65 protein-coding genes and 1 tRNA gene (2 of these 66 cut by a window edge) are annotated in these 56,840 nt (G+C 41.0%); 27 read left to right on the top strand and 39 right to left on the bottom strand.

The annotated features are described in order from the left end of the window. From yfbR to OHT75_RS15100, 9 genes are all read right to left on the bottom strand, one after another. Positions 1–596 carry the 5' portion of a 5'-deoxynucleotidase gene (gene yfbR, locus OHT75_RS15140; RefSeq protein WP_264728114.1) on the bottom strand. 7 nt of this gene lie to the left of the window's left edge, so the window shows 596 of its 603 coding nt (coding positions 1–596); it begins with the start codon at positions 594–596; the stop codon falls past the left edge of the window. 101 nt (positions 597–697) lie between these two features. Continuing rightward, positions 698–1,912: a pyridoxal phosphate-dependent aminotransferase gene (locus tag OHT75_RS15135; protein ID WP_264728112.1), complete on the bottom strand. Its 1,215-nt coding sequence runs from the start codon at positions 1,910–1,912 to the stop codon at positions 698–700. Between the two features lie 237 nt (positions 1,913–2,149). After that, entirely contained in the window at positions 2,150–2,710 is a 561-nt protein-coding gene (efp, locus tag OHT75_RS15130; RefSeq protein WP_264728110.1) for an elongation factor P, read from the bottom strand. 51 nt (positions 2,711–2,761) lie between these two features. After that, positions 2,762–3,946 (bottom strand): elongation factor P maturation arginine rhamnosyltransferase EarP, encoded by a 1,185-nt coding sequence (gene earP, locus OHT75_RS15125; RefSeq protein WP_406682036.1) that lies wholly within the window; start codon positions 3,944–3,946, stop codon positions 2,762–2,764. 34 nt (positions 3,947–3,980) lie between these two features. Continuing rightward, positions 3,981–4,871 carry a hypothetical protein gene (locus OHT75_RS15120; protein ID WP_264728106.1) on the bottom strand — a complete coding sequence of 297 codons (891 nt, stop codon included), beginning with the start codon at positions 4,869–4,871 and terminating at the stop codon, positions 3,981–3,983. A 199-nt stretch (positions 4,872–5,070) separates the two neighbouring features. Continuing rightward, entirely contained in the window at positions 5,071–5,598 is a 528-nt protein-coding gene (gene fldA, locus OHT75_RS15115; protein WP_264728104.1) for a flavodoxin FldA, read from the bottom strand. A 51-nt stretch (positions 5,599–5,649) separates the two neighbouring features. After that, positions 5,650–5,922, bottom strand: a complete 273-nt coding sequence (ybfE, locus tag OHT75_RS15110) for a LexA regulated protein (protein ID WP_188839772.1) — start codon at positions 5,920–5,922, stop codon at positions 5,650–5,652. A gap of 8 nt (positions 5,923–5,930) precedes the next feature. Beyond that, a complete protein-coding gene (locus tag OHT75_RS15105; protein WP_264728101.1) occupies positions 5,931–6,152 on the bottom strand; it encodes a DUF2788 domain-containing protein in 222 nt (73 codons plus the stop codon). Positions 6,153–6,251: 99 nt separating this feature from the next. Next, positions 6,252–7,028, bottom strand: coding sequence for an alpha/beta fold hydrolase (locus OHT75_RS15100; RefSeq protein ID WP_264728099.1), 777 nt, complete (start codon positions 7,026–7,028; stop codon positions 6,252–6,254). 306 nt (positions 7,029–7,334) lie between these two features. Between OHT75_RS15100 and seqA the strand changes: the two genes are divergently transcribed. Continuing rightward, entirely contained in the window at positions 7,335–8,033 is a 699-nt protein-coding gene (gene seqA, locus OHT75_RS15095; RefSeq protein WP_264728097.1) for a replication initiation negative regulator SeqA, read from the top strand. Positions 8,034–8,054: 21 nt separating this feature from the next. Then, the gene (gene pgm, locus OHT75_RS15090) at positions 8,055–9,698 is read left to right on the top strand and encodes a phosphoglucomutase (alpha-D-glucose-1,6-bisphosphate-dependent) (RefSeq protein WP_264728095.1); all 1,644 of its coding nucleotides are present in this window, start codon (positions 8,055–8,057) and stop codon (positions 9,696–9,698) included. Between the two features lie 162 nt (positions 9,699–9,860). Here pgm and OHT75_RS15085 read toward each other — a convergent pair whose 3' ends face one another. From OHT75_RS15085 to OHT75_RS15025, 13 genes are all read right to left on the bottom strand, one after another. Next, complete coding sequence (locus OHT75_RS15085; RefSeq protein ID WP_264728093.1) at positions 9,861–10,025, bottom strand: hypothetical protein; 165 nt, start codon at positions 10,023–10,025, stop codon at positions 9,861–9,863. Positions 10,026–10,108: 83 nt separating this feature from the next. Then, the gene (locus tag OHT75_RS15080) at positions 10,109–10,453 is read right to left on the bottom strand and encodes a hydrogenase maturation nickel metallochaperone HypA/HybF (RefSeq protein ID WP_264728091.1); all 345 of its coding nucleotides are present in this window, start codon (positions 10,451–10,453) and stop codon (positions 10,109–10,111) included. Continuing rightward, entirely contained in the window at positions 10,453–11,463 is a 1,011-nt protein-coding gene (gene hypE, locus OHT75_RS15075; RefSeq protein ID WP_264728089.1) for a hydrogenase expression/formation protein HypE, read from the bottom strand. The genes OHT75_RS15080 and hypE overlap by 1 nt, the downstream gene beginning before the upstream one ends. Then, the gene (gene hypD / locus OHT75_RS15070) at positions 11,447–12,577 is read right to left on the bottom strand and encodes a hydrogenase formation protein HypD (RefSeq protein WP_264728087.1); all 1,131 of its coding nucleotides are present in this window, start codon (positions 12,575–12,577) and stop codon (positions 11,447–11,449) included. Before hypD ends, hypE begins: the two co-directional genes overlap by 17 nt. 1 nt (position 12,578) lies before the next feature. Beyond that, positions 12,579–12,818, bottom strand: coding sequence for a HypC/HybG/HupF family hydrogenase formation chaperone (locus OHT75_RS15065; protein ID WP_264728085.1), 240 nt, complete (start codon positions 12,816–12,818; stop codon positions 12,579–12,581). Positions 12,819–12,820: 2 nt separating this feature from the next. Then, positions 12,821–13,570, bottom strand: coding sequence for a hydrogenase nickel incorporation protein HypB (gene hypB / locus OHT75_RS15060; protein WP_264728084.1), 750 nt, complete (start codon positions 13,568–13,570; stop codon positions 12,821–12,823). A 104-nt stretch (positions 13,571–13,674) separates the two neighbouring features. Continuing rightward, positions 13,675–16,068: a carbamoyltransferase HypF gene (gene hypF, locus OHT75_RS15055; protein ID WP_264728082.1), complete on the bottom strand. Its 2,394-nt coding sequence runs from the start codon at positions 16,066–16,068 to the stop codon at positions 13,675–13,677. Beyond that, on the bottom strand, positions 16,068–17,951 hold the full coding sequence (locus OHT75_RS15050) for a NiFe hydrogenase (protein WP_264728080.1): 1,884 nt from the start codon (positions 17,949–17,951) through the stop codon (positions 16,068–16,070). The genes hypF and OHT75_RS15050 overlap by 1 nt, the downstream gene beginning before the upstream one ends. Next, on the bottom strand, positions 17,929–18,495 hold the full coding sequence (locus OHT75_RS15045) for a HyaD/HybD family hydrogenase maturation endopeptidase (protein WP_264728078.1): 567 nt from the start codon (positions 18,493–18,495) through the stop codon (positions 17,929–17,931). The genes OHT75_RS15050 and OHT75_RS15045 overlap by 23 nt, the downstream gene beginning before the upstream one ends. A gap of 5 nt (positions 18,496–18,500) precedes the next feature. Beyond that, positions 18,501–19,166 (bottom strand): Ni/Fe-hydrogenase, b-type cytochrome subunit, encoded by a 666-nt coding sequence (gene cybH / locus OHT75_RS15040; protein ID WP_264728076.1) that lies wholly within the window; start codon positions 19,164–19,166, stop codon positions 18,501–18,503. A 31-nt stretch (positions 19,167–19,197) separates the two neighbouring features. After that, a complete protein-coding gene (gene hyaB / locus OHT75_RS15035; RefSeq protein WP_264728074.1) occupies positions 19,198–20,901 on the bottom strand; it encodes a nickel-dependent hydrogenase large subunit in 1,704 nt (567 codons plus the stop codon). A gap of 2 nt (positions 20,902–20,903) precedes the next feature. Then, complete coding sequence (gene hyaA, locus OHT75_RS15030) at positions 20,904–22,040, bottom strand: nickel-dependent hydrogenase small subunit (RefSeq protein ID WP_264728072.1); 1,137 nt, start codon at positions 22,038–22,040, stop codon at positions 20,904–20,906. 528 nt (positions 22,041–22,568) lie between these two features. Next, positions 22,569–22,883 (bottom strand): hypothetical protein, encoded by a 315-nt coding sequence (locus tag OHT75_RS15025; RefSeq protein WP_264728071.1) that lies wholly within the window; start codon positions 22,881–22,883, stop codon positions 22,569–22,571. 224 nt (positions 22,884–23,107) lie between these two features. Here OHT75_RS15025 and OHT75_RS15020 point away from each other — a divergent pair, with 224 nt between their 5' ends. Genes OHT75_RS15020 through OHT75_RS15010 form a run of 3 tightly spaced genes read left to right on the top strand, consistent with a single transcriptional unit; the run spans position 23,108 to position 25,993 of the window. Next, complete coding sequence (locus OHT75_RS15020) at positions 23,108–23,590, top strand: putative 4-hydroxy-4-methyl-2-oxoglutarate aldolase (protein ID WP_264728069.1); 483 nt, start codon at positions 23,108–23,110, stop codon at positions 23,588–23,590. A 52-nt stretch (positions 23,591–23,642) separates the two neighbouring features. Beyond that, positions 23,643–25,454 (top strand): AsmA family protein, encoded by a 1,812-nt coding sequence (locus OHT75_RS15015; RefSeq protein WP_264728066.1) that lies wholly within the window; start codon positions 23,643–23,645, stop codon positions 25,452–25,454. Then, complete coding sequence (locus tag OHT75_RS15010) at positions 25,454–25,993, top strand: BsuPI-related putative proteinase inhibitor (protein ID WP_264728064.1); 540 nt, start codon at positions 25,454–25,456, stop codon at positions 25,991–25,993. Before OHT75_RS15015 ends, OHT75_RS15010 begins: the two co-directional genes overlap by 1 nt. A 132-nt stretch (positions 25,994–26,125) precedes the next feature. Here OHT75_RS15010 and OHT75_RS15005 read toward each other — a convergent pair whose 3' ends face one another. Together OHT75_RS15005 and gloB are read right to left on the bottom strand one after the other, a co-directional pair. Next, on the bottom strand, positions 26,126–27,682 hold the full coding sequence (locus OHT75_RS15005) for a LysM peptidoglycan-binding domain-containing protein (RefSeq protein WP_264728062.1): 1,557 nt from the start codon (positions 27,680–27,682) through the stop codon (positions 26,126–26,128). 153 nt (positions 27,683–27,835) lie between these two features. Next, the gene (gloB, locus tag OHT75_RS15000) at positions 27,836–28,621 is read right to left on the bottom strand and encodes a hydroxyacylglutathione hydrolase (RefSeq protein WP_264728060.1); all 786 of its coding nucleotides are present in this window, start codon (positions 28,619–28,621) and stop codon (positions 27,836–27,838) included. A gap of 89 nt (positions 28,622–28,710) precedes the next feature. On the opposite strand from gloB, the gene OHT75_RS14995 reads away from it, so the two are divergent. Further along, positions 28,711–29,448 carry a class I SAM-dependent methyltransferase gene (locus tag OHT75_RS14995; RefSeq protein WP_406682032.1) on the top strand — a complete coding sequence of 246 codons (738 nt, stop codon included), beginning with the start codon at positions 28,711–28,713 and terminating at the stop codon, positions 29,446–29,448. On the opposite strand, the gene rnhA is transcribed toward OHT75_RS14995, so the two are convergent. Then, a complete protein-coding gene (gene rnhA / locus OHT75_RS14990; RefSeq protein ID WP_264728058.1) occupies positions 29,445–29,918 on the bottom strand; it encodes a ribonuclease HI in 474 nt (157 codons plus the stop codon). The genes OHT75_RS14995 and rnhA overlap by 4 nt on opposite strands. Before the next feature lie 70 nt (positions 29,919–29,988). Here rnhA and dnaQ point away from each other — a divergent pair, with 70 nt between their 5' ends. The 4 genes from dnaQ to OHT75_RS14970 all read left to right on the top strand — a co-directional run bounded on the left by dnaQ (position 29,989) and on the right by OHT75_RS14970 (position 33,848). Beyond that, positions 29,989–30,717: a DNA polymerase III subunit epsilon gene (gene dnaQ, locus OHT75_RS14985; protein WP_264728055.1), complete on the top strand. Its 729-nt coding sequence runs from the start codon at positions 29,989–29,991 to the stop codon at positions 30,715–30,717. Positions 30,718–30,725: 8 nt separating this feature from the next. Beyond that, positions 30,726–32,063, top strand: a complete 1,338-nt coding sequence (locus tag OHT75_RS14980; RefSeq protein ID WP_264728054.1) for a TIGR03503 family protein — start codon at positions 30,726–30,728, stop codon at positions 32,061–32,063. Between the two features lie 162 nt (positions 32,064–32,225). Next, a tRNA-Asp gene (locus tag OHT75_RS14975) sits at positions 32,226–32,302 on the top strand. A gap of 352 nt (positions 32,303–32,654) precedes the next feature. Then, entirely contained in the window at positions 32,655–33,848 is a 1,194-nt protein-coding gene (locus tag OHT75_RS14970) for an amino acid aminotransferase (protein WP_264728052.1), read from the top strand. Positions 33,849–34,248: 400 nt separating this feature from the next. Here the strand turns inward: OHT75_RS14970 and yvcK are convergent, their stop codons facing one another. After that, a complete protein-coding gene (yvcK, locus tag OHT75_RS14965) occupies positions 34,249–35,166 on the bottom strand; it encodes a uridine diphosphate-N-acetylglucosamine-binding protein YvcK (RefSeq protein ID WP_264728050.1) in 918 nt (305 codons plus the stop codon). 151 nt (positions 35,167–35,317) lie between these two features. Here yvcK and OHT75_RS14960 point away from each other — a divergent pair, with 151 nt between their 5' ends. Continuing rightward, on the top strand, positions 35,318–35,953 hold the full coding sequence (locus OHT75_RS14960; RefSeq protein WP_264728049.1) for a DUF2987 domain-containing protein: 636 nt from the start codon (positions 35,318–35,320) through the stop codon (positions 35,951–35,953). A gap of 439 nt (positions 35,954–36,392) precedes the next feature. Here the strand turns inward: OHT75_RS14960 and ttcA are convergent, their stop codons facing one another. The 11 genes from ttcA to ccoN form a co-directional block, all read right to left on the bottom strand. Continuing rightward, positions 36,393–37,337, bottom strand: a complete 945-nt coding sequence (gene ttcA / locus OHT75_RS14955; protein ID WP_264728047.1) for a tRNA 2-thiocytidine(32) synthetase TtcA — start codon at positions 37,335–37,337, stop codon at positions 36,393–36,395. Between the two features lie 90 nt (positions 37,338–37,427). Beyond that, entirely contained in the window at positions 37,428–38,357 is a 930-nt protein-coding gene (uspE, locus tag OHT75_RS14950) for a universal stress protein UspE (protein ID WP_264728045.1), read from the bottom strand. A gap of 97 nt (positions 38,358–38,454) precedes the next feature. Beyond that, positions 38,455–39,207, bottom strand: a complete 753-nt coding sequence (gene etrA, locus OHT75_RS14945; protein ID WP_264728043.1) for an electron transport transcriptional regulator EtrA — start codon at positions 39,205–39,207, stop codon at positions 38,455–38,457. A gap of 58 nt (positions 39,208–39,265) precedes the next feature. Next, on the bottom strand, positions 39,266–39,952 hold the full coding sequence (locus OHT75_RS14940) for a sulfite exporter TauE/SafE family protein (protein WP_264728040.1): 687 nt from the start codon (positions 39,950–39,952) through the stop codon (positions 39,266–39,268). Then, positions 39,949–40,164 carry a cbb3-type cytochrome oxidase assembly protein CcoS gene (gene ccoS, locus OHT75_RS14935; protein WP_264728038.1) on the bottom strand — a complete coding sequence of 72 codons (216 nt, stop codon included), beginning with the start codon at positions 40,162–40,164 and terminating at the stop codon, positions 39,949–39,951. The genes OHT75_RS14940 and ccoS overlap by 4 nt, the downstream gene beginning before the upstream one ends. Further along, positions 40,161–42,557 carry a heavy metal translocating P-type ATPase gene (locus OHT75_RS14930; RefSeq protein WP_264728036.1) on the bottom strand — a complete coding sequence of 799 codons (2,397 nt, stop codon included), beginning with the start codon at positions 42,555–42,557 and terminating at the stop codon, positions 40,161–40,163. Before OHT75_RS14930 ends, ccoS begins: the two co-directional genes overlap by 4 nt. Positions 42,558–42,583: 26 nt before the next feature. Beyond that, positions 42,584–43,063, bottom strand: coding sequence for a FixH family protein (locus OHT75_RS14925; RefSeq protein ID WP_264728034.1), 480 nt, complete (start codon positions 43,061–43,063; stop codon positions 42,584–42,586). 117 nt (positions 43,064–43,180) lie between these two features. After that, the gene (gene ccoP / locus OHT75_RS14920) at positions 43,181–44,137 is read right to left on the bottom strand and encodes a cytochrome-c oxidase, cbb3-type subunit III (RefSeq protein WP_264728206.1); all 957 of its coding nucleotides are present in this window, start codon (positions 44,135–44,137) and stop codon (positions 43,181–43,183) included. 5 nt (positions 44,138–44,142) lie between these two features. Next, the gene (locus tag OHT75_RS14915; protein ID WP_261298256.1) at positions 44,143–44,319 is read right to left on the bottom strand and encodes a cbb3-type cytochrome oxidase subunit 3; all 177 of its coding nucleotides are present in this window, start codon (positions 44,317–44,319) and stop codon (positions 44,143–44,145) included. 9 nt (positions 44,320–44,328) lie between these two features. After that, entirely contained in the window at positions 44,329–44,943 is a 615-nt protein-coding gene (gene ccoO / locus OHT75_RS14910; RefSeq protein WP_264728032.1) for a cytochrome-c oxidase, cbb3-type subunit II, read from the bottom strand. 12 nt (positions 44,944–44,955) lie between these two features. Further along, positions 44,956–46,389 carry a cytochrome-c oxidase, cbb3-type subunit I gene (gene ccoN / locus OHT75_RS14905; RefSeq protein ID WP_264728029.1) on the bottom strand — a complete coding sequence of 478 codons (1,434 nt, stop codon included), beginning with the start codon at positions 46,387–46,389 and terminating at the stop codon, positions 44,956–44,958. 264 nt (positions 46,390–46,653) lie between these two features. Here ccoN and OHT75_RS14900 point away from each other — a divergent pair, with 264 nt between their 5' ends. Next, a complete protein-coding gene (locus tag OHT75_RS14900; protein WP_264728028.1) occupies positions 46,654–47,109 on the top strand; it encodes a hypothetical protein in 456 nt (151 codons plus the stop codon). Positions 47,110–47,112: 3 nt separating this feature from the next. On the opposite strand, the gene OHT75_RS14895 is transcribed toward OHT75_RS14900, so the two are convergent. Further along, on the bottom strand, positions 47,113–48,684 hold the full coding sequence (locus tag OHT75_RS14895) for a DUF3369 domain-containing protein (protein WP_264728027.1): 1,572 nt from the start codon (positions 48,682–48,684) through the stop codon (positions 47,113–47,115). A 175-nt stretch (positions 48,685–48,859) separates the two neighbouring features. Here OHT75_RS14895 and OHT75_RS14890 point away from each other — a divergent pair, with 175 nt between their 5' ends. Together OHT75_RS14890 and OHT75_RS14885 are read left to right on the top strand one after the other, a co-directional pair. Further along, positions 48,860–49,081 carry a hypothetical protein gene (locus tag OHT75_RS14890; RefSeq protein WP_264728025.1) on the top strand — a complete coding sequence of 74 codons (222 nt, stop codon included), beginning with the start codon at positions 48,860–48,862 and terminating at the stop codon, positions 49,079–49,081. 599 nt (positions 49,082–49,680) lie between these two features. Then, positions 49,681–49,914 carry a hypothetical protein gene (locus OHT75_RS14885; RefSeq protein WP_264728023.1) on the top strand — a complete coding sequence of 78 codons (234 nt, stop codon included), beginning with the start codon at positions 49,681–49,683 and terminating at the stop codon, positions 49,912–49,914. A 145-nt stretch (positions 49,915–50,059) separates the two neighbouring features. Here the strand turns inward: OHT75_RS14885 and OHT75_RS14880 are convergent, their stop codons facing one another. Next, entirely contained in the window at positions 50,060–50,356 is a 297-nt protein-coding gene (locus OHT75_RS14880) for a helix-turn-helix domain-containing protein (RefSeq protein WP_264728021.1), read from the bottom strand. 200 nt (positions 50,357–50,556) lie between these two features. Here OHT75_RS14880 and OHT75_RS14875 point away from each other — a divergent pair, with 200 nt between their 5' ends. The 13 genes from OHT75_RS14875 to OHT75_RS14815 form a co-directional block, all read left to right on the top strand. Beyond that, on the top strand, positions 50,557–50,715 hold the full coding sequence (locus OHT75_RS14875; RefSeq protein ID WP_264728019.1) for a hypothetical protein: 159 nt from the start codon (positions 50,557–50,559) through the stop codon (positions 50,713–50,715). Further along, a complete protein-coding gene (locus tag OHT75_RS14870; RefSeq protein WP_264728017.1) occupies positions 50,712–51,041 on the top strand; it encodes a hypothetical protein in 330 nt (109 codons plus the stop codon). The genes OHT75_RS14875 and OHT75_RS14870 overlap by 4 nt, the downstream gene beginning before the upstream one ends. Further along, complete coding sequence (locus OHT75_RS14865) at positions 51,038–51,202, top strand: hypothetical protein (protein ID WP_264728015.1); 165 nt, start codon at positions 51,038–51,040, stop codon at positions 51,200–51,202. Before OHT75_RS14870 ends, OHT75_RS14865 begins: the two co-directional genes overlap by 4 nt. Positions 51,203–51,379: 177 nt before the next feature. Continuing rightward, positions 51,380–53,203, top strand: coding sequence for a hypothetical protein (locus OHT75_RS14860; protein ID WP_264728013.1), 1,824 nt, complete (start codon positions 51,380–51,382; stop codon positions 53,201–53,203). Continuing rightward, the gene (locus OHT75_RS14855; protein ID WP_264728010.1) at positions 53,185–53,370 is read left to right on the top strand and encodes a hypothetical protein; all 186 of its coding nucleotides are present in this window, start codon (positions 53,185–53,187) and stop codon (positions 53,368–53,370) included. Before OHT75_RS14860 ends, OHT75_RS14855 begins: the two co-directional genes overlap by 19 nt. Continuing rightward, on the top strand, positions 53,354–53,572 hold the full coding sequence (locus OHT75_RS14850; RefSeq protein WP_264728008.1) for a hypothetical protein: 219 nt from the start codon (positions 53,354–53,356) through the stop codon (positions 53,570–53,572). Before OHT75_RS14855 ends, OHT75_RS14850 begins: the two co-directional genes overlap by 17 nt. Further along, on the top strand, positions 53,565–53,978 hold the full coding sequence (locus tag OHT75_RS14845; protein ID WP_264728006.1) for a hypothetical protein: 414 nt from the start codon (positions 53,565–53,567) through the stop codon (positions 53,976–53,978). The genes OHT75_RS14850 and OHT75_RS14845 overlap by 8 nt, the downstream gene beginning before the upstream one ends. Positions 53,979–54,027: 49 nt before the next feature. Then, entirely contained in the window at positions 54,028–54,438 is a 411-nt protein-coding gene (locus OHT75_RS14840; RefSeq protein WP_264728004.1) for a hypothetical protein, read from the top strand. A 1-nt stretch (position 54,439) separates the two neighbouring features. After that, positions 54,440–55,096 carry a hypothetical protein gene (locus OHT75_RS14835; RefSeq protein ID WP_264728003.1) on the top strand — a complete coding sequence of 219 codons (657 nt, stop codon included), beginning with the start codon at positions 54,440–54,442 and terminating at the stop codon, positions 55,094–55,096. A gap of 248 nt (positions 55,097–55,344) precedes the next feature. Beyond that, positions 55,345–56,178, top strand: a complete 834-nt coding sequence (locus tag OHT75_RS14830; RefSeq protein ID WP_264728001.1) for a major capsid protein P2 — start codon at positions 55,345–55,347, stop codon at positions 56,176–56,178. Positions 56,179–56,186: 8 nt separating this feature from the next. Continuing rightward, positions 56,187–56,501, top strand: coding sequence for a hypothetical protein (locus OHT75_RS14825; RefSeq protein WP_264727999.1), 315 nt, complete (start codon positions 56,187–56,189; stop codon positions 56,499–56,501). A gap of 110 nt (positions 56,502–56,611) precedes the next feature. Then, positions 56,612–56,797, top strand: a complete 186-nt coding sequence (locus OHT75_RS14820; protein WP_264727998.1) for a hypothetical protein — start codon at positions 56,612–56,614, stop codon at positions 56,795–56,797. Further along, positions 56,740–56,840, top strand: partial view of a hypothetical protein gene (locus OHT75_RS14815; protein ID WP_264727996.1) — the 5' portion only. It continues 295 nt past the right edge of the window; 101 of the gene's 396 nt are visible here — the first part of the coding sequence; the start codon lies at positions 56,740–56,742; its stop codon lies beyond the right edge, outside the window. Before OHT75_RS14820 ends, OHT75_RS14815 begins: the two co-directional genes overlap by 58 nt.

The following is a 56,840-nucleotide window of genomic DNA, read 5'->3' as shown; positions in this document are numbered from 1 at the left end:
TGCACTTCACTTATTTTATCTAAAGTTGTTGTGCAGCTATCGAGAAATATTTCGATGAAGCATTTTACTTCCGGCATGCTGGCTTCAAGTTCAGCCAGTTTTCGATCAAGATTTTGTTTTACATGCTCAAATTCATTGTTGTGAAATCTGAGTTCATTGTTGGTTTTTACATAGGCTTGTAGAATATCAGCTGCTTTAACAATGGCTTTATATTCGGGGTCGACTTCAGCTTGTACAATTAATGGCTCCATTGCAGCACGTAAGTCTTCGGGAAGAGTTGCAAGGCACTCTTTTTCGGCTAAATCTTCAAGTTGCTTAAAGGCTTTGGTGAATTCTGGATTATGGTATTTAGTATTTGAATTGATGTCCTGTAATTTAGTCTCAGACACCTCATGGTAAAGCGCTAATGTTGCGGCTTTTTCAGGGTTTAAGGTGCCCCCAAAACGGGTGTTTTTAATCACCACCAACAAATGGGCAATAACCGCAACTTGGTGGCAATGTTCAGAAACATTCTCCTCTTGAAAACAGTGCATTAACGCCCATCTTTTTAACAAGGGTAATCGGGTTATCCAAGCCATAAAGGTACTTTGTTTCATGTTTTTCCTTATCTGTTTTGGTACTGAGTCATTTATCATACCTTAGAAAGCAAAATGGGCTGAATCAATCAGCCCATTTTGGTTTTATTTATCACTGCAATTTATTGGCGATAATCTTCTAAGAAATTACCAAATTCATGCAATGCTTTAGTTAAGTCTTCCTTATGCGGTAAGAAAACAACCCTTAAGTGATCAGGTTCAGGCCAATTAAATGCGCTTCCTTGAACTAACAAAATCTTTTTTTGTTTAAGTAATTCAAAGACCAAGCGTTCATCGTCACGTAAATTAAACTTTTTCATGTCGAGTTTTGGGAACGCGTACAGGGCACCTTTGGGTTTTTTGCAACTCACGCCCGGAATAGCGTTCAATATGTCATAGCAAGCATCGCGTTGCACGGTTAGTCTGCCGTTTGGCAAGATCAGCTCGTTAATCGATTGATATCCACCCAGTGCCGTTTGGATAGCATGTTGATTGGGTACGTTTGAACACAATCGCATAGAAGCAAGCATTTCTAAGCCTTCAATATAGCTTTTTGCCGCTTTTAAGTTGCCCGTAAGCATCATCCAACCGACTCTAAAACCTGCCGCTCGATAGGCCTTAGAAAGTCCGTTAAAGGTCACGGTTAAAATGTCATCCGACAGACGTGCAGCTGGCACATGTTGGGCTTCGTCATACAAAATCTTATCGTAAATTTCATCAGAAAATAAAATCAAATCATGTTGACGGCAAAGCTCTATCACCTGTTGGATTAATTCTTCTGAATACACAGCGCCTGTTGGGTTATTCGGATTAATTAATACAATGCCACGGGTACGAGGACTGATTTTACTTTTGATGTCTTCAATGTCCGGAAACCAATCAGCTTCTTCATCGCAGCGGTAATGCACGGCTTTGCCGCCCGCTAAATTTGCCGCAGCAGTCCACAGTGGATAATCAGGTGAGGGGATTAACATCTCATCGTCAGGATTAAGTAAACCCTGCATGGCCATTACGATCAGCTCAGAAGCCCCATTACCAATATAGATATCTTCAATATCGACACCGAAAATTCCTTGTGATTGATAATGCTGCACAATCGCTTTACGAGCAGAGAATAACCCCTTAGATTCACAATAACCTTGGGCACTGGGAAGGTTTAAAATCACATCACGAACGATTTCTTCCGGGGCTTCAAATCCAAATGGTGCAGGGTTACCGATATTTAGCTTTAAAATGCGATGGCCTTCGTCTTCTAAGCGACGTGCTTCTTTATGAACTGGTCCACGAATGTCGTAACACACAGTATCTAATTTATTGGATTTGATGATTGGACGCATACCGCTCTCGTTAAAATACAACTAAGTGGGCGAACCATAACGAATTTATTGGCTTTGTGGAAGTGTTTGATAATGATTTTTTAGCGCTTTTTTAGATGATCGCGCTGATTTTATAAAGATAAATAGTGTATAAATCTTATTTAATGGGGTTTAAAGTGATAGATTTAGTGTTTTATGCTGTAAAGAAACAAAAAAGCCAGCGATTAAGCTGGCTTTTGGCTTATTTACAAAATGTGATTAAACACGCTTTTTAAATTCACCAGTACGAGTATCGATTTCAATCTTGTCGCCAACTTTAACGAAATCAGCAACAGTCACAGTACCGCCACCAGTAATAGTTGCTGGCTTCATGACTTTACCTGAAGTATCGCCACGAGCAGAAGGCTCAGTGTAGATAACTTCACGAACGATATGGACAGGAAGTTCTACTGAAATCGCTTTGCCATTATAGAAAGTCACTTGGCATTGATCATCCATACCATCTACGATGTAAGCCGCTGCATCACCTAAGTTGTCAGCTTCAACGTCGTATTGGTTGTATTCTTCATCCATAAATACATACATAGGATCTGCGAAGTAAGAATAAGTACAGTCAAGACGTTCTAAAATGATATCGTCTAACTTGTCTTCACCTTTGAATGTTTGTTCAGTACCTGAATCAAGCAATAAGTTTTTTAGTTTTAACTTAACGATTGCAGCGTTACGGCCAGAACGAGTTGTTTCAGTTTTTTGCACAACCCATGGGCTGCCATCTAACATGATCACGTTACCAGGACGGATTTCATGAGCAGTTTTCATTACACTATTTCCTATAATTTATCGACGTCGATTTCTAATTCGAGCAGTATCTTAGCGACTTTTTACGAATTGAACTAGTCGCGAAGCAAGATCTGCACTATTTAATGCTGTCATCGGCCATTTTTTAGCATGTTGCTGTAATGACAAATGATTAAATTCGAGTTTTTGCCAATGATTGACAGTGTCAATTTGATTACCTTGGTTGAACGACAGGTTCAATTCACACCATGGCTTAGCTAAATCAGGCGCTAGATTATCGCAGTAAATTTGCATAAAAGCTTCTAATTTTATTAGGTGATAATCATCTTCTTGCGGATAAATGTGCCAAATAAAGGGTTTTGCAGCCCATTGAGCTCGCAAAAAAGAATCTTCACCGCGTACAATGTTAACATCGCAACTCCACAATAATCGATCGTAACCTTGTTGATCTGTCATCGGGAGTATGTGCAGTGTGACATTGTCGAGGGGAATTGACTGACCCGCGACAAGTTCATTTAAAGAGCAGGGCAAAATTGAAGTTAAGCTATGTAAACTTCTGCCTTTAGGAATAAGCACATGCACAGGGGACTTCTCTGTCTGCCACCATTGAATTAACGCTAGCAATGATGGCGTTTCATAACTGAATACTGAAATCACCCGATGTTCTACTTCAATGCCCCTTAAGCCTAACTGAGCAAATAAAGCCATCTTGTTGGCTTTATCACTTTGCCAGCTATCTCGTAAATCAAATAGGTTTTGCTCGCATATTAATCCACCCGTTTTGTCTGTGAAGCCAGGTAGATAGAAATATTTCTGTAATCCACAACTTTGAAATGAGGGTAAGCCATGACATCCTTCAACCCAGTCTTCTGCCGATAAGTATTCTAAATTGAGCCACACGGGTAATTCTTTAGGGAAAATTTGTTTTAAATTAATTAATTTTTCAATTATTGATGAAGGTATTTCACAGGCAAATGCTTCTATTAAACAAACTCCTGGAGTGTATTTTTCAATTGATGAATCATTCCAGTGAATAATATTAACATCAAAGAAAGTTTGATAAGTGCTACCAGGGTCAAGGGCGGGTAAAATGTGGCCAAAACTATTAAGATCGTCTACCCATAAATTAACCGTGATGGCATATTCTGCTGCTAATTGTTTTGCTAAACGCCAGGTCACACCGATGTCACCATAGTTGTCAACAACAACGCAAAAAATGTCCCAATGCTTATGATTAGCAATGGTTGATGCTTTTATATCCACAGAGAGAAGTCCATATTCATTCGAAAATTTAAGGTTTATGCTTGAGTTTATTCACTCTTTTATCAACGCTTTCTTTTAGTCGAGTGGCAATTTTTTGGGGTTCAAAATTAAGATTATTGACTCTGAAAATCAATTTGTGTTTATAAATAATGAACAAGCGTTTTTTGGTTAAATTCAGTCCTGGTAATTTGTATGCATCTCTAAAATAATAAGAAAGATTACGTTTTGCTTTAATACGTTGATAAAAATCGTGTTTGTCTATTTCGCCTTCTATAAAAGCCAAGACAACATCGGTCAACATCCCCATATGCAGTAACGCGCGTGGCGTTCTATGGCCAATACCTTGAATGGTGAGTCGCTGAATGGGATGAGTAAACCTTGCAACATGAAGTTTATCAGGTATCCACAGCGGATCATAAATGACGGTGAGTGGCGTTTGACAATGAGCGCCATCAAGCGATGCCATAGGATTATGTATGCTGGGTTGTGCCTTCATGACGACAGGGTCCCATGATGCGATAGCTTTATCATAAGTAGTTTGAGGCATCATGAGTAAAGCTTTAGAGAGTTTTAATCTATCTGCATGTAACGTTAATGCAAAGCCGCCTAAACTTGCGCCATAACCAATTCGTTGGGGAAAAAGGGCTAAATCATCGACGATTGACGCTAAAAATGAAATAAATTCGGCTGAATCAAAATAATTACCACTGCCAATATGATTGAATGCGATGATGTTCATTTTGCGTTTAGCAAAAAAGTCAAATGACCACACCGTAGGATCAGAATCAATTAACGCTAACGGTATTGACTGACAAACGGGCGGGAAGGTGACCATTATCGGCTGACATTTATCAAAAATGTGGTATTGAACAATCACATTATCGATTTTAAATTTGACGCTTTTTCCAAGTTCGAACAATGCATGATCCTGTAGCTAACAAAATATTATGTTAGATATTGAATTGATAGTATTTAAAGCAGTTGTATCAGTAGTGTGAAGATCCACTTGACGGTGGATCTTGATGGTATTAACTAAAACACCTGTGATTTCGCTGTGGATAGAAAATTAAAAAAGCGGCTAATCATAGCCGCTTGTTCGAAGAGCAATAAGGTGAGAATTAACCTTCGAGTTCAGCTAAGCACATTTCTTCGTAAATTTGCTTAACCCAAGCATCAACACGTTCTTCGGTAAGTTCAGGCTGACGGTCTTCATCAATACCTAAACCGACAAAGTGGTCTGCGTCAACAAGGCCTTTTGAAGCTTCAAAATCGTAACTTTCGGTAGGCCAGTGGCCAATAATAATACCGCCACGCGCTTCAACTATGTCACGCACCATTCCCATCGCATCAAGGAAGTATTCAGCGTAATCTTCTTGATCACCACAACCAAAAATGGCGACTAACTTGTCGTTAAAGTCGATTTGTTCAAGTTCTGGGAAGAAGTCATCCCAATCACATTGTGCTTCACCGTAATACCAAGTTGGAATGCCGAATAATAATAAATCATATTCTGCGATTTGTTCTTTAGTGCTTTTGGCGATGTCTTTAACATCAACCATGTGTTTGCCCAGTTTCTTCTGGATCATCTTGGCGACAGCTTCGGTGTTACCAGTGTCGCTACCGAAAAATAGACCTACAGTTGCCATGGGGTATCCTTTCAATATCAATTTCGCTTTGTGCGATGTTCGAAAAATGAATCAGTTGTCGACTTGCTGTTGCAGAATATGCTCGATTAACTGGCTACGACTGATGTTACTGGCCAAAGCCTGTTGATTCAAGGCGTCGTATAAATCTTGTGACACCTTTAACTCTATTCGCTTTAAACCGTTAGCGCGATCACGCTGAATTTGGTTACGTTTATTGATCTTTAATTGTTGTTCACGAGTCAGTGGATTACTTCTTGGTCTGCCACGTCGTTTTTCACTGTCAAAAAGGTCAATGGTGGTTCTATCTGCTGTTTCTTTTGCCATATCTCTTATTAACCAATACCTGAACCTTCCCAGGTCATTTGAATAATGCCTTTTGCCACAAAACCAGCACATCCTAAAAATAAAACACCCCAGACGATCAATCGCCCGAATTTGGGTACATTACCTTGTTTCAGTACATCTCGAATGGCCATACCAATAAAAAAGAAAATTGCTGCAAAAAAGAAATCCAAACTGAGGCTTTCTATTTGTTCCATATATTGATTCAGCATACTTCACCTTTTAAAGACTTCTGCTACGGCAAAAAAGAGGCGCGAATATATCACATCATACTCGCAACGGCTATCTGTCATAGTGTAAATGCTTGAAAATTAATCGTCAGCTTTGCGCAAAAAATCGCCGACAATTCGATTAAATATTTCAGGTTTTTGGGCGTGTAACCAATGACCTGTGCCGTTAAGTGTTTTCGCTGTGACCTTCGGAAATTGCTGCATTATAGCTGCACGATGATCAGCGGTAACATAGTTTGACTCGCCACCACGAATAAACAAGCAAGGTTTGTTGTATTGTAGTGCACGGTTATCGTTGGTTAACTGCCAGCCGATGATACGATCGTAGCAATTAATTAGCCCAGATAAATTCATTTTCCATTCAAAACCTGTCTCAGTACGTTGTAGGTTTTTCAGTAGAAATTGAGCCGTAGCTTCGTCAATGCCTGCATTAATAAGATGACTTAACGCTGATTTGCGGCTTGTATTTTGATTGAGAGGTAAAGAGGTTAGCCCTGCAAATACCAGTTGATGGCGAGGTTGATAGCTTACAGGAGCAATATCTGCCACGACTAGGCTAGAGATGCGCTCAGGATATAACAATGCTGCAGCCATGGCGATTTTACCGCCCATTGAATGGCCAACAAGTTTAACGCAATCAAATCCAAGCTTGTCGATTAACTCTATTACGGCCTTCGCTAAACTGGGATAGTCCATGGTTTGCCAATGTTCACTTAACCCATGATTAGGCACATCGACACGAATGACTTGAAAATCTGTTTCAAGGGACATGCCTAATGACTTTAAATTATCTAAGTTACCAAACAAACCGTGGATTAATATAACCGGTTCGCCATTGCCTGACGTGACGTAATGCATTTACTTGCCTAACTATCTGACTCTGATGGCGGCGAATTTTGCGTGATGACGGGGATCAAATCAAGTTTTGTTGCCGATTTAATCTGCAGCAGGGTAACGATTTTTAAATAAAATTGTCAGTTAATGTTGATTATCTAGCAATTAATCAATTTGGGGCTTTATTCTTGCGAGGCGCTTAGCTTAAACTGGCACAATAAACGATCGCAATCGATCTAAAACAATAAATTGAATAAGTAAGATATGGTCAATACGCGGGTGATAATCGCGATTGGGTTCATATCTTCGACAGACAAAAGGATGATTGAAATGAAATACATTGAAATTGATGAAGAACTTTACCGTTTTATTGCAAGTAAAACTGAAAGAATTGGTGAAAGTGCTTCAGAGATTTTACGTCGTTTGTTAGGTCTTCCCGTTGAAAATGTTGCCGATCATACACCTGAGTCCATTAGCCAGCCGGGGTTAGATGCCCTTGACGCAAATGCAAGAGATGCGCTTTTTAATAAAGCAAAATCCATTGTTGAGCAATTAGTCAACCATCGCGCTCAAGTGAAAGCTGAATCGTCACCTCAGGTAAATGTAGCGATTAAGCATCCTACCCCCCAAGAAGCAACGCCGACACCAGCTGTTGTTGATGACACTAAAGCGGTTTCAGGCTTATCGACTACCATGGACTTTAAAACGGTGGTTAATGAACACTTAATTAGCCAGCAAAAGGGGGCTGTTGGTCGTTTTATGTTTTTACTTGATGCCCTAGCAAAACAAGCGGGCAGTCATTTTGAACAGGTATTACAAATTCAAGGAAAGGGGCGTTTGTATTTTGCCACTTCAAAACAAGCATTATTAGATGCAAGCCAATCTGCTAACCCTAAAGAAATTGGACAAAGCGGATATTGGGTCACCACCAATAATAACACCGCGAAAAAACAAACCATTTTATCTGAAGTACTTATTCATCTTGGGTGTGATGCCCAACAAGCGACGACTATTGCAAAATACATTTAATTGATTTTAAGGAGACGCGGCGTGGCAATTCATGAGCGAGCAGGGACGTTAGCATTAGCAGAAGATTTAGTGAATATTCCTAAGTTAATGAGTTACTACTACCGAATGATCCCAAATGTTGAAAATGTTCAACAAAAAGTGACCTTTGGCACTTCAGGACATCGTGGTAGTGCTTTAACCTCAAGTTTTAATCAGAATCATATTTGGGCGATTGCTCAAGCTGTGGTTGATTATCGTCAAGCGGCTAACATTACTGGGCCTATGATTGTAGGCTATGACACACATGCCTTATCCTATGCGGCATTTATGTCTGTTGTTGAAGTGCTAACGGCGAATCAAGTTAAAGTGCTGATCCAAGCCAATGATGGTTTTACACCGACACCTGTTGTGTCACAGGCCATCATTAGTGCCAACAAAAGCAAATCCATTGATTTAACAGATGGTTTAATTATTACTCCTTCACATAATCCTCCTCAAGATGGGGGGATTAAGTACAATCCACCACATGGTGGACCTGCTGAAGGTGAAATTACCAAGCAAATTGAAAATAAAGCCAATGCCTATTTAGCGCAACAATTAAGTGGTGTTAAAAAAATCAACTATGGCGTTGCGCTGGCTTCAGGTTGGGTACAAGAAACAGACTTTATCGCCCCTTACGTTGAGTCTTTGGCTGAGGTGATTGATTTTGACGCTATCAAAAAAGCCAATCTTCGTTTGGGGGTCGATCCTTTAGGGGGATCGGGTATTTATTATTGGCAACATATCGCTCAACGCTATGGCTTAGATATTACGCTAGTTAACGAGAAGGTCGATCCTACTTTTAGTTTCATGACATTAGACAAAGACGGCAAAATTCGCATGGATTGTTCATCGCCTTTTGCCATGGCGGGTTTGTTACAACACAGCGACAATTTTGATTTATGTGTGGGTAACGATCCCGACTATGACCGTCATGGTATAGTTTGTCCTGGATTTGGCTTGATGAATCCTAATCACTATTTAGCTGTAGCGATAGATTATTTAATTCGCCACCGTCCACAATGGGACAAAAATTTAGCCATCGGTAAAACACTGGTATCGAGCGCCATGATCGACCGAGTGTGTGCAAGTTTGGACAGAGCCTGCTTAGAAGTCCCTGTTGGCTTTAAATGGTTTGTTGATGGTTTAGCAAACAGCACTATTGCGTTTGGTGGTGAAGAAAGTGCCGGTGCGGCATTTTTGAAGCGCGATGGCAGTACATGGTGTACTGACAAAGATGGTTTTATATTAGCGCTACTCGCCCTTGAAATTACAGCTGTCACAGGTAAAACACCCGCACAAAGCTATCAAGAGTTAACGGCTGAATTTGGTGAAAGCTTTTATAACCGAATCGATAGTCCAATTAGCTTAAAGAAAAAAGCTAAATTTGAGCAACTAAATAGCCAAAGTTTTACCGAGACATCACTTGCAGGTGAGACCATTACAGCAATTTTGTCACACGCGCCGGGCAACAAGGCTGCAATTGGGGGGATTAAAGTGACCACTGAAAATGGCTGGTTTGCTGCTCGCCCGTCGGGAACTGAAGCACTGTTTAAAATCTATGCCGAAAGTTTTATTAGCCAACAACATTTAGACGACATTATTGTGCAAGCACAGCAAATGATTGATAGCGCGTTAAAACGTTAATTTAATCTGTAATATGACTCAAACAAACGCACTCATTTTGAGTGCGTTTTTGTTTGTAGCAAGTATGGATTAACCGCTGCGATATTCAGTATCGCCTGCCGACAGCAACCCGTTAATCGCAACAAGTTATTGATTAGAACAGTTTGACTTAATTCGCTTTAGCTATTTTTTCATTTTCCACATAATGCCTGCTACCAAAGCGATTAAAATGATGGCAGGGGCCATTTGTTCAAAATGATGGAACAACCCAGGTGCACCATGTCCTTCATGGGCAAATGCGGCTCCAGAAATAGCCATTAAAGAGAGAGACCCGATAAGTTTATTCATTACCATTTCCTTAATTTATATGTATAAGTAAAACATTGTTTTTATAATGACATCAGTGCTAAGACGAAGTGGTTGCGTTAAATCTACGTATCCATTTCTAATTGCATTAGCATCATGTCTTCACCGTCAATAACCTGTGTATCTGCTGAATTGCAATCTGGGCACAACACAACTCGCTGCATTTGCTCTGTGCGTTTATGACAGTGATTGCATTGCAACACTAAGGGCTGAATATGCATGTCTAAACTAGCTTTGGCGCATAAACCGTCTAATTTGAACGTATTGAACGCCTGCGCCAATAGGCTTGGTTCAACCCCACTTAAAATGCCCACTTTAATGTTCACGCGTTCAACCGCAATCGCATGATGCTGCTTTGCTAACGCTTCACATTGTTCTATGAGTGCCATCACGATAGAGTATTCGTGCATTAACAAATCCTTGGCAGTAATTCACCTTGGGGTAAGTCTAAATAGCGATGACTTCCCCATGGAGTGGTTAATACCACTTTGCCTAAATGTGCTGCAACGACATTGCCAATGATGCAGGCTTTTTCACAGTGGCCGTAGCGCTGTAAAATTTCTACCGCACCTTCGGCGACTTCACGCGGAAGTGCAATAACAAAAGTACCCTCATTGGCAAGATCGTGGGCTTCAAATCCAAATAGCTCACACAAGCCTTTAACTTCATCAGCAATGGGGATCGCTTTTTCATTTAAATTAATACCCACATTGGACGCTTTAGCCCACTCATTCAACACGGCTGCAAGTCCACCGCGGGTAGCATCACGCATTGCATGAATGGGAATGTTTGCTGCAATTAATTGCTCAACCATAGGCCATAAACTGGCACAATCACTGGTGAGTTCTGACTCAAGTTCAAGTCCTTCTCGTGCCATGAGTATTGCTGCGCCATGTCGACCAATATCCCGAGAGACAATGATGACATCATCATCTGCTAGGTTTTTGCTCGATATATTTGGCATGATGATTCTGCCAATGCCCGTGGTATTGATAAATAAGCCATCTGCACAACCCCGAGGAACCACTTTGGTATCTCCACAGACTATCCGTGCGCCCGATTGTTGTAATTCTTGCGCCATACTTTCGACTATGATTTTGAGATCGGCTATTGAAAATCCTTCTTCAATGATAAAACTACAACTGAGGTACTCAGGTTGTGCTCCCATCATGGCGAGATCGTTAACAGTGCCCGCTATCGCCAATTTGCCAATATTTCCTCCCGCGAAGAAAAGCGGTGAAACAGTGAAAGAGTCGGTTGTAAAGGCTACAGGGCCAGAAAGTTGTAATTTAGCAGCATCTTCTTCGGCGCGCAGAATAGGGTTATCAAATGCCTTAAAAAAAATCGATTTAATTAAATGATCCATTTCCTTGCCACCACCACCGTGACTCAGCTGAATTGTTTTATTTGCATAAACCATGGGGTATTTCTCCGTAACGATAATAAGCGTTACATGCGCCTTCAGAACTTACCATGCAACTGCCTAGTGGTGTTTGCGGACTGCATCCACGGCCAAAGACTTTGCATTCTTTCGGGCTGGCAAGACCGCGTAATATATCCCCGCACTGACATGCTTTATGATCATCGATAGGCTTTGTCGGTAATATTGATTGGAAATATTGTTCTGCATCGCGTTGAATAAATTCATCTTTAAGCTTGAGCGCGGATTTAGCAATTGGCCCGAGTCCGCGCCATCTAAATTCATCCCTTAGCTCAAAGTAGCGATTAACTAATTGTTGGGCGTGCACATTGCCAGCAAAAGTGACTGAACGGGTATATTGAATTTCCAGTTTGGCTTCATTGGCAGATTTTTGCTTAACAATAGATAAAATTGACTGCATCACATCGACAGGTTCAAAACCTGATACCACAACTGGGGTAGAATATTTATCAACCGCTGCTTGATAGATTTTTGCACCAGAAATCACACTGACATGGGCAGGACCAATAAAAGCATTCACTTTGGCATTTTTCTCTGCCATTACCGCGTCGATCGCCGGCGGTACAAGCACATGGTTAATGTGAAACAGTAGATTATTAACCCCTTGCTGTTCAGCTTGCTCAATCAGTGCCGCGGTCATGGGTGTGGAAGTTTCAAAGCCAATGGCAAAAAATATCACCGTTTTATCTGGGTTATCCTCAGCAATTTTGAGGGTATCGAGTGGATCATAAATGGGCCGAATATCACAGCCTTTTGCTCGGTGATTGGCCAAACTGCGCGTTGAGCCCGGCACTCTGATCATGTCACCTAAACTCACTAAGATCACATTAGGCTGATTGGCTAACGCAATGGCGTGATCGATTCGCTCTTTGGGCATCACGCATACCGGGCATCCTGGCCCATGTATAAATTTGATATTTTCTGGTAATAACTGCAGTAAGCCATATTTCATTATGGTATGAGTATGACCGCCGCAGACTTCCATGATATTCACATCTGTGTCTAATCCGGATGCCAGTGTTTTAATTTCGGTTGCCAACGAATAAATCGTAGCGGGATCTCTAAAACCTTGGTAAAGATCGGTTAATTGCATGTTATTCACCATGCTCATTCATTGATGCCACAATTTGTTGGTATAACGCCAAGCTTTGTTGTGCATCTTGATGATCAATTTTGTTCATCACAAAGCCAATATGAATGAGTACGTAATCACCAATGGCTAATGGCTCAGACATTAAATGGCTACTGACACGGCGTTTAACCCCCATGGTGTCAACCGTTACGCTGGCATCGTCATGAATACTGACAACTTGTGAAGGTACAGATAAACACATGCTTATACCTCCTGGATATTTGCAGTCAGGTTTTTGTCGTGGGCAGTGGTGAGCCAGTTGGCCAAAGGGCTAAATGTTGCAGCATCTTTTACCGATAATTCGATTAACTCGACATGGGGATTGAGTTTATAAAGTTCAGCTTTGGCGTGTTGAAGATTAAAATCAAAATAGGGCAGTAAGTCGGTTTTTGTGATCACAACGACATCCGCTTTACGAAACATGACCGGATATTTTTCTATTTTATCGTCACCTTCAGGTACCGATAACAGCACGATGTTTTTATGTGTGCCTACATCGTAACTGGCTGGGCAAACAAGATTACCGACATTTTCAACAAAACAAATATCACATTCATCTAGCTTAATGTGATGTAAGGCGCCATGCACCATAAAGGCATCTAAATGACAGGCAGAACCCGTTTGTATCTGATAGGCCGAAATGCCCTTAGCAATTAATCGGTCTGTATCTCGTGATGTTTCTAAATCACCTTCAATGACTGCATATTTTAAGTTTGAGTGTTGGCAAAGATGCTCTAAAAGAGTAGTTTTGCCACTGCCAGGACTACTCATAAGATTAAATGCGGTAACCTGATGCTGACGAAAATGATCGCGATTATGCTGAGCTTCGAGATCATTTTTATTGAGGATTTTATGAATGACCGATAAGGTTTTTTTATCATTCAATTGAGGGTTGGTTTTCAATGAATGATCATGATGGTCATGAGTCATTGAACAGCCGCAGTCCTGGCACATAATCTTTCCTAACTAGATGTCAATAAATACAGTCTGCGTTAATTTTGAGTTTAAAACCTTGATGAAAATCAGTTTTAATGAATTGTTTTACTGTTAGTGAAAGGTTAATGCGAGTTTGTGACTAAGTTCTCATTTTGTTGGTTATTTAACCCATACCAAAGTTGACCTAATGCGATGCCACCATCATTCACTGGGACATATTGAGATGGTAGCACCTGATGTTGGTTGGTTTCAGCATTGGTTAAACAACGATGTAATAAGCGTTTGTTTTGAAATACGCCGCCAGCCAATACCAAAGGATATTGAGGGTATCCTTGTGCAACATCATTAACGGCCTCAGCAATCGCTTCGATAAACTGATGGCAAAGGTAAGATCTTAAGCTGTCGTTTAGTGGTTTAGCTTGGGAGATAATGTTGATTATCTGGCTAAACAGTAATTGGCTTTGCCAAACGATTTTATTATCAACGTATTGTGGTGTGATTGATAAATCAGGTAAATCAATCGATGGGTTTTGGTCATTTAAATCCATTTTGGCCGCTTGTGACTCAATCATCATGCCGGCTTGTCCTTCAAACTGGTTGGTATCAATCAATTCCAGTGCTACGGCTAACGCATCAAACAGACGCCCAACAGAGCGGCAAGGAATACAATGATGATTACTCAGCCATAACTTATGGAGATTGTTAAGGGTTGACTCACTTAATTGCTTAATTGCCTTAATCGGCAACGTTTTGATGTATTCAAGGGAACATGTTTCAAATAGCAATGACAGTAATATCCGCACAGGTTGCTTAATGGCTTGCTCTCCACCAATGAGTTTAAACGAACTAAAATGGCCTAGAGTTGTAAATTGGCTCGTATCGGCAAGCATTACCTCGCTGCCCCATAGCGCATCATCCTCACCAAGACCTGTGCCGTCAAAGCTAAATCCAATCACCTTGTGTTGATACTGATTAGCGGCCATCACTGCCATAATATGTGCATAATGATGTTGAATTGACACCAAGTTGACACCGTGATGATGTTGAACAAATTGTTTAGCCCAAATACTTGGGGAATAATCCGGATGATGATCACTGACAATAGCCCTAGGGCTAAATTGATAAAGCCGCTTAAATGTGGCTAGGTTGTCCTTAAAATATTGATCCGCTTCAATGCTAAATAAATCGCCAATATGTGGGGATAAAATCATATTGCGGTTAAATGCCAATGCAATGGTATTTTTTTGTTGTGCACCCACTGCAAGTGTTGGCTTAATGTTTGATGTAGTTAAACCATGGCTAAGTGTCAGCGGCGCAAAACCTCTGGCAAGGCGGATCACTTGCAGCTGGTTATGAATCACTTGCACCACACTGTCGTCACAGGCATTGGCTATCGGACGATTATGGTCAACAATGGCATCAACCACATCCGCTAAACATGCAAAAATGCCTGCGATATCGCCTATGATAGGTTCACCGCTGCGATTAGCACTTGTCGCCACAATGGGTTTGTTAAATGCCTCAAGTATTAAATGATGTAACGGTGTATAGGGCAAAAATAACCCAATACGATCTATGCCTGGTGCAACTGACGCTGCCAGAAAAGGAGTTTCACCCTTATCCAGAGTTAATTTGTTTAATAAAGTAATCGGTTTCTCGGCACTGGTTAACACTTGCCACTCAAGACTCGTGCCTGTCGCGAACTGTTTAGCCTGACTTATATTTGGCACCATCACGGCTAAGGGTTTAGCTGGGCGGTGTTTTCGTTGCCTTAATGTGGCTACCGCTTGTTCGTTGGTGGCATCACAAATTAAGTGAAATCCACCTAAGCCTTTAAGGGCAATTATTTTTCCTTGGGCTAGTAAATCTACAGTTGCTTTGATGACATGCTGCGGTGAACAATCGACTAACTGGTTATCAATATATAAGCGCAATTGTGGGCCACAGGCAGGGCAGCTGACGGGCTGCGCATGATAACGTCTATCAAGCGGATCATGATAGGCCTTAGCACAATCATCACACATGGAAAACGTTGCCATTGAGGTTAAATGACGGTCATATGGTAATTGGTTGATAATGGTATATCTGGGACCACAATTTGTGCAGTTAGTAAAAGGATAGTGATAATGTCTGTTAGCTGGGCTGTTAATTTCATCCAGACAATCCTGACAGGTACTTTTATCGGCTGATACCGCAACAATGGCCTGGATATCATTCGCTTCACTTTTTAAAATGCTGAATTGTTCAAGTACTTCAATGATATCTTGTGCTATACAGATGAGTTCATCAATGCGAGCTAGCGGTGGCGGGGCGTTTTGTAGCTCAAAGATGAACGCATCAATTTGTTCCATACTGCCTTGTAAAACAATTTCAACACCTCTGCTGTCATTCAGCACTGTGCCTTTAAGCTTTAGCCTATTAGCCAAACGGAAAACATAAGGTCTGAATCCTACCCCTTGGACTATGCCTTCAACGGTTATTTGCTTTTGAATTAACAAGGCTGATTTTTGGTTCATTAAGTGTGGTTTCCGCGTCGACGAATTGGCAGTAATAAACCGCCAATGGCAATATTGGCACCCTCTAAATCTAATTGTGGATTAACGGTTAATGGAAAGTTTTTACCTATTCGCAGCTGTATTTGTTTCGCTAACGGGGGGTAACTAAATTCACTCCCCGCAAGGACGATTTGTTTAATGCCAATATTCTGATCCAAATGTTCTAACCAATTGCTTAAAAAGTCAGCGAAAGAGTCAAAAAAACCATAAGCGAGTTTGGCTTTATCTTCTTCGCCCGCAATTTTAAAACTCATTAAGGTAGCCAATGTTTTACACCAATTGAGACTTCTGACCGCTTCTCCTTTGATCAAAGGGAAATCAATTCTTGGCGCGTTATTGCCTCGGTAGCATTCAGCAGAGCTGATGATGCCATCTAATAATTGTTGATGAACAGCATGTTGAGCGTGCTCATTTACCGGGCAGCCAATAATGATTGCAGCAAGCGTTAATAAACTGCTTAAGTTAGCCGTTTGATTATGCAGTTTTAGATCAAGTAAACGCAGATAACTTTGCGGAAATTGTTGTTTATATTTAACCAGTAAAGGCGCTTGTTTACTGGATAACAACTGGTGACAAATTTCATAGCCGTTTTGTGGTATTTCAGCAAAATTGAAAAAACATTCATACTGACTTTGGCCGTCAATGGTGGCAATTTCACTTATTTGTTGTTGGCTAAAATATAGCACAGCTGCATGTTTGGGTTTGTCTGGGCAATTTGACAAACAACCCAGTAGGGCGCGATAACCTAAATGCTGCTCGATGTTTTTATGGGGCATTTGCACGCTGGATAATGACGATAACTCGGTATGTTGCAGCGGCGCACAGCTTAAGTGCACCTGATAAGGCAGTCTATTTGAGGTTGATTTATCTTCAGCAATATAATCAATAGTCGAATTTGAAAATATCGATTGTTGATGCAAACAAGCTGCGGCAATTTTAATTTCAGTCGTTGAGGTTTTACCGATTTCAATCCAGTGTTGATTGACTCTGGCCAAACGTAACGCCGGAGTTAAATTTTCGACCTCAGTTAATGGACTTAAGTAAACCCAGTTTATGCCTTTTTGACGCAAACGCTCGCATATCACCTGTAGCAAGCGATTATAAGCAAATTGCACATCATAGCGCACGGCATGGGTACAATTTTCTAGGCTATGCTGTTTATCGCAGCTTGCAAGAGTCAAAATCGGTTTCTCTATGCTTGATAGCGCCAGAACGTGATAATCATTCACGGTTAATTGTGCGTTTAAGGTGTTTGGATTACAAATCAGGATATGGGGGCGAATATAGCTTGCTTGATTCTGGTTAATTGTAGGTTGTAGTGGTTCTTTAATTGACAGCATCAGTGCTTCACTATTAAGTGCTAACTCTCCCTTGGTTAATAAGGTATCAACCATGGCATGAATATCATGCTGGGTTAAACCTCGTTGCGCCGCAGTGAGTTCGGTTTCACCATGACAATGATGGCAAACTAGGTCAATTTTACCGAAGTGTGGACTTTGATTATCGCCAAATAGGGGTTGGCAATGTTGGCAAAATAACAAGGGTGCGGGCCTAGTTTGCTCCTGTATCGCTGATATTGGGAATTGCGGCTCAGACATGCGCTGAATATTGGTATCAATTAACCATACAGAGAGTAAAAAATCGGCTGCGATGTTATCCGCAAGATGCTCTAGCTCTGCCTGCTCGGCATATGCTTCAATGAAATAATGGACATGCTGCTGTTCATCGGTAACTATCCCGAAGTTAATCGATATTTCGGTACTGCGTGCATAGAGTTGACACAGATGTTCATATAGCGGCACCGATTTTAAGCAAATAAATTCAAACTGAATAATGTGCTTCATGGTTTACTCCACGTTTGTAGGCATCTGGGATCACATCCTCAATCTGGATTGATGCTTTTTGTTCAAAAACCACACCTTGTGCTGATAAATAGGAGATTAAGGTTTTTTCCATCGTTGGGATGGCTTGAATAAGCGCAGGTGTAAGTCCCAAGGTCATAGGTTCAATTACTGTAGGAATAACACCAAGAACCTGAGTAGCAGGGCGGTCGCCAACCATATCCATCATGGTCAATGTTTGCAGCATTTCAACTTCATGCGCACTGCCTTGCCAGTCTATTTCGGCAGGTGCATGATCAAAATCAAAAAAGAATACCTCACCGGCACAAGCATGGTGACTGTTTACGGTATCGACAACAATGAGCTGATCATATTGGCTGATTAAGGGAATTAAGCTTTGGGCTAAGGTGCCACCATCAATGATGTCTAACTGATAGCTAGGATGGCTAAACAGGTATTTATCTTGGATGTAATTGACAAAATGTACGCCGATACCTTCATCGGCGTACAATACATTGCCAATACCCAATATGAGTATTTTTTTCACGGCGCTTAATGATCCCTATGATAATCATAACCGGATACGATTGAGTCAACCGAATTATGCTTAAAACGAATTCCTGACCACACCGCCATATAAACATGGATCACCACAAAGATGATAAATGCCCACATTAAATAATGGTGTATAACACGAACGTACGCCAAACCACCCATCTGTGCTGTGATCCAAGCCGATATTTCCCACAATGCTCCGCCTAAACCTTGGTGATATACATTGGCATATAACACAAGCCCAGTGATACAGATAAACAAAGCCACGATGGAAATCGCAACGTAAGTCACAAATTGCAATGGGCCATAAACGCCGGCTTTATTAAGGTGGCCGACCCAAATATATGATTTTAATTGGCTTATCCAGCTAGAGACACTCATCACGTCTTTGAAAGAACGCCTTTCGATATCGTGTCTACTGAAAAAGAACAAATAGAATCGAGCAAAGGTGACCGCAGTTAACGCAAAACCAAATATAATATGGGCAAAACGCAGCCAACCTTGAACGAGCACGTCACTTGAGCTTGGTGCGACTAAAAACGGCCAAGCTAAGTAAAACCCTGTAATAATCAAGACAAAAATTGATAACGCCCTTAACCAGTGAAATATTCTGATTGCTGGGGTAAAAATATAATGCCTGGTATGGGTTGCTTGATGTTGCATAAGTCATCCCTCCTGAATCTGTTCACTCACATTAAAAACCGTTGGGATCAATTTTAAATTGGCCTAAGGTCTGCTTTTTGTAATCCATCACATGCACCGAACACGCCATACATGGGTCAAATGAGTGAATAATTCGGATCACTTCTAATGGTTTGGTTGGATCTTCGAGTGTTAAACCAATTAATGAAGCTTCGTAAGGGCCCATTTTGCCATTAGCATCTACAGGGCCAGCATTCCAAGTGGTAGGTACAACGGCTTGATAGTTTTCTACTTTGCCATTTTTAATCCGTATCCAATGGCTTAACATGCCTCTGGGCGCTTCATTCATCGCATGGCCAACATATTCTTTGTTTGAGTCAATTTCAGGGGCGATGAAGGTTGATTCATCACTCATAAGATTGGTTATCAAAGCATCAAATGTGTGTAAACTCGCCTGACCCACAAGCACTGTTTGCAGCATACGTGCGGCGGTTCGCCCTAATGTCGTGAATAAGGCTTCAATAGGTAAACCTGTTCTGGCAAGTAATCCGTTAACCGCATCAACAACAATTGGGTTACCTTTGGCGTAGTTAACTAACAAACAAGATAGGGGACCGACTTCAACAGGTTCATCTTGATATCTAGGTGATTTAACCCAGGAGTATTTGCCATCACCATCTAGAGTCGGTAATTTCCCATAAACCGTTTCACGTTCGACAAAACCGGTATAGTCGGGCACGGTTGTGCCATCATAAGGGTGTTGAGCACTATCGGCTTGGTACCATGCATGGGTAACATCTTCTTTGATAAAGTCTGGATTAATGTCAGTCACGTTAGCGAGATCGCCGTGCATGATAACGCCCTGTTCAAACAGGTATTGACCATCGCCCATTAAGAAGTCATTGGTACATAAAAAACTCTTTACATTGACACCGCCTAATACACTTGCTTCCGTACCAAATGCCTCGGCTGCCATCACGATATCCGCTTGATAAGCTCTTTCGATGAAGTCTTGCACTATGGCATGTTTTTGCTTCCATTCTTGAAGACGAGCAGGGCTTAACATATCGCGAACCGATGTAACCCCCCCTACAACTAATGATTGTGGGTGAGGTGATTTACCACCAAATATGGCTAACATCTCAGCCGCTACCCGTTGTACTTCAAGCGCTTTAAGATAATGTGATAGGGCAATTAGATTTTGTTCAGGGGTAAAACGATAAGTACCATTACCCCAATACGCATTGGCAAATGGTCCTAATTTACCTGTTTCAACTAAGGCTTTAACCCTTTCTTGAACTGCTCGAAGTTCGCCTTCGCCCGTTGCAATCGGTTTGTCAGTATACTTCAGTGAATCTTGAGCTGCTTTAGCGGGATCGGCCCCCAGTGCTGAGACAACATCAACCCAATCTAATCCATGTAAATGATAAAAATGGACGATGTGGTCATGCATGTACAATGACGACTGCATCAAACTACGTAAATACTTGGCATTTACAGGGATTGTCATACCTAATGCATTTTCTACAGCTTCAGTACCACATCGATAATGTGAATAAGTACAGACTCCGCAAATTCGTTGCACGATTAAACCCACATCCATAGGCGTTCGGCCTTTAAGAATAACTTCTATGCCACGCCATAATGTTGATGATGACCAAGCCTTAGTGATGACATTATTCTCATCAACTTCAACTTCGATACGTAAGTGACCCTCGATACGAGTGATAGGGTCGATAACTACGCGTTTGTTCATGATTAATCCTCCAATGGCTTAGCAAATACACTTGCAACGGCATGTGCGCCGATCCCAACAACAGTTGCACCGAGTATGACGGCGCCAATTGTGTCTGCTGTGGCATCAATACCATGTAGAAGTTGTCGTCCTAGTGGTTTTTCAAAATCGGCCATATCATCCCAGAAGTTAGGTTCAGAGCAGCCCATACAGCCATGACCTGCTAATACTGGCCAACTAGTGTGGTGATTAAACCTTTCTGTTGGGCAGTTGTTATATGTGTATGGACCTTTGCAACCCACTTTATATAAACAGTAGCCATCTTTTGCGCCTTGGTCGCCGAAGGTTTCAACGAATTCACCGGCATCAAAGCGGCCACGACGTTCGCAGTTATCGTGTACTCGAGCGCCATATGCCCATTTAGGGCGGTTAAACATGTCTAGAGCAGGTAACTTACCAAACATGATGAAGTACATCAGCGTGCCAACGATATTTTTCTCGCTGGGCGGACATCCGCCTAAGTTAATCACGGTTTTATCGACAACTTCATGCACCCCCTTAGCGCCTGTAGGATTAGGGTATGCCGCTTGGACACCACCAAAAGCCGCGCAGGTACCGACTGATATGATTGCGGCAGCACCTTCTGCGGCATCTTTTACAATCTGAAGACCCGTATGACCTTTACAACCCACGGTTAAGAAAGCACCGTTGTTGGCAGTCGGAATTGCTCCTTCTACGGCTAATAAATAACGACCTTTGTATTGTGCCAGTGCATGTTCAAGATTTTCTTCAGCTTGCCAACCTGATGCAGCCATTAGGGTTTCATGGTATTCCAATGAAATATGGTCAAAAATCAGGGTGTCTAAATTCGGAGAGTCGGTTCGAATCAAGGATTCAGAACAACCAGTACATTCAGCCATGTGTAGCCAAATTAACGGCACACGATCTGCAAGTTCAGCAGCTTCTGCGACCAAGTTACTAAAGGGTAGGGGTAATGCGAGCATGGCAGTCATGGCCGCGCTCCATTTTATAAAGTCTCGGCGAGTAATGCCGTTATCAGCCATTTTCTGTTCAAGGCTGACTGATTGCCTTGGCGCAATAGCGCGTAAATAAGCTAAACGCTGCTGGCCTTGTGCATATAGGGCTGCGTGAGTATCCATAACGTCACCTTCTTATTGTTGTCGGGGTGCATAAGATCTATTCCACTATATGTTTGTCTTTAGCTGTGGAACTTGATTTAAATCAAACCACAAAAGACAAATGTAAACGCTAAGACGGTCAGTTGTTAATTTTATGATCTCGATCCGTTATTAAAGCTAATATGGGACATTTTGACCCATTTTGCACAAGCATGGAGTGACACATGTGACTCCTTATGAATTAACGCTGATATTTGAGGGAAGTGTTGAAATACTGAAAGGGGGGGGACGAATTAGACTGTGGCTGTCTGTGAAGATACTTTATTGCAAAGATATAGAGCAATCACAGTAAATAAGTGATCAGGAAAAGCAAAAAATAAATGCAGAATAACTAGGCAGATTTTCATGATATGTTGTCATGATAAAATTTACCGGCGTTATCATGTATATTCATCAGCTAGCATGTACCTTATGGATTACGATGGGCATTAAACATCAATACACTCGATGATTTGTCCATTACCAAGTTACAGTGCAACAAATACGGACTTATTGTTTCAGTTTGGCCATTATATTGAGCACGTCTTGGTAACTCAGATTATATTGGCGTGATAAATTTATGATTTTCGTTTTATAGGTTTGTATTTTTTCTTGGCGTACTAACTCAGATTGTTTGTCTTCAACAAGCTCGTTTATTGTTTCCTGCAAGATTTTTAAACGACGCAAACTAAAATCCAGTGACTGAATATAAGTGCGCATTTGTGGTTTGTTACGGGCATTTTCAAGGTTTGTGGTGGTGCGTTGTTCAAATTCAAGTTCGTCAAACGCATTAATAACGCGAGCAAGATCTAAATTGTTTTTCATAGCTAATTTAAGTATCAATAAAAGAATAAAGTATAAATAACAAACAAAAATTAGTCACTTAAATTAGTGACTTAATTTACTATGTAGTCCCCTTGAACTATTGATTTGTATTGTGATCAAGTTTTGCCCCTCTGTAGATCCCGAGTAAGATAAGCACTTGTTCATTCATGGTTTTTTCTTTAGTCTTAAACTCAAACCTTTTTTCTATGTCGCATGGAGGCATTATGCTTGATTTACTTCCTGATCTTTTTGATCACTACCCGCAAGAATTGCAGTTAATTAACTTACCCTGGCAAACATTCGGTCAACATACTGTATTTACAGGGCAAATAATCACCGTTAAATGCTTTGAAGATAATTCAAAGGTGAAGGATGTCTTGGCAACACCAGGTCACGGTAAAGTGTTAGTTGTTGATGGCGGCGGCTCTAATAGACGAGCATTATTGGGTGACATGATTGCACAAAGCGCTGTAGATAATGGATGGCAAGGGATTGTTATATATGGCTGTATTCGTGATGTTGCAACAATCAATAGCATGAATATTGGTGTAAAGGCATTGGGAGTGAATCCGATTAAAACCGATAAAAAAGGGCTAGGTGAAACGGGTATAGACCTTGAAATAAATTCAATCAATATTAAAAATGGCATGACAATTTATGCTGACTTAAATGGTGTTGCAATCAGTGACGTCGCATTAGCGCTATAATGACTATGATTTATTACCTGTATCTTGAACAGCTTAAAGTTAAGGATTGGTTATGAAAGTAATAAAATGGCTGGTGATATCAATACTCGCTATCGGTATTTGCGCGGTGCTTTATTTGACAGTGTTTTTCAACATTAATGATTTTAAACCTCAGATTGTTGATGCCGTTAAACAACACACGGGACGAACGTTAACGATTGATCAGGATTTAAGTTGGAGCTTTTTTCCTACACTGGGTATCAACGTTGGTTCCGTTGCGTTTAGTAACCCTGACAATTTTCAACCACAACAGATGCTGCAAGTAAAACAGGCCGTTGCCAGTGTTGCTTTACTGCCGTTATTTAGTCAGCAAGTTAAAATTGATAATTTAACTTTAGATGGCCTGACACTTAATTTGATCACAGATAAAAAAGGTAATAGCAGCCTTGATGATTTGTCTTCAGGCTCAACCGAAAAAATGCAATCTGTAGATGCTGCCAATCATAAGCGCCGTATACCTTTATCAAGCTTTGAAGTAGGGGGTGTTTCGATCACAAATATGCAGATTAATATGATTGATATGCAAACCAATTCAGAACAACAATTTACTCTCAAGTCATTTACTTTAGGTCAGTTTTCTCTAGGTAAGTTTGCGGACATGGCCTACGAATTTGAAGCTGAATTAGCTGATATGGCTTTATCTTCTTCTGGAACTGGAAAAATAAACGTTTCTACTAATATTGATAAGATTCAAATCAGCGATTTCTCAATCCAGAACGTGGTTGAAGGTAATCATTTACCCAATAAAACCGTAAAATCATCGATTCTGGCTGATTTTACAGTTGCATTAGACACGAAAAATATTGAACTGATTATCAGCCAACTTGCAATTGATAGCATTCAAGCTTCAGCAAAACTCACCGTTAACTACTCAAAAAAAGTACCTGTTATCGATCTAAATGCTGAATTTGCTGATATTGATTTAAATGCTTTATTGCCGAAATCCACAGAAAATAACGCCAGCAAAAGTGAACCTTCGCAGCAGCCTGCTGAAACAGAGCCTGATTTATCCGCATTAAAAGGCCTCGACCTAAGCGTTAGTCTAAAGGCTAAATCGATTAAAATTGATAATCTTAGCACTCAAAACTGGCAGCTAAATACTACAGTTAAACAAGGGCTTATTGATATAAAACAGCTAACAGCGCAGTTGTATCAGGGTAACATCAATATGAAAGCGACTATTGATGCGCGAAATAAGGTTCCCAGCTATCAATTTAATAACGCCCTCAAGGGTGTACAAATTAGACCATTACTCACTGATGTTGCTGAAGTGGATTTACTTTCCGGGACCGCGAGTTTTTCTGTTCAAGGTCAAGGCAGTAGCCTCATTCCCGCTAAGCTAAAACAGCAACTGGTTGCCAATGGAAAATTTGAGATTGCCGATGGTTCTTTGTATGGCGTCAATATTCCGCAAATGATCCGCAGTGCGCAAAAGAAGTTATCAGGCGATTTATCTGCTGAAGATAAACAAGAATTAAAAACCGATTTTACCAGCTTAACAGGCGATTTTACGCTGCGTGATGGTTTTTTAACCAATCCCAATCTGGCGATGGCTTCACCGTTGATTCGTTTAGATGGTAAAGGTAGCGCCAATATAATCAGTCAACAAATTGATTATAGCCTTATCACCAAAGTGGTTGGTTCACTTGCCGGTCAGGGCGGAGATAATACATCTTTATCGGGTATTGATATTCCGTTAAAAATTACCGGTAGTTTTCAAGAACCTCAATTTGGCTTAGATACGCAAGCATTATTAAAAAGTAAATTAAACAAAGAAACCGATAAATTGAAAGACAGTTTATTTAAGAAATTAGGAGGATTGTAATGCGCAAAATATTTGGCGCAATGTCGTTATGGGTTTTGATTGGTTGTGCTGGGACGGTGAATTCTGATGTGAATGCCGAGCATGTTAAAACGGATGCTAACAGCAACCAGACGATTAAGGTGTCAGCGGGAGAACCAATGCAAGTCATGAGTCAAGCTGTATTGAATGGCCATTTAGATGTGGTGCCATTTTATCAAAATGCTAAATCAATGCCGGTGTCATTAACAGTGACAAACCAAGCTGCACATGGGGTCGATATTCAATTCAATTCTGGCATGACAGCTGATTTGTGGCTGCTAAATCCATCGGGTGTAAAAATATGGGCATGGTCTGAAACCATGATGTTTACCCAAGCCCTCAGACAAGTTCGAATTGGGGCAGGTAAATCGCTCAAGGCAAATTTTAATGTGCCTGCTGAAGTTCTGGAAAAGATAAATACGAATGGCTATCGATTACAAGCCAAGTTTGTCGGGAAGGTTCAAGAGAGTGATTTACCATCCATGAATGATATTATCGTTGAGTTACAGCTTGCTGAGTAAACGCTAGTTTTGCCAGACCATGCCTGATTAAACAGAACTGAATATCAATATCATTAGTCAAATTGTGAAGATTAAAAAAGCGGTTACAGCCTATTAGGTTGAACCGCTTTTTGGTACTGGGGATGTTGAAAATTAACTATTACTAATTAATAGTTTTAACATCTGTCCTGGTTGTAAATAGTTATTCTTTTTCAGACTGTTCCATTCCATTAAATCAGCAACAGTGACTTTATACCTTGCGGCAATACGTACTAATGAATCTCCAGATTTAACTTTATAGCTGACTACTTTTTCATTATTTGAGTCAGTTTTAGCGATTTGGTTAGGATAGAATACGAGGCTTTGACCAATTTTGAGTGACTGATCTTTTTTAAGCTTATTCCATTTGGTAATTTGGTCTACTGAAACACTATTTTTGTTCGCGATAGCCCATAAACTGTCACCCGATTTTACCGTGTATATTTGGCGTTGATTACTAGACTTTATCACGGGTTTGCGTGCGAGTAATTGATCAGCACTCATACTTGCCAAGTCTGGATCTTTACTGGCCACAGGAATAATTAAGAATTTACCTGCAACAATATTATTACCCTTAATCCCATTACTATTGCGGATCATCGTTGGAGATGTTTCAAATTGCTGAGCAATTTCACCAATGCTGTCGCCAGCTTTAATTTTATACCTGACCCAATTAATACGGGCATCGGGTTCAAGTGCGGCGAGAGATTGTTTAAATGATTTAGCATTGTCTGCTGGTACCGCTAATAAATGTGGCCCCATTGGTGCAGTTGCCCAGCGTAATAATCCAGGATTAAGTGTTTTTAATTCATCTACGGAAATTTTTGCCATATCGGCAGCTAAATTCAAATCCAACTGACTTTCAATATTCACTATTTCGATTTGAGGCTTATTCTCAATAGCGGGTAAATGGATACCTAACTCATCTGAGTGTTTAATAATATCTGCAAGCGCCATTAATTGAGGAACGTAATGTGCAGTTTCCTTTGGCAGTTTTAGCATCCAAAAATTAGTTTCTTTACCATTATTTTTATTACGTTTAATGGCATTAAGCACTCGGCCTTCACCAGAATTGTACGCTGCAATAGCATAATTCCAGTTTTTACCCATTTTTACATAGAGGTATTCGAGTAGATCTAATGCGGCTAGCGTTGATGCTCTTACATCACGTCTGCCGTCATACCACCAATTTGTTTTAACTTTAAATGCATTTGCTGTGGGTAATGTTAACTGCCACAGTCCAGAAGCATCACTAGGTGAATAAGCTGTCGGATTATAAGCACTTTCAATCACAGGCAATAAAGCTAATTCTGTTGGTAAGTTGCGTTTCTCAATTTCTTCAAGGATGAAGTACAGGAATGGCTGTGCACGTTGAGTCACTATTTCTAGGTGTTTAGGGTTATCTATGTACCACTGTCGATATTTATCAACGAGTTCTTTTTCTGCAATTTTAAGTTGCATCCCATCACGGATACGTTGCCAAACATCATTAACCTCGGCAACATCCTGTTCGATGTCTTCAATAGTGGTAGGCTGCTGTTTACTGGTTTTCGCAGGGATTTTTACCGACGAAGTATCGTTAATTGCGTTGTCATTAACATTGGGGGTAATTGATTGACAGCCCAACATTAATATTACACTAGCAGAAAGTAGTGATAACTTTGTTTTCATTGAATAAAAATCCCTAAAACTAAGATTCAGAATCTAAATCTGATATGATGTCTTTCTAACTTTATCGAGATGTTTTCTCAGCCTAGAAATGTCGAATCCAGCATTGTAGATGAAATTTATTTGCCTGTCTTATTAAACTCTCTTTATGTAAGGTTAAAAATTATCTTTCCACAGCCTTAAATTTTTAAACACTTGAATATTATCTGTAATTTTTTGATTAAATTGTGAGCTAACGCTTAATTTTATTTCTTCATCCTCACATCGTAAAAATGGATTCACTTTTTTTTCCTGCAGAATGCTTGATGGAATGGTTGGCAATCCTTCAGCGCGCAAACGATTGACCTTTTCGATATAGGTTTTTAGCGCTTTATTACTTGGCATTACAGCAGTAGCGAATTTGAGATTCGATTGAGTATACTCATGGGCGCAAAAAACCTGAGTTGAATCGGGTAACGAGGCCAATAAAGAAAGTGACTGACTCATTTGTGCCGCAGTGCCCTCAAACATGCGTCCACACCCGCCACTAAATAAAGTGTCGCCGCAAAATAAATTGTCATCAATCAGGTAAGCGATATGACCAAGAGTGTGTCCAGGCACACTATAGACTTGAATAGGCAGTGACCAATGTTTCAGGGTGAGTGTTATTGAAGTGTGCTCGGCTAAACTAATGGGTGAAGTTAAACCGCCAATGGCTTCAATTTTAGGACCATACACTGACAATTTTTGACCATAAGCTTGCTGTAATAATGCAATTCCGCCCGTGTGATCTTTATGGTGATGGGTAATTAAAATACCCACTAATTGGATGTTGTGAGAGGTTAAATAATGTATGGCACTTTTGCCACATCCCGGATCGACCACATAAGCCGCCCCCTGAGTGTCTTCAATAACCCAAATATAATTATCGTTAAATGCCGGAATTCGGTGGGTTTTATACATGATGATTCTCGAGTTTCGCTAACAGATTTGCTAGAGTAAACATTACTGCGTTTGACTGCAAACTATCAGGTAAATTGAAGGAGATTTCTTTGGCACATATTCCGACCGAAGCTTGCTCACCATTAAGTTGGCTTGAATTCGCTTCAGGTGAGCAACTGAAAACCGAGTTGGAAGACCGTTTAAATCTGTGGTGGCCGAGGCTGTTTGGTTACCATCTTTTAAAATTAGGCCCCTTAAGTGCTGAAATAAACAGTTTACAGTGTCAAATCAATCATCATTTTAGCCTTTTTGAAAGTGAAGGCGGTGTTATTCAAGCCTCTACAAAAGACTTACCATTGCAGAGTAGTTCTATCGACACAGTGTTAATGACTTCATTACTTGAGTTTGAGCAAGATCCTTACCGTGTTCTGCGAGAGATAGATAGGGTAATAGTCTCAGGCGGGCACATCATTCTGAGTGGATTTAATCCGATTAGCCCACTGTTTTTTGGTAAATTATTACCGCAGTTTCAGAATGTAGCCCCTTGGTGTGGACATTTTTTTATGCCATCAAGGGTAAAAGATTGGCTAGGTTTATTGGGGTATCAAATCTTATCCGATGAAAGACTGGTGTATCACCATTTATTGACAGACTATCCGAGCACATTTGCTTGGCATAATCAACTTGAAAAATGGCTTCCAAGTACGGGCGGAATTTACCTTATTGTGGCAAAAAAAGTGGATACACCGTTAACACCTATAAGAGATAAACAAAAGGTAAAATCCACTAATTGGTCTGCAGCGCCAAGTGCGGGGCGGGCAGGATTGAAATCACGAATAAAGAGTTAGTTTGCGTGGTAATGTTCATCATCCAGCAGGTTTTTGCCCATTGCGGCAACCCGTGCTAATTCATCACAACGTTCGTTTTCGATTTGGCCGGAGTGACCTTTCACCCAGCGCCAATCAATTTTATGTTTTTGACTGACAGCATCTAATCTTTTCCATAAATCGACATTTTTAACGGGTTCATTGGCAGAGGTTATCCAGTGTTTTCTCTTCCAACCATGGATCCACTGTGTGATCCCTTTACGCATATACTGACTGTCACTGATCAGAATAATGTTACAACTATCATACAAGGACTCTAAAGCAATGATTGGAGCTAATAGTTCCATACGGTTGTTGGTGGTTAACTGATAACCGGCTGATAATTCCTTTTGCTGCAGTTTATATTTCATGACAACACCATAACCGCCAGGACCCGGATTACCAAGACATGACCCATCAGTATAAATATGAAGTTGTTTTAGTTCAGTCATCGAATTGCTACACTTAATATTAAGAAAACTTTGACGTTAGTATACCCACAACATGAAGATGACTAAATAAATGAATATCATTTCATCCGCATCACGACAAATAATTTTAGATACTGAAACAACGGGCATGAACCAAGCTGGAGGCCCTGTATATATTGGCCATAGGATCATTGAGATTGGTTGCGTAGAGGTTATCAATCGTCGATTGACGGGGAGAACGTATCATCAATACATTAATCCTGGGCAATTAATTGACCCAGAAGCCATTCAAGTTCACGGTATTACTGACGAGCGCGTGGCAGGTGAGCCAAGGTTTCATCAAATAGCCCAAGACTTTATTAACTTTATCGATGGCGCTGAAATTGTTGCACATAACGCAACCTTCGATGTTAGTTTTATGGATCATGAATTTTCGAAACTCAATCCTGTTGGGCCGAAAACTAAAGATATCTGTAGCATCCTTGACAGCTTAGCCATCGCAAAACGCTTACATCCCGGCCAGAAAAATAACCTTGATGCTTTGTGCCGTCGTTACGGTATAGATAACTCCCGGCGAACATACCACGGCGCATTACTCGATGCTGAAATTTTAGCGGATGTGTATTTGATTATGACCGGTGGTCAAATCAAATTTAATTTATCGAGTGAGAAAGCGGGGCAAGAGGCTGGCGGGATTAAAAGAATTGAACAAAATGCGTTTAATCTTAAAGTGATCAACGCCTCGGCCGATGAAATAGTATTACATGAACAAAGACTTGATTTAGTTGCTAAATCAGGTAAGTGCCTCTGGAGAGGATAAATCGTTTAATGAAAATACAGGGTGCTCATCTTTTCTCGGTTTTAATCAGCGCTTGTTTTATGCTACCAGTGGTAGCGAATGCTGCTAATAACACTGATTCCTTCAGTGATTATGTTCCTGCACCTTATGCTATGGAATTAAAAAACCGTTTTCGTATCGACCATAAAGTTGAGCAAGTTACCTTAATTGTTCAACGCAATTATGGATCATCGCCCGTTGTTGTAGTGCAGCCCGATGGAAGTAAATGGTACTCATCGCGTCATCCTAGTTCTGTTAAGTGGGTGGACGGTATCACGGGTGATATTATAGCCATTGCTAATCCAACAGCAGGACCATGGCAGTTACTCGGTGATGTTTTACCTGGCTCAAAAATTGAAAAAGTGTCTGAAATCAATATTGATGTTGAGCCGTTACCGCAACCTTTATATCAAGGCGAGCGCCTAAAAGTTGCGTCAAGATTAACGGCAGATGATTTAACCATGCGCATGCCTGGTTTAGAGTTCATGATCGAGTGGACAGCAAAGTTCACCAGTGATCATCAACCCGGAGATGACAATTTTGCTACGGGGACAGTTATAGTTGGTGCATATAAAGATAACGGCGAAGAGTTAGATGAGCGACCCGATGATGGCATATTTACTGGCAGCATCAATTTAGAACAACCTGCAGGTCATTATAATTTAACCGTAACAGCCCGTAATAATATTTTTGAACGTGAATACAATATGCCTTTTTTATTATCAAGGCAGCCCATAAACGTCAAAATGGTTGCTCCAGAGGATCCATTAACTGGCACCTGGCATCTAGCGATATCAGTCAATGAAGCCGAAGTACTTCTTTCGCAAACACATTTACAACTTGAATTAGTTGGCCCAGCAGGTTTACAAATTCCAGTGGTACTAATGGATATTCCTACTCCAGAATATATGCTAGCGCTACCCTCAGTTTCTGAATATGGAAGCTACCGTGTTAAAGGCACCGTATCCAGTACCGCAATACGTGGTCGTGAAATTTTACTGAATATTCCAGAAATGTTTTTTAACCTGGTTGAGCCCCCAGCACCACCGCCAAGCGCAGAGGAATTGGCGGCAAAAGCGGCACAACTGGCCTTAATTGAAGAGCAAAAAGCCAAAAATGATGCCATTTTTTGGATTGCAACAATAAACGGTATCTTGTTGTTGTTAGGTATTATAGGTTTTATTATCTGGCGTAAAAAACAAGCGCTAGCAAAAGCCCTTGCCGCGGCGGAAATACGCTTAAAAGAGCAAGAGCTAAAAAAAGGCGGCACAGAAAATAGCCTTTCATTGGATGATATTGACTTAATGCTTCCCGATGATAAGCGCTAGATTTGGCTGAGACTGTTCATTTTTTGACAAAACGATAGTATTTTTTAAAAAAAGAGTTGACGATATAATTCACCAGCATTATTATTCAACGCAATTGAAAACGACAAGTTATTAAGCCTAGTTTTCAGTAGGTTAATTGAATAATTAACTTACAAAGAATTTGGAGCGGTAGTTCAGTTGGTTAGAATACCGGCCTGTCACGCCGGGGGTCGCGGGTTCGAGTCCCGTCCGCTCCGCCAAATTAGAGAAAGCCTCATCAAACGATGAGGCTTTTTTTATTGCTAAATATCAACAATCTTTTAATTATACTTAATAAGTTAGGAGCAATGATTTTTAAGATTGGTCATCTATCCCCTCAACAAGACTGTCGTGGTTATCAGTTAGTCCCCATCAGCTCAATATGTTCATTATAGATAATAAAAAATAAGCAATATTATTTAATTATCTGCATTAATTTGTCATTTTTTTGATATATCTTAAGTTTAGTGTCTTTATCGATTAATCAATCAAACTTCTCACTACTCAGAATTGCGCTAGGGTGGTATAAAGAGCTTCACTAATCTGTATTTCACTATTTTTAGGAATGTTGTAATGATTTTCTCTCAAGTTTCTCAAGCACCTGCGGATCCTATCTTAGGCTTAACTGATACCTTTAAAGCGGATAACCGTGCCCATAAAGTGAATTTAGGGGTAGGGATTTATAAAGACGAAGCGGGTCAAACTCCTGTGCTTAAGTCAGTAAAAAAAGCCGAAGCTAAGTTACTTGAAATCGAAAAAACCAAAAATTACCTCGGAATTGAAGGCGTTCAAGCCTACAACCAAGTCGTGCAGACATTATTGTTTGGTGAAAATAGTGAATTAGTTAAGCAACATCGCGCGGTGACCGCACAAGCGCCAGGTGGAACCGGAGCATTACGTGTTGCGGCTGACTTTTTAGCTACAAACACCACATCTAAAACCATATGGGTGAGTAATCCGACCTGGGCGAATCATCAAAATATTTTTGAAACAGCGGGATTAACGGTTAAGCAATATCAATATTACGTAGCAGCCACGCATGATATGGATTTTGACGCAATGTTAGCTGACTTAGATCAAGCATCTGCTGGAGACATAGTGTTACTGCATGGATGTTGTCATAATCCTACGGGCATTGATTTAAACATTGAACAATGGAAACTGGTTGGCCAACTTTGCTTAGAGAAGTCATTATTGCCTTTGTTTGACTTTGCTTACCAAGGTTTTGGAGCAGGTATTGAAGAAGATGCTCAAGGTTTACGTGCGGTAGCAAAGGTTGTGCCTGAGTTATTAATTGCTAACTCTTTTTCAAAAAACTTTGGTTTGTACAATGAACGTATTGGCGCAGTTACATTAGTTGCTGAAGATAAAGCAACGGCAGAGCGCAGCTTCAGCCAAATTAAAAAGACAATTCGTTCAAATTATTCAAATCCACCTGCCCATGGCGGTTTAATTGTGAGCACTATTTTAGCTGATGATATGTTAAAAGCTGAATGGGAAGCAGAATTAGCTGAAATGCGTGAGCGCATTGCGCAAATGCGTACCTTATTTGTTGACAGTCTGAAAGCAGAAGGCGTCAGCCAAGACTTTAGCTTTATTTCACGCCAGAATGGTATGTTCAGTTTCTCTGGACTAAACAAGGAACAAGTTAACCGTTTACGTGATGAATTTGCTATTTATATCGTCGGATCAGGCAGAATTAGTGTTGCGGGTTTGACCAAAGACAATATGCCGGCTGTGTGTAAGGCAATTGCCCAAGTGCTTTAATATTCGGTAACAATAAGTACTACCTAAGCACGCCGATCTGATAAGTATTTTTTACAGCGGTTGACTGCTTTATTAATTGATGTATTAAGGCCTGCAATAAAAATGTTGCAGGCCTTTTTCTATGCGGTTAGTTAGCAATATAATCTTGTAAACCGTTGTTTATCAAACATTGAAGCTGCTGCGCTTCAGCGACTGTTGCCTCAAGAGTTTATCAGCCAATGCTTGCCGGCATTGCGTAAAAATTTACTGATTTAACCAAAAAGCGGAGTTTGTTGTCTTTTCGTTCAGGCGTGAGCCGCGCTTTTATCCAATACAAGTGAAATGAAAACCCTGTAAATATTGACAAAAAATAACGCCAGTCAGTTTATCTGACTGACATGACTGCCTATACAGTTCATTTTTATTTGCGTGTTATCTGACAGATAGCATCACCTAATGCGGTTTTATCGTGTAACCCTTTGTGATGAGAACTGACTAAATCAAATTGATGAAACTTAATTTCTGAATGTTCAGAATTGTCAGAATGCTCAATGGCAGAAAGAGTTGATTGTTGAATCACATCACTGATTATTTCAGCTCCTACAACTTGATGGATCCAATTGATTTTTTCACTGATACTAAATTGATTCGCTGCCGCATACTCATTGGTTAAATTATCAATTAATATCACTTTTGCTTGTGATTGTTGAATACTTTGTGCGATTTTTGGCAATAACAATGGCGGAATGATGCTGGTCAAAAAGCTACCTGGACCCAATATAATAAGATCTGCACATATAATAGCTTCACATGCTTCAATTGTTGCATCCACTTCTGGCTCAAGACTCAAGGCTACTGGAGCTTCTTTCATTTCATCAACACTTAATTCACCAATAATTTTACTACCGCAATAAGTTAATGCGGTTAAATGCGTAGAGGCTTCAGACATAGGAATGATTGATGTGTTGATTTTAAGCAATGAACGAACAAGATTGACAGCATCAAGTGGCCTAACGCAAAGTTGATCGAGCGCATGAAGGATCACATTACCTAAATTATGCCCAGACAGTTCGTTGTTGCCGACAAATCTGTGATCAAATAGCTGTGAACTGAGTGATGGTCTTGGCGCCAAATGAGAAAGACAATTTCTTAAATCACCCCACGCGATGGTATGTTGGTCTTGCCTTAAGCGCCCCGTAGAACCACCATTATCCGTTGTTGCTACAATACCCGTTAGCCTGTCGCCCAAAAAAGACAAAGAAGCCAGAACGCGACCAAGACCATGGCCACCGCCAATGGCAACTACTTTATTAAAACTGGCTAATCGTTGATTTAACATAAGGCTACGGTCTCTTTCCTTGAGAATTTAAGTAAATTAATGTGATAGAATATGAGCCTTGATTGTATTATAAATTACAGTGATAAACGCAAAAAACATGCATTATTGTAGGCATATTTGGTAGTTGTTTATTGTTTGAACAGGATTGTTTATGTTATTACGTAAGAGTGTTGTGTTAGGGTTAACGTTATTAGTGTTTACCAGTTTTAATGCAATTTCAGATACCGTTTCTTTAGAATACAGCGGCTTTTACAATCCGTTAAAACGGGTCAATAAAGCCAGTTATCCCTATGTAGAATTAGTCTTTAGCGTACCTAAATCAGAAAACTGCACCATTGTATCAGGTAATATCACCACTGAATCACAATCATTTCCGCTCACCTATACTAAAGACCAACGTATTTTTATGCCATTTGATGATGATTTAAAATCAAATCGTGGCCTAGTTAATATTGAAGTACAGGGGGATTCGAGTCAATGCGGCATCGCTATGCAGGTTAGGGCACGTGAAACCTTGATTCGTTACACTGGCAAATCGTTACAGTTAGTTCTTGATGATATGAACGGTCTACTTGACACCCTGCAAGGTTTTCCTATGAAATATTTCAGAAAGCCATTAACAGGGCTGACATTTGAGTTTGTGGATGATAAACCACTCACTATGACGATGAATGGTAAAACAGCTACGATACAGTCTCGCGTCACCTTAAGTTCAAAACAGATTGAATCGATACAGGATTTATCTTTTTCTGAAAAACCAAACATATTAAGTCCTTGGGTTAATTAGAACGGTTCTACTTTAGGGCTGTTTTCGTTTTTTGGGGCAAGATAAATTGTTTAACTTTTCCATCATCGTGTTGAGATTTTGGGATAGTTTCCAGTGAAGCTATTGCGCACCGCATCAACCGAACGCGACTAGAGCACCAGGTTTGTTGGTTTGCTCCAATGCTAATTCAATCCAATCTATAGGTAATGCTTTTCAAAAAATAGAGAGTTTATTGGGGGTGACAGGTCGCTCTGTATCGAAAAGTCGCTCTGTATCGAAAAGTCGCTCGGGATAAAAAATGATCCCGTTCAAATGAAAGCGTCATTTTCGTAGGATAATTTTTGCATAACACCGCACAGTTAATTAACTGCACGGTGTTAAGCAAATGAAGGGCTTTTGTTGAGTGATGTCTAATGCAATTCAACAATTGCATTTATAGTGAGCGATTTAAGCCCAAAGGTTAAGGCTTAAATGTGGTTACAACATCAATTCGTTGCGCTGCATCAAGGTCAATATGGCCATTGTTACTGATATCTAAAAAATCAAATGCGGGTAAATCTGATTCTGCTACATCACCTTTTAAAGGTGCATTTTCATCCCGTTTAAGACTTAGAAAATCGAAATTTTCTCGGTCAACACCTTGGGATGGTGCGGTATTTTGCATCGCAGTGAATATCGTTTCAATTCTGCCAGGATATTGCTTATCCCAAGAGTTCAGCATGTCTTTAATCGCACCGCGTTTTAAATTTTCCTGAGAGCCGCATAAATTACAAGGAATTATGGGAAATTGCTTCAATGCCGCATATTCAGCAATATCTTTTTCTCTGCTATACGCTAATGGTCTTATCACCATATTGGCGCCATCATCGGATAATAATTTAGGCGGCATAGCTTTCATCTTTCCGCCATAAAACATGTTTAAAAACAACGTTTCTATAATATCGTCTCGGTGATGGCCAAGGGCGATTTTAGTTGCACCGATCCGTTGTGCAAATCCATACAAGGTGCCGCGACGTAATCGAGAGCATAGGGAGCAAGTAGTCTTACCTTCTGGAATTTTATCTTTAACAATAGAATAAGTGTCTTTTTCAAGAATGTGATAGGCAATTCCTAACGTATCTAAGTACGCAGGCAAAATATGCTCAGGAAAACCCGGTTGCTTTTGGTCAAGGTTGACTGCAACAATGTTGAAAGAAATTGGCGCTCGTTGTTGAAGATTAATTAAGATATCAAGCATGGCATAGCTATCTTTACCGCCAGATAAACAACACATGACTAAATCGCCGTCTTCAATCATATTGTAATCAGCGATAGCCATACCCACTTCTCGACGTAAACGTTTTTGAAGTTTGTTCATGCGGGTGGTATTTTTTTTAACTTGTTCTTGTAAATCGACTTCAGACATAAAAATGCGCCCAGTAACTATGTGTTTCAGGGCGCGTATTATTCCAGTAATCGGTTACTGGGTAAAGTACAACTCAAGTTTATAATCTAGTTATTCAGCTAAAGGTGATTTATACCCATCTGGCTTTAATGCTAATAAATCACAATTTAAACTATCAATAACATGTTCGGCCGTATTACCAATAAGCGCTGCAGAAAAACCGGTTCTGCCAACTGTACCTAAAATAACCAGTTCAGCATCAAGTTTTTCGGCTAATTCAGGGATCACATCTTCAGGTAAGCCTTCTTCGACATGACAATTTTCATTTGGAATATTGTATGAGTTTGCTAGGCACTGAACGCGCTGTTCATGTTGGATGCGCACACTGTCATTATATGCGTTAGCGTCAAAATCAGGTAACTCAATGGCTAAATTAACCGGCGTACCGGGGTAACCGTTTACTAGATGCACGCTGGCAGAAAACTTCACCGCTAAATCTTGCGCGTATTGAATGATTTTTCCATTGAGATTTTGTTGGTCTTCATCTTCTGATGCAACATTAACTGCACAAAGAATTTTACCTGCAACTGGCCAATCATGTTCCTTAACCATTAACACCGGTTGCGGCGCTTTGCGCATTAGGTGCCAATCTGTTGGGGTAAAAATAACCGCTTTGAGTTTATCGTGTGCATGGGTGCTTTTAACGATTAAATCGTATTCGCCAGCCATCGCAAATTGGATCACAGATTCAAAAGGGCGGTTGTGCCACACAACTTGGGTATCAATCTTAATATTTTCAAGATTGATTTTGCTTATAAGCGCATTTAGCCAAGCAGTGCGTTGATCGATAACACCTTGTCTCATTGCTTCACGCTCATGCGCAGACAAGATAGAAGTCATTTCATAGGAAAAGTCAAAGATAGATAAAAATGCGGTAATTTGTGCTTGGCTTTTAGAGGCTAATTCAATGGCTCTATCTAAGGCGGCTTGATGGTCTGTGGTCGGGTTAATAATAACCAGTATTTTTTTATATTCCTTCATAAAACCTCCAAAGCTATTTAAATTTAAGCAGTTAGTGATATAAGCAGTATCACCTTTTACTAATAAATATAACTTGAGCTAGATCAAACATTCACCATTATGTCGATAAGCGTGAATGACCCGCCAATAAACCTAATGCGTGATGATCTTTAATCGATATATATTTACCGTTTACCTCAATAAAATTCGATTTTTGAAAACGGCCAAGTAAGCGGCTAATAGTTTCAACGGTTAGCCCAAGGTAATTACCGATATCACCACGGGTCATGGTTAAGCGAAATTCTTTAGGAGAAAAACCGCGCTCCCCAAAACGATTTGCAAGGTTATAAATGAAAGCGGCTAGTCGTTCTTCGGCATTCTTTTTTGATAATAATAAAATCATTTCTTGATCAATCATGATTTCATTGCTCATTAAGCGCATGATTTGTTGACGTAATTTTGGCATTGTTCCAGATAATTCATCTAATGTGTCGAAGGGGATTTCACATACCATCGAGGTTTCTAAAGCTTGAGCAAAACTTTGGTGCATTTGTGAATGAATACCATCAAATCCAATCACGTCTCCCGCTAAATGGAAGCCTGTTATCTGCTCATCACCTTGTTCGGTAATGGTATAACTTTTGATGGTACCAGAGCGAATAGCGTATAACGCGCGAAGGTTATCGCCCGATTTAAAAATTTGATCGCCTTTTTGAACAGGCTTCTTTCTTTCAATAATATTATCAAGTTTATCAAGCTCTGAATTGTTCAGAGTAAAAGGAATACAAAGTGCTCCCATGCTGCAGTCATGACAATGAATGGCACAACCACCCGTGTTTGGGCGTCTAACTTTGAGTGAATCACTTGGCATAACTGTTCCTAAATCTTGATGACACTAACATGTTAAACTAAATCAAATTGTGCAGCCACTAAAGTTGCTGAATTGCTACATAGATTGTTTGTAAACCAAAGCTAACTAACAGTAGACCACTGAGTAATCTCACCGCCTTTTTTTGTACCCAAGACGCAAGCTTTTTAGCTGCTAAACCTGCGCTGAGTAAAGCAGGAAGTGTTCCTAAACCAAAGGCAAACATAATTAATCCGCCATCAAGGGCGCTACCAGATGCAACAGACCATGTCAGGGTACTATAGACTAAGCCGCAGGGTAGCCACCCCCAAACCATGCCTGCTATTACAGCTTGGCTTGGGTGCTTAATCGGCAACAATCGTTTAGTCAGGGGGTGTAGGAGTTTCCAAAGACCTTTGCCGATCGTCTCAATATAGACAATACCAAACCAAATTTGTGCGATATATAAGCCGGTCAACACCATCATGATGCCAGCAAAAAAACGAAGATATAATAGGTAGTTATCTATGGCGAACATGTGGCCTAATGCAGCAGTACTGCCGCCAACCAGTGCCCCTGCGATAGTGTAACTTATCACTCTACCCAAGTTGTAACTTAATAAGAAGCTCAGTTGATTAGCAAGCTGGTTGCCTGGGCGTTGGGGAAGGTTGGTTGAAAATGCCCCGATTAACCCGCCACACATACCAAAACAATGTGCTGCGCCCATTAAGCCGACAACAAAAGCACCTAGGTAATTATATTCAATCACAAAGGCATCTCAGGTTTTTCTTTGGCTAATGGTGTAGTTTGGGCTACGTTAGACTTTGTCGGAGTAATCTGCTTATCGTCATCAAACAGTATCGAAACACTTTGTCTATCCAGATCGTCAAATTGTTCTGTTTTCACTGCCCAAAAAAAGATAGCAACGGCAATTAATACAAACAGCATCGCAATTGGGATTAGTACGTATATGATACTCATAATTTTAACCTAAGCAGCCTTAAGCTGTTACTGACAACAATGATAGAACTTAACGACATGCCAATAGCGGCAATATAGGGAACCACATGGCCTGTTACCGCCAGAGGTAAAATAATAACATTATACCCGAACGCCCATGCCAAATTTTGTTTAATAATTTTGTTAGTATATTTTGCGACGGTTATAGCATCATTGAAGCGTGACAAATGATCACCGAGTAAAATTAAATCAGCACTGTTTTTTGCTATCGCACTGCCACTTCCCATCGCAACCGAAATATTCGCACCGGCTAGTACTGGAGCATCATTAATGCCATCGCCAAACATAGCCACGTGTTTATCGCGCTGTAAGCTGTTAATGAGATTTAATTTTGACTCAGGACTCATACCGGAGTGAATATCGGTAATATGTAATTTATCAGCCAAAAATTTAACATGACCAGAACTATCGCCTGTTGCCATGCTGACCATGATTGATTGATCCTTTAACGCTTTTATCACCTGTTCACTGTCAGGACGAATGAGGTCATTGAGTTCGAACGAGGCAATGAGTTTATCAGCAAGACTTAAATACACATGTTGATGTTGGCTATGTGGATCAATATTCAGATTGTCGGTATTTTGTAGACAAAAAGCTAAAGATCCTACCTTGATGATCTGTTGTTGATAAATACCCTGAACGCCTTTACCCACTTGATGGTTAATATTTGTTACCAACAGCATTTTATCACTATAAGGGGTAAATACTTGCGCAATAGGATGTATCGAACCTTGCTCTAGGTTCGCCACTAATGACAATGCAGTCTCTTGATTGATATCGGCAAACAGTTGCACGCTTCCTAATGATAATTGGCCACAGGTTAATGTGCCCGTTTTGTCGAACACAACATGATTAATCTGTGGCAGCTTTTCAAATACACCTGATTTACGGGTAATAATGCCGAGTTTAGTAAAGATGGCCGTGGCACACGTTACCGCGGTAGGTGTTGCAAGTGCCAATGCGCACGGGCAGGTAGCAACTAAAACAGATAGCGTTATCCAAAAAGCATCGTCAGGGGATATTTGCAACCAAATAAAATAGGTGAGGGTAGCAATGGTTAAAATAGTAGCGGAAAAATACCTGGCCAATCTGTCAGCCAATAAAGCAATGTTAGGCTTGTTGTTTGATGCAAACTCCTGAAGGCGAATAATTTCAGCAACAAGTTGATCTTGCCCCAGCGCTTTAACTCTTACTTCTAATGGTTGATCGATATTAATTGTGCCGGCAAAGACTTTTTGGCCAATTTGCTTGGTCACTGGCATTTGTTCGCCCGTGAGCATCGACTCATTGATGCTGGATAACCCTGAAATAATATCACCGTCAGCAGCAACAATATCACCCGGCCGCACTAAAATAATATCATCTACTTTTAACTTTTTAGCCGCTATTTCAACAACTTGTTTATCTTGAATAATATGAGCAGTAACAGGGATAAGCTTGTGTAAATTACTTGAACTGACAGAAGCTTTTTGCTTTGCTTGTTGTTCAAAATAACGACCTAATAATAAAAAGAAGGTAAACATTGAAACCGATTCAAAATACACTTCTCCGGTGCCATTTATAGTGGCAATACAACTCGCAATATAGGCGCCAGCAATGGCAATTGATACCGACAAATCCATATTCAATTTGCCAGAGAGCAAGCTTCTTATCGCACTGAAGTAAAAAGGTTGCGCAGAATAAAACACCACCGGGGCAGCAAAAATCATACTGACCCATCTAAAATAGTCACGTAACTCAACATCTAAATCCGTGAAATAACCAGAATATAATGCAAATGCAAACATCATCACCTGCATTGTTGCAAATCCTGCTAACCCAAGGCGAAGTAAAAATTTTCGACCTTCGGATTTACTGAGCTTTTCTTGGTCATCTACTTGATATGGCGCAGCTTGATAACCAATGTCACTAATCTGTTTTAAAATGGTACTCAGTGCAATAGTGTCAGCTTGCCAGCTAACCATGGCACGTTGGGTGGTGGAGTTGACCGCAATTTGGGTAACGCCTGATAAGGTTTTAACTTTATGCTCAATTAACCATGCACATGCAGCACAAGTAATGCCATCAATGGTTAATGAAATACTGTCGAGATCACCTTGGCGATGTACTAAATCCTGCTGTACTTCAGGCAAATCATAAGCACTAAATTGATTAAGCGCATCGGGGACCAATGCGGTTTGACGATTACCTGGCTCGCTTCTAAAACGATAATAATTCGATAATCCAGAATCGATAATGGCTTGTGAGACTGCTTGGCAGCCTGGGCAACACATCACTTGTGCTTGCCCATCTATAGTGGTGGAGAATTTATCACCCGTTAATACAGGCTCATTACAGTGAAAACAGGGGGTCATGATATACAGCTCAGATCAAAGGGGGGCTAATTTAACCAATACTCTACGTCATCTGTAATATCAATGCGTTGTTGAATGCGCCACTGACCATCAAATCCTTCAATACGAATTTCCCAAGGACCTTTTATTGATTCATCTAAAGGGATCCGGTAAACACCTGCGCCATCGGCTGTTACCTTTAGACTGATATCAGACTCTTTGATGGTTCTGTGGTAGAAGTCAATATTCAATGCGGCGGTATATGCAGGGCCGCCATGTTGGGTGATTTCGACCATGTTGTCATCTATCTTAGCCTGATATTGCATACCGATTTGCTTAGCATAGTTGATTTTACGTAAGTCCATATTAATGGCTTTACCTTCTTTGTAGTAATCTTCTGCAACTAATGAGTCAGAATTATCTAATGCTGTGAATAACAGATTGATACTGGCAACAACAGCACAAAGCGGCAGTAAAATTAAAAACCACGGCCAAAACTGCTTATACCAAGGTTGTATATCTGACATGATGTACCTTCAAATTAGAATCAATATAGTGCGACCATTTTACAGGGTTGAACCTGAATAATCACTTAAAAAAAAGGCCTCGATTAAGACGAGGCCTTTTATTTTTCATTTATGTAACTATTTGTTAGATAAGCTATAAACGTATGCAGTAATTACGTGAACTTTCTCTTCACCTAATATATCTTTCCATGCAGGCATCACACCAGCACGGCCATACTTAATAGATTCAACAATAGCGCCACGACTGCCACCATATAACCAATCATTGTCGGTTAAATTAGGTGCGCCCATGAATTTGTTGCCTGTACCGTCCATACCATGACAAGCAAAACAACCTTTCATGAATGAACCTTGACCTTGGGCAGCCAAAGCCGCGTCATGTTCACCACCAGACAGTTTAACAACGTACTCAGCTAAGCCTTCAAGCTCACTGTCTTCGATTGGTAAACCACCCTTTGGCGGCATCATGCCATTACGGCCATTCATTAATGTGGTCTTGATATCAGCTAATTCACCGCCATATAACCAAGATTTGTCTGTAAGGTTAGGGAAGCCTTTAGAGCCACGAGCATCTGAACCATGACATTGCGCACAGTTTTGTAAAAATAGACGACCGCCTACTTTTAGCGCTTCTTCATTTTTTACTAGCTCCTCCAAAGGAGTGGCTAAGTAAGCAGCAAAGATTGGACCATATTTTTCATCAGCGTGTGCAACTTCACGATCGTACTGTGATAAACGGTTTTCAGCTTTTGCTGCATCAACAGCGGCTTTAGATTCTTCCATAGACCTTACACTTTGGTTTGAACTTGTCCAACCAAATAAGCCTTTGTAGTTTCCAAGACCTGGGTACATAGCTAAATAAATCAAGCCAAATACGATAGTGATATAGAACATATAAGCCCACCACTTTGGCAGTGGGTTATTGAGCTCTTCAATACCGTCAAAGCTGTGACCCATAGATTCACCTTCTTTGATGCCGGTATTATTTTTCGACATTTTACGAAGGATGAAAAAACAGCCTGCAATTACGATTAGTGTGAGTACGGTAATCCAAATACTCCAGAAGTTACTCATAATCATTACTTCTGTTCTCCTGAGTCTTGCGACGTGGTTGGTTTATCATCGTCTGCGAATACTAAGTTAGCGGCTTCATCAAATTTTGATTTGCTATGCTTACTGTATGCCCAAAAGAAAATACCAACAAATGTCACCATTACAACAATGGTTAAAATGCCTTGAAAAGTGCCATAATCCATCATTACCTCCTACTTGAGTGCGTGACCCAAAGACTGTAAGTATGCGATTAGTGCTTCCATTTCAGTTTTACCTTCAACCGCTTTTTGCGCTCCTGCAAACTCTTCTTCAGAATACAAATTGTGCTCTGGGTGGAAGTTGCTAAGAATCTCCATTTTCTTACGGGTTAACTTACCGTCTAAGGTGTTGTCCATAAGCCAAGGAAAACCAGGCATATTAGATTGAGGTACCACAGCACGAGGGTCGATTAAATGCACTTCATGCCATTTATCACTATAACGACCACCCACACGAGCAAGATCAGGACCGGTACGTTTTGAACCCCATTGGAAAGGGTGATCCCAAACAGATTCGCCCGCAACAGAGTAATGACCATAACGTTCTGTTTCTGCACGTAAAGGACGGATCATCTGGCTGTGACAGTTATAACAACCTTCACGAACATAGATATCACGACCTTCAATCTGTAATGCTGTATAAGGAATTAATCCTTCAACAGGCTCAGTTGTGTCTTTTTGGAATAAAAGCGGGGTAATTTGCACTAATCCACCAAAACTAATGGCGATGACAGTGAAAATACCAAGCAAACCGATGTTCTTTTCAATTAACTCATGACTAAATTTCATCGAATCTGCTCCTTATGCTTTTGCTTCAGCTAATGCTGGCAATGAATCTTTAGGGGCTTTAACTGTACGAATAACGTTATATGCCATGATAAACATACCAGTTAAGAAGAATACACCACCGATAAAGCGTACAAAATAGAAAGGATAAGATGCTTCTAAGCTTTCTACAAAGCTGTAGGTTAATGTACCGTCAGAGTTAACTGCGCGCCACATCAGACCTTGCATCACACCTGAAATCCACATTGATACAATGTATAAAACAGTTCCGATGGTTGCTAACCAGAAGTGCACATTCACTAAGTTAGTGCTGTACATACGTCCTTGATTAAATAACACAGGAATTAAGTGGTATAAAGAACCAATTGACACCATTGCCACCCAACCTAATGCACCAGAGTGAACGTGACCAACGGTCCAGTCAGTATAGTGAGATAAGGCGTTAACGGTTTTAATTGCCATCATTGGACCTTCAAAGGTAGACATACCATAGAAAGACAATGAAACAACTAAGAAACGAAGTACTGGATCGGTACGAAGCTTATGCCATGCACCTGATAGCGTCATAATACCGTTAATCATGCCACCCCAAGAAGGTGCAAACAGAATTAACGACATCACCATACCTAGTGACTGAGTCCAGTCAGGCAGGGCGGTGTAATGTAAGTGGTGAGGACCAGCCCAGATGTATAATGCAATCAATGCCCAAAAGTGAACAATTGATAAACGGTATGAATAAACTGGACGACCCGCTTGCTTAGGTACGAAGTAATACATCATCCCTAAGAAACCTGCTGTAAGTAAGAAACCTACCGCATTATGGCCATACCACCATTGTACCATTGCATCTACAGCGCCTGAGTACATTGAGTATGACTTAGTCAAACTCACTGGAACTGCCATTGAGTTAACAATGTGCAATACAGCAACCGTAATAATGAAAGCACCAAAGAACCAGTTAGCCACATAAATATGTGATGTCGTTCTTTTTACGATAGTGCCAAAGAATACAATCGCATAACATACCCAAACAATGGTAATCGCGATATCAATAGGCCATTCTAGTTCTGCATATTCTTTACCTGAGGTAAACCCTAAAGGTAATGTAATAGCAGCTGAAAGAATAATTGCCTGCCAGCCCCAGAAAGTAAATGCGGCTAATTTAGGCGCAAATAAACGGGTTTGACAAGTACGTTGCACAACATAGTAGGATGTAGCGAAAAGGGCTGAAGTACCGAACGCAAAGATAACTGCATTGGTGTGTAATGGTCGTAAACGACTATACGTTAACCAAGGAGTATCAAAGTTCAGTTGCGGCCAGATTAACTGAGCAGCAATCAATACACCTACTGACATACCAACAATACCCCACAAAACTGTGGTTAAGGCAAATTGGCGGACAATAGTGTAGTTGTAATCAGCGCCTGTAGACTGGGAATGGTTCATCATAATGCTTCCACGGCTTATTACTTTTACTTATATTATTGGTAAAGTAAAACTTTACCTGTTTAGTTGACATAAAGTGCTGTTGAGACTAGCTGTCTTTTTTATCACTTATAGTCAAGGTGTTACCACGTGATTTTGATATCTATCACTAGGCGGTGTAATGATACTTGAGCTAGATCAAAAAAGAAACTTAACTCGGTTGCTGAACATTGATCTAGATCAATGTCTGAAACATAATGTTATCAATTTGAATCATTAGGTTAAAAAATGCACAAAAAACATCCAAAGTTGGGATTAATGTTATTTTCGTTATGTTTTTTAATAGCATGCGAACCTAAAGTGGACACCAAACCAGCGCCATTAGCAGTGGATAACAGTTTATGTAACTTTTACGCTGGCGCATGTAGTAAAAATGTTAATGAAATTGAGGTGCAACTTTCTTTTGCACAAGCAATGGCGCCAAGTGAACGTCCCATTGATCTGACTCTGACATTTTCCGATGAGGTCAGTGAGGTAAAGATGTCGGTTGAAGGCAGGGATATGTTTATGGGCGTTATCCCAGTCATTTTAAAAACAGAGGATCAACAAACATATCAAGCCCAACTCATTTACGGTTCTTGTAGTAGTGGTTACATGGTTTGGCGCGCAAATGTGACTTTTGATTACCAAGGCGTGAGTCGGCAAGTTTGGTTTGATTTCTTAGCTGATGCACAAGCGCATTAATTGCTAGACATCTACCCAATGAATTTTAATTTTTTCAAATATTTCAATATTATCGATAAAAAGGGCCAGTAAATCTGGGTCGAAATGGCTACCTGAACACCGGGTCATTTCCGCTAGTACTTCAGTTAACGGCCATGCCTCTTTATAACAGCGTTTATGTACTAGCGCATCAAACACATCCGCTATCGCCACAATTCGGGCAAAAATGTGAATATCTTTACCTGATATGCCATGTGGATAACCAGTACCATCGTACTTTTCATGGTGTTGCAAAGAGATAATTGAAGCTGCTTTTAAAATCGGCCTTTCAGAATTCGCCATTATTTGATGCCCTATCATAGGGTGCTGCTTCATGATGTTCCATTCTTTATCATCTAATTTACTGGGTTTAAGTAAGACTGAATCAGGCGTCGCAATTTTACCCACATCATGCATAGGTGAGGCACGTTTTATTAAATCTGCATCTCTTTCAGACAAGCCTGCAAGTAAGGCAAGCTCATAGCAATATTCTGCCATTCGTTTAACATGATGCGCAGCTTCTTTAGAGCGACTTTCAACCACATCCCCCAAGCGTAAAATTAATTCCGATTGAGTATCTTCTACTTCTTGATTCAATAAGAGGTTTTCAAAGGCAACGCCAACATTAATCGCAAATATATCAACCAGTTTTTTGTCTAAATCACTGATTTTATCAAGGCCATCCATGTACAGAATGTTTATCCATTTACTGGACTTAGTAGGGAAATAGCCAATAAAGCAATTGTTTTCATATAGGCAGCGTTTTTCATCTAATGCACGATTCAACAATGACATAATGTCTTCAGGTAATGCCTTACCATCACAGTCTTGAAATCGCCCCGTACCCGCCAATATTTCAATATCTTTACTATCAACATGGCCACTCATGGCATCAATCGCATTACAAGTTAATAGCAGGGTTTCATTACCTAGATTCAAAAGCGAAGCGACTTGATTGAGTAGTCCATCAGCAAATCGATGTAGCGTGCGAAGTTCGAATAAACCTGAAGTAGCTTCCAAGACCCTTTCTAGACCTTGACGATGTTGAGCCTGTGCTATTCTGGCTTGCTCTATTTCCATTATGTCACGATAAGAGCGCAGGGCAGAGTATACGCTGGTCATTAACTTACGAGAGTCTAGTTCAGCCTTGGCCTTATAATCATTAATATCATAATTGACAATGACATCTTCTTCAGGTGCCTGTCCCGGTTGTCCCGTACGTAATATTATTCGCATGGTACGGTTTTTTAAGTCATCACGGATCCATTTGATTAACTCTAACCCCGCATGGTCGCTTTCCATCACGACGTCTATAAAAGCAATGGCTATATCTTTTTCTTTCTCTAGTAATTCTTTGGCCTGCAATCCGCTGTAAGCATTTGAGAATGCCAACGAACGACCATCCAATTTAAAACGTGATAAAGCTAACTTGGTAACAGAGTGAATGTCAGGCTCGTCATCAACAATCAATATCTTCCAAGGGGGTAAATCTGAAGTTTGATCATTGCTTTTGTTTGCCGAAAATAAAGGCTTTTTCTTAGCGATATCAAAAAGCATTTTCACCTCTCTAAAAGACGTTGTACCAAACACATTCTGGTTTAAGTGTAGACCACTAATAGGTACGTAGAATGAATTGTGTGAAGATCACATAAATATTTCAAATCACACAAATGCAGTTGATAATCATTATCATTTATATATAATCATTGTAGTTTTACAGGGGAGAAACAACATGAATACAGTGAATATTGGTTTGAGTGAGACGAAAATTGCCCAGTTGATTAATGAGGGACATCTGTGTGCGGCAGACATTCAATGCCTTGATAAATCGAGTAAAAAAATCATTTGGCAGTTGTGTTTATGGTGTTGTCAAAACCGAATTCATTGTAAACAAGTTGCCTGTCACCAGAACGAGCATGAACAAAGTCAGGATGCTTTATTGCCTGTATTTTAAGTACCTTACAACATTCTAGTGTTAGGTTTTAGAAAGCATCGCTAAAATGCTTTCAGCTACATGACTTAATATAAAGCTGAATACAATTATTCATCGACTTAGCATGTTGAATTTGTTGCGTTTTAAATTTCCTAAAAAAGTAAAAATAACACTAAAGGACAGTCAAAAAGTTATCAGCAATAGCCAGCAATAGTGCATGGTAACAAAGCAGATTTTTACGATGTTAGGCTAATTACAATCAAAAAAATTAACGCTGTTTACCCATTTTCATAAGCTAAAGTGAACAGTTATTTATGCCGATTGGTTCAACATCGAGTAACGCATTTTTCCTCAATAACAATATTAATCCTTGCTAAGCATTAGGCATAATAAAGACTGTAAAGCCTTATGTTATTAATCAAGCCGTTTATTGGCGTGATTAACTTTACTCGGCACCAGCCCAATTCAAACATATCCAGCCGGACATACACATTGGATAGCTCAAACTATATCGTTAATAACTTTGGCGGCCTTGAGCTTAAACGCTTCGGAATAACGCTCGGTAAATTGACCAAGCAAACAAGCAGCGACGCGATAAATATCAAATAAGAGGACTAACCATGGACAATTATGCAGAGCAAATGATTGAATCGTTTCATCGCGCACCGAAAAAGATCATTACGTATCCTGGTGGTGTCACCATGGTTACGCGCCAAGATAAACCTGAACTGCAATTTGATGATTGCCATAAGCCATCTTGGTTCGACCAATACGAGTCGTTGTTCATTGCATGCCAGCACTGCAACGGCCATTTGAGTTTCATCACAGCAGAAGCGCCATTTAGGCACAAATAGCCCCCATCACCACACCCATATATAACTGCGCACAATGTATAAAGTGTTAAATCTTACGCAAAACAGACCAAACCCAGACGGGGCAAGGGGTGCAGGCGCGTTTTAACACCTTGTAATTGTGGCAAATATTGCCAAACGCTTTTGGTTAAGCTGTGGCGCCGTTTGGTTTTTCGCAGTACGGAAGCATATTTAAGATGCTTTGTAGTGATGCCTTTGCCGTGGCGTCTTTTTGTCGCCAAATAGCTGAATGCAAAAGCAAAACACCTAAATGAATATCGAGCGCTTCGGCGAATTTGATTAATACGTCATCTTTAGGAAAACTACGGTTTACCCGCCAATTCGATACGCCAGTCTGAGAAAAGCCGAATTTCTTCATCACCTGATAGTCAGAATTGAGGCCGTATGCGGTTTTTATTAAATCGAGCAAGTCGCTAGGATTCATTTTATATACCTTTTTAGTACCTAATAAATCAATTGTAGTAGTTGCACGTTAGGTGTGCAAAGCACGTATTTAGATAATTGTAGTCCTAAGTTGTTAAGTGTATGGTCTGTTTGTCTGTTGTTAATGGCGCGGTTGGCAGGATGCAAACCGTTAGCCTGAACAAAACAACGGGCTAACATTCAGACAACGGAGCTATGCAGATGAAGTATCAAAAAGTCCCAAATTCAACAATCGAAATTCCTCACTACCTGCCATTGGCAATAATTGCCGCGCCTTTTGATGAAAACAAACTGAACCGCAGCCGCAAAGCAATTGCACACCTAAAAGCAAAATTAGCGCGTTTAGGGGGTGCAAGATGAATAAATTTAGATATAAATGCGAGTCTTGCGGGCATGGAGAACAGGAAGAATTTAACATTTGCCCAATTTGCAATAAAAAAGAAATTGCAGATTTAAATAACAGAATTAACATTTTGACGTCTGAGTTATTCGAGGCCGCTTTGCAGGTTGAAATGGCAGAGTCTAATGCTAGTTTGTTTCAAGATGCCGCAGACAGAGCAATTCATCACGCCAGTGATATAGAAAACAAGCTGACACTTCAAATTGATATTTTAAGCGCCCTAATTAAAGCGGGTGACTTAGATACCGCCTCTTTAATGGTTGCAGATTGGGAGGCCGCCCAATGAATAATGATATTTTGGCCGCTTGCCTGATTGATGGCGCAAAGTCTTTTTTAGAGTATTCAAAATACTATCGCCGTGTTGGTGATGCTGTTATGGCCGCCAAGCATTTAGAAATGGCCGCAGACGCAAGACGCCAAGCCGCCGAATTGTTGCGGGGTGCGTGATGAATGTGGAATCAGAGATAACAATCTTAGATAAATATCTTAGATGCAAAAAATGTAATTGGTATGGGCAAGTTTGGCGGGCTGATTGTGAGCCGCTAATACTTCCACCTTACGGAACACTAATTAGTTGCCCGAAATGTTTTAGTAGTAATATCGGTTTTGATAGGGGGCGCAAAGATGCCTCAAAATAATTTTAATGTTTCTACTGTTGAGATAATAGAAGATTCGCCGCCGTTAGTATTCGAGCCGCTAAACTTAACCGCCCCAAGGGGCGGATTTTTTGTGTCTGAAAAAGACCAGGCTACAAAAAGCGAATTAGATAAGGCGCTAATGTTGCGCAATCAATACTATTTTGCATCATTAAAACCAAGCCCCGCAGGGCGGCCAACGGCCGAAACAGTTAGGCTGGTCAAGGATTGCAAAAGTCCGACACGGACACAGCAAGACATAGAACTAAGCCAAAAGCTTAACGCTTTAGGCGGCTTGGCCGCCCGTCTTGACGAAAGAGGGCTTGATTTTGATAAAGCCACTGTTAGATATTTACCGTCTGAATACGCTTTACACGCTGACACGCAGGGGAAAGTAACAAGCGCGTGGGAAGTTGACGCAGAAACGGGCGAACTAATCGCCTTTGATACCAATAAAACCGCCGTTGCAAATTTGAGTTTTCGTGCGTGGTCTGATGAATATCGAATCAGGGTTGCAAGTGATGCCAGCCCAAGCAAAGCCCCGCCGCAACAATCAGGTGACAGGGTAACAAAATTTCTTACCACAAAAGCCGCTAAAAATATTTTAGATTCGGGCGCCTATGTTTCAGCGGTTCGCGGTGGCTACACCACATTTTTGACTTTGACGTTTTCAGGCAAAGCCCGCCGCCGCATTATTAACGGCGAATCAACGATAGGCGCTGAATGCAGCCGCTTTTTTGATGCTATGCAGAAAATGTATCAGCGGGGCTGGATTGCTGAAAAAGTCATTTTGCCAAAAAGCGAATTAAAAACGGATATGTTTACCGGTGATTTTGATTGCATTGCAAACGATGAAGAAACAATACCGCCAAGTGGTGAGCCGCTTGATTATTTGTGGGTAGCCGAGGCGCCCGCCAAAGAGAAAATAATAAAAAGTAAAACTAATCAATTTGGGCAAACTTTTGATTGCATTGATGCCCGCCCAAATCCGCATTGTCATGTTTTGCTACGCTGGCAAGTTGAGCCGCATTTGTTCCGCGCTTGGGCTAAACGTATTGAGTCAATTTGGGGGCAAGGGTTCGCCAAGTTAGAGCGCATTAAAAATGCAGACGCCGCCAGCGGCTACATGCTTAAAGCCTTGGGGTATTTGCTAAAAGGTGAAGAAAGCGAGCAAAGCAGCCAAGGTACAATAAAAGGCAATAGATATAATATTTCAAAGCCCGCCCGCGCTTTGCCGTGGGAGCATATCGCCAGCTTTCACGCTGAACATATGGCATCAATTATCGGCGAAGTAAAAGCCAAATTAGAGCGCAAAGCCGCGCCAACGGTTCACGCGATGAAAACCGAATACAAAAAACTTACCAATACCATAAAGCAGAAAGCCATCTTTAAAAATCAAGGTAAGCAAACCGCCACCATTGACGCAAAAATCAAACTTATTGAATTGAAAATTCGCCGATTTAAAGCGCATTTGCGCAAATCGCCAGTGCGCGCATTTGATTACATGGTCACATTTAAGGGTAAGTATCCACTTAAAAAATTTATGGATTTTGCCATTGGTGCAAGGTTTTGGAATTGTGACGACGCCGCCAGCCCCAAAAGCCCGCGCCGCTTGCCTGAAAACCTATTAACCGCCACCGTGGACGGGGTAAAAAAATCATTTAGCAAAGTAAGAAATAGAATTTTAGAGCTAGAAAGTTATTGGCGGGCAAAGTTGGCCGAAGTGCTACCGCCAGATGTTAACCAAGAAGCAAACCGCGCCGCAAACCTTAATGATTTTATGGAGTACGAAAAATGTTTAATGACTTGCTGAGACAGCAACATGCAAAAATTGGCTTATCAATTGAAGCTGCAGAAAAAGCTAATCCATTTGTTGCAATGACTATTGCCAAAAAAGCCGCCGCAGATTCACATGAGTTAATCGGTTTATTAATTGAAGAAGTTGAAAAACTCATGGCGGCCAATGATGCACGATATTAAATTTCAAGCGCGTCACGCTTGGTATCAAAGCCGCTTCCGCGCCTTAATAAAATGGCTTTTAACCTGCTTAGGTTTATGGGTAGGTATGACGATGCAAGAATTACCCAAAACAGCAAAAGCCGCCTTTGGCCTGATGCCGTTTGTATTGGCGCTTTTTTATGTTTATTTGATGGCTAAATTCTTTGGGGTGATAAATGGCTAGAAAACCAAAAAACGATGATATTGGCACAATTGTTTGCCCTATTTGCGGCGATTCCGCGCCCGTTCGCCGCGATTGTAACGGCAAATTATATTATGTTGGTAAGGCTGGGATGATTAAACCGAATATGCCAGCGGGACAAGATTGGATGCTCGAAAACGCCGATATTTGGGGTAAGGGTATCAAGCCCGCCGAGGCCGCAAACGATGCGCTTGAGCCTGTAACGGGTGCAGATGCTGCAACTCAAATTAATAAACCTGTAACGGCGCCGTTGCCCAATATAATGCTGAAAAAGCCGCAAAAAACGCCAGCCGAACCCGTTAACGGGTACAAGACACAAAAACCCGTTAATGATGCACAATCACCAAAGCCCGAAAAGCCATCCTTTGCAAAATGGCTAATTGGTTAATTGCTTAACTCATAACGGCGTGACGCCGTAACAGTCCCAAGGGGAAAACATGCAAAATTTAGACAGTCCAGCCGAGCTTATCGGCGATGATTTACAAGATACCGAGCAAGGCCATTTTGATGAATTTGCCAGTATTACCGCAGAGCTAGAACCCGAAACACAAAATCAAACCTATGAAGCCGCCGCGCCTGTCAGTATTTCAGGGGCTGAAATTATTTTACCCGTTGTCAGTTTGGCGTGTGGCGTACTTGCCCCGAATTGGGACATTAAGCCCGAAGAACAGGCCGCGCTAGCTGACTGCTACGGCGCGCTGATGGATAAATATTTTCCTGATATGGCAGAGTCGGGCGGGGTTGAACTTTCGGCGCTGTTAGTTACCGCCGCAATATTAACACCACGCCTAAGCACACCGCGCAAGCTTGAGCCCGAAAAGCCAAAAGATACAAAAGAGGCGGCTTAGTATGAGAAAACCGCGAATTGATACCAGTAGAAAGGCCGATATTCGCGCCGTTTGTGGCGGAAGCGGTTCGGGTAAATCCAGTTATGTGAAAGCCGAGCTAAAAAAGCTTAAGCCGTCACGGGTGATCATTTGGGACCCCGTTGACGAATACGGCGAATTAGCCAACGTTCGGGTAACTTGCCGCCGCGAATTGGTTGATATTTTGCGCCGCTATCCGCACGGCGCGTTAAAAATTCGCTTTGTTGCTGAGGGGCAATCAGATTTTGAGTTTTGGGCTAAATGCGCCTTTGCATGGACTAACGCCGCAGTTGTGGCCGAAGAAACCGCAGACGTTACCAGCCCAAGCAAAGCGCCTCCAAACTGGGGTAAGTTAATCCGCCGTGGTCGCGCTCGTGGTTTAGCGCCCATTTTTGCACTAACCCAACGCCCCGCCGAGTCAGATAAAACCGCAATTGGTAACGCAACATTAATCAGAGTTGGCCGCATGGCTCGTAACGCTGACCGCGCAATGATGGCAAAAGAATTGGATATTGATTCGCGCCTGATAACCGCGCTGTTGCCGTTAGATTTTATTGAGCGGGACATGAATACCAACAAGGTAAGGAGCGGTAACTTAACGAAACGCAAAACCAGTGATTTAGCCACAAAAGCAGGGTAAAACCGCATTTTGTACCCGTTAACGGGTGCGCTAACAATCGCCCATAAAACGGCGTATAACTAAAAACCTGAAACGCCAACGTTGTGAAACGTAGGCAATTTAACCCGCCGAGAGGCGCCACTTTCCCAAAGGGGACATAAAGATGATTAAAAAATATCTGCCAATGTTGGCAATCAGTGCGTTAACGGTTTATGCCGCTAACCGTATCCCGTCAATTCGTCGCGTAATTGGTTAAGGGGTAGTTAATAATGGCTCGTAATTTCCCAAAGCTTCCAAGTTTTTCAAACGTAAGCGCAGGTAACACGGCAACGCTAGAGTTACCCGTTGGCCGTACCTATGACAAAGTACACGTTAACTATTCAGGTGTAACGCTTGCGCAAATGAAGTCAATCCGTTTTGAAGTTAACGGCAAATCGATTTTAGAATTTAAAGACGGCCAAGCATTGCAAGACTATAACAAGCGTTATGGCCGTAACAGTGTCGCGGGCGTGTTAGATTTCCATTTCAAACGTGATGAAATGAAAACATTATCCGAGGCGCGCGCATTTGCTTTGGGTACTTCATCCGCAGCATATAAAGATGGCCAAGGGCAGTTAGTTACCCCGCCACAAATTGCAAACGTCACTTTACGCATTGAGATTGACGCAGCAGCGACCGCGCCAAAGCTTGAGGCGTTCGCAATTCAATCTAACCCCGCGCCAATCGGTTTTATCACCAAGGTTAAAAACTTCCCTGTTGCTTTAAATGCAGGCGTTACCGAAGTCGATAAAATTCCGCGCCCAAATACAGCACGTATTGCTGCAATTCATGTTTTAAGCGCTGCCACTATCACAGGTTTAGAAGTTGAACTTGATTCAATCAAAATCTATGAGCTACCGAAAACGCTAGGCGAAAAGGTACAAGTAGACCACGGCCGCAGCCCGCAGGCGGGACAGGTGTCTGTTGATTTCATCTTAGAAGGTGACATGTTGCAGGCGCTACCAATGGCGGGTACTCAGGATTTCCGTATTCGTGTATTTACCGATGATGCCGCGCCCGCCACGGTGGTGGTTGAATACTTTGACGGTTTAGCAGGTATTTAGGGGGCTATATGATGCCATTAGCAACAATTCAGCCCGTTAATCAATCGCCTATGAATAATTCATGGTTTACAGGCGTTAATGATTTTTTAACGATGGGCTTAGATTCTTGGATGAAAATCGAGCAAATTAACGCCGCGAAAGATTCGGGCAAATTTGGCCAACAAGAATTGTCAAACACGGTTCAAAACCCACAAACAGGCGTTAACCAAAATATTGCAGCACAAATGCAGCAACAAATGGGTAAAGGCTTGCAAATCGGCGTTGGCACATTGGCGGCCGTGGTCGGTGGTGTTGCGGTACTGTACTGGCTTACACGTAAATAGAAAGGGGGCGAAATGCTAAACAAAACATTTTTTATGCAAATCGCCGCCGCTACCGTGGCGGGCTTGGCGGTTCATTACTTCACTAAACCAGCAGAAAAGGCGGGCGAATAATGGGCGGTATGCCAAGCATGAGCAACTCAAGCGCCGCAAGCAGTGGCACTGGAGACCAAGCAAACAACGCCGCTTTTATGGGTGGTAATGTTAATTTTGGCGCAGGCAGCGGAACAGGTTCTAATTTATGGCTGATACTGGGCGCCGCAGCAGTTGCGGCTTATCTGCTACTGAAAAAGAAATAACCGCCCAAGCGTGGATAAAATTAGCGCCCGCCTTGGGTGATGA

This window comes from Shewanella subflava, assembly GCF_025971955.1.
Taxonomy (GTDB): Bacteria; Pseudomonadota; Gammaproteobacteria; order Enterobacterales; family Shewanellaceae; genus Shewanella; species Shewanella subflava.
The sequence above is the reverse complement of the archived record's forward strand: the minus strand, read 5'-3'. Positions and strand labels throughout refer to the sequence as shown.

Excerpts from the sequence above, each read along its gene's own strand:
- OHT75_RS15135 (WP_264728112.1), bottom strand. The coding sequence starts at position 1,912 with ATGCGTCCAATCATCAAATCCAATAAATTAGATACTGTGTGTTACGAC.
- efp (WP_264728110.1), bottom strand. The coding sequence starts at position 2,710 with ATGAAAACTGCTCATGAAATCCGTCCTGGTAACGTGATCATGTTAGAT.
- fldA (WP_264728104.1), bottom strand. The coding sequence starts at position 5,598 with ATGGCAACTGTAGGTCTATTTTTCGGTAGCGACACTGGTAACACCGAA.
- ybfE (WP_188839772.1), bottom strand. The coding sequence starts at position 5,922 with ATGGCAAAAGAAACAGCAGATAGAACCACCATTGACCTTTTTGACAGT.
- OHT75_RS15105 (WP_264728101.1), bottom strand. The coding sequence starts at position 6,152 with ATGCTGAATCAATATATGGAACAAATAGAAAGCCTCAGTTTGGATTTC.
- OHT75_RS15100 (WP_264728099.1), bottom strand. The coding sequence starts at position 7,028 with ATGCATTACGTCACGTCAGGCAATGGCGAACCGGTTATATTAATCCAC.
- seqA (WP_264728097.1), top strand. The coding sequence starts at position 7,335 with ATGAAATACATTGAAATTGATGAAGAACTTTACCGTTTTATTGCAAGT.
- OHT75_RS15085 (WP_264728093.1), bottom strand. The coding sequence starts at position 10,025 with ATGAATAAACTTATCGGGTCTCTCTCTTTAATGGCTATTTCTGGAGCC.
- OHT75_RS15080 (WP_264728091.1), bottom strand. The coding sequence starts at position 10,453 with ATGCACGAATACTCTATCGTGATGGCACTCATAGAACAATGTGAAGCG.
- hypE (WP_264728089.1), bottom strand. The coding sequence starts at position 11,463 with ATGGTTTATGCAAATAAAACAATTCAGCTGAGTCACGGTGGTGGTGGC.
- hypD (WP_264728087.1), bottom strand. The coding sequence starts at position 12,577 with ATGCAATTAACCGATCTTTACCAAGGTTTTAGAGATCCCGCTACGATT.
- OHT75_RS15065 (WP_264728085.1), bottom strand. The coding sequence starts at position 12,818 with ATGTGTTTATCTGTACCTTCACAAGTTGTCAGTATTCATGACGATGCC.
- hypB (WP_264728084.1), bottom strand. The coding sequence starts at position 13,570 with ATGTGCCAGGACTGCGGCTGTTCAATGACTCATGACCATCATGATCAT.
- hypF (WP_264728082.1), bottom strand. The coding sequence starts at position 16,068 with ATGAACCAAAAATCAGCCTTGTTAATTCAAAAGCAAATAACCGTTGAA.
- OHT75_RS15050 (WP_264728080.1), bottom strand. The coding sequence starts at position 17,951 with ATGAAGCACATTATTCAGTTTGAATTTATTTGCTTAAAATCGGTGCCG.
- cybH (WP_264728076.1), bottom strand. The coding sequence starts at position 19,166 with ATGCAACATCAAGCAACCCATACCAGGCATTATATTTTTACCCCAGCA.
- hyaB (WP_264728074.1), bottom strand. The coding sequence starts at position 20,901 with ATGAACAAACGCGTAGTTATCGACCCTATCACTCGTATCGAGGGTCAC.
- hyaA (WP_264728072.1), bottom strand. The coding sequence starts at position 22,040 with ATGGATACTCACGCAGCCCTATATGCACAAGGCCAGCAGCGTTTAGCT.
- OHT75_RS15025 (WP_264728071.1), bottom strand. The coding sequence starts at position 22,883 with ATGAAAAACAATTTAGATCTTGCTCGCGTTATTAATGCGTTTGACGAA.
- OHT75_RS15020 (WP_264728069.1), top strand. The coding sequence starts at position 23,108 with ATGCTTGATTTACTTCCTGATCTTTTTGATCACTACCCGCAAGAATTG.
- OHT75_RS15015 (WP_264728066.1), top strand. The coding sequence starts at position 23,643 with ATGAAAGTAATAAAATGGCTGGTGATATCAATACTCGCTATCGGTATT.
- OHT75_RS15010 (WP_264728064.1), top strand. The coding sequence starts at position 25,454 with ATGCGCAAAATATTTGGCGCAATGTCGTTATGGGTTTTGATTGGTTGT.
- OHT75_RS15005 (WP_264728062.1), bottom strand. The coding sequence starts at position 27,682 with ATGAAAACAAAGTTATCACTACTTTCTGCTAGTGTAATATTAATGTTG.
- gloB (WP_264728060.1), bottom strand. The coding sequence starts at position 28,621 with ATGTATAAAACCCACCGAATTCCGGCATTTAACGATAATTATATTTGG.
- rnhA (WP_264728058.1), bottom strand. The coding sequence starts at position 29,918 with ATGACTGAACTAAAACAACTTCATATTTATACTGATGGGTCATGTCTT.
- dnaQ (WP_264728055.1), top strand. The coding sequence starts at position 29,989 with ATGAATATCATTTCATCCGCATCACGACAAATAATTTTAGATACTGAA.
- OHT75_RS14980 (WP_264728054.1), top strand. The coding sequence starts at position 30,726 with ATGAAAATACAGGGTGCTCATCTTTTCTCGGTTTTAATCAGCGCTTGT.
- OHT75_RS14970 (WP_264728052.1), top strand. The coding sequence starts at position 32,655 with ATGATTTTCTCTCAAGTTTCTCAAGCACCTGCGGATCCTATCTTAGGC.
- yvcK (WP_264728050.1), bottom strand. The coding sequence starts at position 35,166 with ATGTTAAATCAACGATTAGCCAGTTTTAATAAAGTAGTTGCCATTGGC.
- OHT75_RS14960 (WP_264728049.1), top strand. The coding sequence starts at position 35,318 with ATGTTATTACGTAAGAGTGTTGTGTTAGGGTTAACGTTATTAGTGTTT.
- ttcA (WP_264728047.1), bottom strand. The coding sequence starts at position 37,337 with ATGTCTGAAGTCGATTTACAAGAACAAGTTAAAAAAAATACCACCCGC.
- uspE (WP_264728045.1), bottom strand. The coding sequence starts at position 38,357 with ATGAAGGAATATAAAAAAATACTGGTTATTATTAACCCGACCACAGAC.
- etrA (WP_264728043.1), bottom strand. The coding sequence starts at position 39,207 with ATGCCAAGTGATTCACTCAAAGTTAGACGCCCAAACACGGGTGGTTGT.
- ccoS (WP_264728038.1), bottom strand. The coding sequence starts at position 40,164 with ATGAGTATCATATACGTACTAATCCCAATTGCGATGCTGTTTGTATTA.
- OHT75_RS14930 (WP_264728036.1), bottom strand. The coding sequence starts at position 42,557 with ATGACCCCCTGTTTTCACTGTAATGAGCCTGTATTAACGGGTGATAAA.
- OHT75_RS14925 (WP_264728034.1), bottom strand. The coding sequence starts at position 43,063 with ATGTCAGATATACAACCTTGGTATAAGCAGTTTTGGCCGTGGTTTTTA.
- ccoP (WP_264728206.1), bottom strand. The coding sequence starts at position 44,137 with ATGAGTAACTTCTGGAGTATTTGGATTACCGTACTCACACTAATCGTA.
- OHT75_RS14915 (WP_261298256.1), bottom strand. The coding sequence starts at position 44,319 with ATGGATTATGGCACTTTTCAAGGCATTTTAACCATTGTTGTAATGGTG.
- ccoO (WP_264728032.1), bottom strand. The coding sequence starts at position 44,943 with ATGAAATTTAGTCATGAGTTAATTGAAAAGAACATCGGTTTGCTTGGT.
- ccoN (WP_264728029.1), bottom strand. The coding sequence starts at position 46,389 with ATGATGAACCATTCCCAGTCTACAGGCGCTGATTACAACTACACTATT.
- OHT75_RS14900 (WP_264728028.1), top strand. The coding sequence starts at position 46,654 with ATGCACAAAAAACATCCAAAGTTGGGATTAATGTTATTTTCGTTATGT.
- OHT75_RS14895 (WP_264728027.1), bottom strand. The coding sequence starts at position 48,684 with ATGCTTTTTGATATCGCTAAGAAAAAGCCTTTATTTTCGGCAAACAAA.
- OHT75_RS14890 (WP_264728025.1), top strand. The coding sequence starts at position 48,860 with ATGAATACAGTGAATATTGGTTTGAGTGAGACGAAAATTGCCCAGTTG.
- OHT75_RS14885 (WP_264728023.1), top strand. The coding sequence starts at position 49,681 with ATGGACAATTATGCAGAGCAAATGATTGAATCGTTTCATCGCGCACCG.
- OHT75_RS14880 (WP_264728021.1), bottom strand. The coding sequence starts at position 50,356 with ATGAATCCTAGCGACTTGCTCGATTTAATAAAAACCGCATACGGCCTC.
- OHT75_RS14875 (WP_264728019.1), top strand. The coding sequence starts at position 50,557 with ATGAAGTATCAAAAAGTCCCAAATTCAACAATCGAAATTCCTCACTAC.
- OHT75_RS14870 (WP_264728017.1), top strand. The coding sequence starts at position 50,712 with ATGAATAAATTTAGATATAAATGCGAGTCTTGCGGGCATGGAGAACAG.
- OHT75_RS14865 (WP_264728015.1), top strand. The coding sequence starts at position 51,038 with ATGAATAATGATATTTTGGCCGCTTGCCTGATTGATGGCGCAAAGTCT.
- OHT75_RS14860 (WP_264728013.1), top strand. The coding sequence starts at position 51,380 with ATGCCTCAAAATAATTTTAATGTTTCTACTGTTGAGATAATAGAAGAT.
- OHT75_RS14855 (WP_264728010.1), top strand. The coding sequence starts at position 53,185 with ATGTTTAATGACTTGCTGAGACAGCAACATGCAAAAATTGGCTTATCA.
- OHT75_RS14850 (WP_264728008.1), top strand. The coding sequence starts at position 53,354 with ATGATGCACGATATTAAATTTCAAGCGCGTCACGCTTGGTATCAAAGC.
- OHT75_RS14845 (WP_264728006.1), top strand. The coding sequence starts at position 53,565 with ATGGCTAGAAAACCAAAAAACGATGATATTGGCACAATTGTTTGCCCT.
- OHT75_RS14840 (WP_264728004.1), top strand. The coding sequence starts at position 54,028 with ATGCAAAATTTAGACAGTCCAGCCGAGCTTATCGGCGATGATTTACAA.
- OHT75_RS14835 (WP_264728003.1), top strand. The coding sequence starts at position 54,440 with ATGAGAAAACCGCGAATTGATACCAGTAGAAAGGCCGATATTCGCGCC.
- OHT75_RS14830 (WP_264728001.1), top strand. The coding sequence starts at position 55,345 with ATGGCTCGTAATTTCCCAAAGCTTCCAAGTTTTTCAAACGTAAGCGCA.
- OHT75_RS14825 (WP_264727999.1), top strand. The coding sequence starts at position 56,187 with ATGATGCCATTAGCAACAATTCAGCCCGTTAATCAATCGCCTATGAAT.
- OHT75_RS14820 (WP_264727998.1), top strand. The coding sequence starts at position 56,612 with ATGGGCGGTATGCCAAGCATGAGCAACTCAAGCGCCGCAAGCAGTGGC.